This is a genomic window from Pseudomonas sp. Z18(2022) (assembly GCF_036346535.1).
Taxonomy (GTDB): Bacteria; Pseudomonadota; Gammaproteobacteria; order Pseudomonadales; family Pseudomonadaceae; genus Aquipseudomonas; species Aquipseudomonas yamanorum_A.
Genome location: NZ_JAOTOA010000010.1, coordinates 57672 through 115342, shown reverse-complemented (window position 1 = coordinate 115342; position 57671 = coordinate 57672). Strand labels below are relative to the sequence as shown.

Here is a 57671-nt window from a genome sequence, read left to right as displayed (position 1 = left end):
TAGTTAAGAAAATTAGCCGGCCTTGTACACCCATCCCTCTTTCCCTCGAGCGCAAAATTTGTATTACCATCTACAACGATACCCACACCGCCCTTCATGAGCTTTTCATAAGTAGTAGGACGCAAGTCCCCTTCCAACCCCAAAAGTTTGAAACCGAGCATCGGGTCCAGCCGGGCATTCATAAACTGGATTGCTTGATCATGGCCTTTTTCAGTATCACCGTACTTATTTTCAATTTGCGCTCGCTTGGTGCTCACCGCGTACAGGAAGGCCACGTCCCTGCCCATTCCCATATCAGAATAAGAGTACTTCGATGCCAGTCGCGCATGCCCAACCTCCTGAAATGTGAGGCTGAGCTTAAATCCGTCTCTCATTACAATGTCATAACCCTTACTGGTAATTTCCACGCTTTTATATATCCCCAGCGGGCTTTGGCCATACTTCATCATTGCAGCCTTGATTACCGCAAGCGTGGATTCATTGCTCAACAAACCAAACATAACACCGTTCCAAATATTGTCTGGCACCTCCCCTACCTTTTTATTGGAAAACCCTGGATAATTTTCAAACTTAGGCGTCACTGGCGCTGTCTTGTCAATTGTTTCCGCCATCAACTTATCCTTCAGCAAGCGATTATTGACGGGCACATCTACCGCCTTCGGCTTACTGTTAAACGTCTGATTAAGGGACGCAATCAGTGCACTTAACAGGGGCAACAAAGAGGCGATTTGCTCCTGAGCCTTAATACTCCCAAGTTCCCCAGTCAATGGGGCATTAATCAAGCGCGACCCGACAGGATCAGCACTTTTTGCTGCTGAAGCAGACCAACCCTGCAACGCTGATTCGACTTTGTAGTTTTCAGCGGCATGCACCGACAAAGAATTAATCATTTAAACTCCAGAAAATAAGCAATATTAAGTTATGCATCACCTTGCGACAACGCCAGATGAAACTCACCTCACAGCAGGCAACAACTGCCGCTCTTACACCGTCCAAAGTAGGACACACCCACGATCCCACGAACTCGCTCTATCATCCAATTCATCTACTCAACAGAATATGTCGCCGTCCTACGCCTAAACGGGAAGCATCGTCACACCCAGAGAGATTTCAATTAAAATACTTAGTCAACAACTAACCATGGACAGTTTGCCAGAAGTACACGCCGCCCCCTCATTTCCGTAAAAAAAACGTCTGAATGCTCAGCATCTGCCGCCCCAGCACAAATCAAGAGAACATACAGACACTTTCATTTACTATATTTCCTTTCAAAAAAAACTTATCACACTAAAACTCGCCAACTTTCAACATCTGGAAACCCCGTACGACCACACAGTAATAAGGCAAGGTATTAACTCCTCCAATAGGTGGTTTATTTAATTCACGTTTAATAGAAAAAATCCTACAGGTTCGTATGAGTACCTGCCCATTTCTCAAGGCTCTTTTCCGACGCCGGCATTGCCCAACATGACAAAGCCTATTCACAAAAAACTGACCGACCCCGAGCAAACAAGCTAAAACAGGCTTACATTGAAAGGACTCCGTCGCGAAAGAACGGAGGTTTGCCCTGATGAGTGAGGAAGAAAGCGATGCCCTGGAAAAATTCCGATACGCGTTACAGCACCATGTCGATTGCGTTGCACTGGCTGATGGTGGTGCTGCTGGCGGTGGTCTACGCCTGCATTGAGTTGCGCGGGCAGTTTCCCAAAGGCAGCGGCGGCCGTACGTTGATCGTGGAAATGCACTTCATGTTCGGCCTGACCGTGTTTGTGCTGGTGTGGCTACGGTTGTTCGCCCGCAGCCTGGGTGTGGCACCGAAGATCGTGCCGGCGCCGCCGCAATGGCAAACCCTCCTCGCCACCCTGATGCACTTGGCGCTGTACGCCTTGATGATCGGCATGCCCATCGCCGGCTGGCTGATCGTCAGCGCCGAGGGGCATTCGGTGATGTTCTACGGCATCGAGTTGCCGCCGCTGATTGCCGAAAACAAAGCCCTGGCCAAGGAGATTGAAAGCTGGCACGTGCTGTTCGGCAAGATCGGTTACTGGCTGATCGGGCTGCATGCGTTGGCCGCGATCGTTCACCATTACATCCTGCGCGATAACACCGCGCTGCGGATGATGCCGGGCAAGAGAGGGAGCATTCAGTAACCCCCGGATTGAATGTGGCAGCTGGCTTGTGTGGGAGCTGGCTTGCCTGCGATAGCATCACCTCGGTGCCACTGATACACCGCGGTGTCTGCATCGCAGGCAAGCCAGCTCCTACATTAACCGGGTGCAACAGGGAAACCCCGGCGGCCTTGCAAGCCGCCGGTGTGGACGAAGATCAGGCGGGTGCCGGGAGCGAAGTGCCCCGCCTCAATCCGCTGCTTCAACGCCAGTAACGCCTTGCCGGTGTACAGCGGCTCCAGCGGCAGGCCACAGGCTTGCTCGGTGGCGTCGATAAATTCCAGCAACTGCGGATCAACCTTGGCAAAGCCGCCCCGGCTGGCGTCCAGCAATTCATAACCATCCTGCACCAGCGCCTGTACCTGCTGCGCCACCCCGTGGTCGTCAGGCACCGCCAGCGCGCCATACACCGGATGCGCGCCCGCCTCCGCCAGCACCAATCCCGCCAGCGTGGTGCCGGTGCCCGCCGCCAGCCACCAACCGTGATAGTCCGCCCAGCCCAGGCTGCTTAATTGCGCCTGTGCCTGACTCACCAACACCCCGCAGCCCAACGCCCCCGCCAGGCCACCGCCACCTTCGGGCACCGGATGCAGGTGTGGATACTCCTCACGCCACGGCAGCCAGAAGTCCGGCTCGTTACGTGCGCGATAGCCGCCATACCCCAGCCAATGCAACTGCATGCCAAAGGCTTTGAGGTCGAGCACTGTGGGGGTGTCTTGCGGGTGGCCACGCAGCAGGCCAACGGTAGGAAAGCCGAAGCGTTTCCCGGCCGCCGCCAGTGCATGCAGGTGATTGGAGTAAGCGCCGCCCAGGCTGATGATCCCGCGGGCACCGGCTTCCCGGCCTTGAACCAGGTGCTCGGTAAGCTTGAACCACTTGTTGCCGCTGATCAGCGGGTCGATACGGTCCAGGCGCAACACAGCCACCTCCACCGACCCCATCCAGTCCAGCTTCAGGGGTTCAAGGGGCGCGTGAGGAAGCCAGTCGAAAGGACCCATGAGGGCAGTTCTGCACAAGAAAAGGGGCGGTAGTCTACCACCGCCCCTTGGGGGATTTTACAGCTCGGCAGCCAGGCGCGAACCCTGGTTGATGGCGCGCTTGGCATCCAGTTCGGCCGCCACATCGGCACCGCCGATCAGGTGCACGTTCTGCCCGGCAGCCACCAGGCCGTCCTGCAGTTCACGCAGCGGGTCCTGGCCGGCGCAGATAACGATGTTGTCCACCGCCAGCAGCTTCGGCTCACCCTCGGCGCCGATGCGGATGTGCAGGCCTTCATCGTCGATCTTCAGGTACTCGACGCTGTTGAGCATTTGCACCTGCTTGTTCTTCAAGCCCGTGCGGTGGATCCAGCCGGTGGTCTTGCCCAGGCCGTCGCCAACCTTGGAAGCCTTGCGCTGCAACAGGAACACTTCACGTGCCGGCGCATGGCGCTCGGGCTTGATCCCGGCCACACCGCCACGGGCTTCCAGGTGGGTGTCGATGCCCCACTCTTTCCAGAACGCCTCGCGGTCCAGGCTGGTGGACACGCCCTGGTGCACGAGGAATTCCGACACGTCAAACCCGATACCGCCGGCACCGATCACCGCCACGCGATGGCCCACCGGCTTGCGCTCCAGGATCACGTCCAGGTAGCTCAGCACCTTGGCGTTTTCCACGCCCGGGATCGCCGGCGTACGCGGCGCGATGCCCGTAGCCAGGATGATCTCGTCGTAACCGCCCGCCACCAGTTGCTCGACGTCGACCCGGGTGTTCAGGCACAGCTCGACATGGGTGGTCTGCAACTTGCGTTTGAAGTAGCGCAGGGTTTCGAAAAACTCTTCCTTGCCCGGCACGCGCTTGGCGATGTTGAACTGGCCGCCGATCTCGCTGGCCGAATCGAACAGGGTCACCTGGTGCCCGCGCTCGGCGGCAACGGTGGCCGCCGCCAGACCCGCAGGGCCGGCACCCACCACGGCGATTTTCTTGATCTGCTTGACCGGCAAGTAGTTGAGCTCGGTCTCGTAGCACGCACGCGGGTTGACCAGGCAAGTGGTCAACTTGCCGCCGAAGGTGTGGTCCAGGCACGCCTGGTTGCAGCCGATGCAGGTGTTGATTTCATCGGCGCGGCCTTCGGCGGCCTTGTTGACGAAGTCCGGGTCGGCCAGGAACGGGCGAGCCATCGAGACCATGTCGGCATCGCCTTCGGCCAGGATCTGCTCGGCGATTTCCGGGGTGTTGATGCGGTTGGTGGTGATCAGCGGGATCTGCACCGCGCCACGCAACTTCGCGGTGACCTTGCTGAACGCACCACGCGGCACCTTGGTGGCGATGGTCGGGATGCGCGCTTCGTGCCAGCCGATACCGGTGTTGATGAGGGTCGCACCGGCCTGCTCGATGGCCTTGGCCAACTGCACGATCTCTTCCCAGGTGCTGCCGCCTTCCACCAGGTCGAGCATCGACAGGCGGAAAATGATGATGAAGTTCGGGCCTACCGCGTCGCGCACCCGGCGCACGATTTCCACCGGCAGGCGCATGCGGTTTTCGTAGCTGCCGCCCCAACGGTCGGTGCGGTGGTTGGTGTGGGCCGCGAGGAACTGGTTAATGAAGTAGCCTTCGGACCCCATGATTTCCACGCCGTCGTACTCGGCGACCTGGGCCAGCAGCGAGCAGGTGACGAAATCATTAATCTGCTTTTCGATGCCCTCTTCGTCCAGCTCTTTAGGCTTGAACGGGTTGATCGGCGCCTGGATAGCGCTCGGTGCCACCTGTTTCGGGCTGTAGGCATAACGCCCGGCGTGGAGGATCTGCATGCAGATCTTGCCGCCCGCCTCGTGCACCGCCTGGGTCACGATCTTGTGCTTTTGCGCTTCTTCGTCGGTGGTCAGCTTGGCTGCACCGCCATACACGCCGCCTTCATCGTTCGGGCCAATGCCGCCGGTCACCATCAGGCCCACGCCGCCACGTGCTCGCTCGGCAAAATACGCCGCCATGCGCTCGAAGCCGCCGGGTTTCTCTTCAAGGCCGGTGTGCATCGAGCCCATCAGGGTGCGGTTACGCAGGGTGGTAAAACCCAGGTCCAACGGGGCCAGCAGGTGCGGGTAGGCAGCAGCGGTCATGGTACAGCTCCACAACGGATCATCACGGGACGTGGAAAGCTCGAATGGCCTTCCATCGGTTTATGTCCCACAGACTAAGAGGCTGCCGGTTGCCGCTCAATGACCGTAACTGACAACTTATTGATCCAAATGCGCAGCGCCCCTTGGCAACTGCGTACATGGGCCCTACCCTAGGTACCGAACCCTGCACCCGGTCCGTTGTCTTTTTCCCATGCGTAAACTTCTTGCCTTCACCGTCATCATGGCCCTGGTCGCCGCCGCTTCCGCCTATCTGGTCTGGACCCAGGAGCGTCCTGTGGGCCATTACCTGTCCGACCTGCGGATCAACCTCGCCGTCGACGAAGGCGTGCCCGCCGACCGCGGCAACCTGCTGGGCATCCAGCCGGAACTGTTCCCCGCCGACTATCAGAGCCTGGAACGCCTGCACCTGAAACTCGCGGCCTACCTGCAAAAAGCCCGGGACCAGGGCCTGGTCAATGACAAGACCATCGTGGTGCTGCCGGAACATATCGGCACCTGGCTGATGGTCAGTGGCGAAAAGAACGAGCTGTACCAGGCCACCAATCTCAAGGAGGCGATGAACTGGTTGTCGGCGAGCAACCCGCTGCTGTTCCTGCGGGCATTGATCAGCGCCAAGGGCGATGACCGCATCGACGACGCTTACCTGCGCATGAAGGCCCCGGCCATGGCCCGTGACTATCAGGTGCTGTTCGGCGGCCTGGCCAAGGAGTTCGGCGTGACTCTGGTGGCCGGCTCCATCGCCCTGCCCAACCCGAGCGTGAGCCAGGGCCAACTGCAGATCGGCCATGGCGCGCTGTACAACACCAGCGTGGTATTCGACCGCGATGGTTTGGTGGTGGGCCAGCCGCAACGCCAGCTGTATCCGATTTTCGACGAGCGCGGCTTCATCGAACCCGGCGACGAAAACACCGTCAGCGTCGTCGATACTCCAGCCGGGCGCCTGGGTATCCTGATCGGCAGCGACAGCTGGTACCCCGACAACTACCGCAAGCTCAACGAGCAAGGTGCGACGCTGGTGGCCGTGCCGGCGTTCGTGATTGGCCGCGAAACCTGGGACAAGCCATGGCGCGGCTTCAAAAGCGTGTCGACGCCGCCGGAGATCAGCCTCAAGCCCGAAGAGCTCAGCGAAGGCGAAGCCTGGCACCGCCTGACCCTGATCAGCCAGCAACCCATCAGCCAGGCGACTGCCGGCATGAGCGTGTTCCTGCGCGGGCAGTTCTTTGACATGGGCAGCGCCGGGCAAAGCTTCCTCAGCAGCAACGGCCAGGTGTTCGCCGACGGCAATGCCCGTGGCGCCCGCCTGCTGAACGTGTGGCTGTAACACGATGAAGCCGGTGCGGCTGGGGGATTTGTCGGTGGGCTTTGTCCACACCCTGGCCGATGCCATCCAGAGCCATGGCCTGGACCCGCAACCGTTGCTGCTGCAATACGGCCTCGACCCGGCGCGCCTGGCCGAGGCTGGCGCACGCCTGTCGATCCCGCGCTATATGCGCCTGGGCTTTGCGGCCATCCAATTGACCGGCGACCCCGGCCTGGGCCTGCGCATGGGCCAGCTCAGCCGCTTGAGCCAGGCGGGCCTGGCCGGGGTTGCCGCCGCCCAGGCGCCCACCGTGCGCGAAGCGGCCCGCACCCTGACGCGTTTCGAAGCCTTGTACGGTTCCAACTATCGTGGCCAGTCGAGTTTTCACGAAGATGCCGACGGCGCCTGGCTGCGCTTCTATTCCATCAGCCCGTACAACGCCTATAACCGCTTTGTGGTGGACTCGATCATCGCCGGCTGGCTGCATCAATTGTCGAGCCTGAGCGTGCAAGCGGTGCAGGCGCAGCGCATCGAAATCGAGTTCCAGGCCCCCGACTACAGCGAGCGCTACAGCGTGCTGGGGGACTGCCCGATCCAGTTTGGCGCCGAGCACAATCAACTGCGCCTGAGCCAGCAGACCCTGGCCCTGCGCAACCCGGAACATTGCCCGAGTACCTGGCAGCTCTTGGTGCAGTTGTGTGAACGGGAACTGGAGCAGTTGACGCGCACCCGCAGCCTGCGCGAGCGCATTACCCGGTTGCTCGGGCCGATGCTCAATGGTGGCCGGGAACCCGACCTGGAAGAAGTGGCGGCACGTTTGAAACTGCCGACCTGGACCTTGCGGCGCAAGCTGGCGGAAGAAGGGACACAGTTTCGGGCGATTCTCAATGACACTCGCCGCGACCTGGCCATGACCTACATTCGCGATACCGAACTGGCGTTCGGTGAAATTGCCTATTTGCTGGGTTTTGCTTCAGCGGAAGCCTTTCAACGGGCCTTCAAGCGCTGGAACAGCCAGACCCCAGGGGAATTTCGCCGCAGTCAGCGGCATTCCGCCTGACGTCTGTCTTACAGCTCGGTGGCATCATCGGCCGGGTCCAGCGGATCCAGTTCAAAGGCGTGGTACTCGAGCAGTTCTTCCTGGTAATCGTCCATGGTTGACTCCTTGTTTTATGAAAAGGGGTTGCTTAGTGACCTGCACAACCAGCCTAAAGTGCCGTCATGACGAAAAAATGTCCGGGCCGTGACGTTCCTGCACTTCAAGACTAAACGTAGCAGTCTTGGCTGGATTTAGCTGGATGAATTTTAGATGCAACTGCAATCATTGCAATTGCAATCACATACAGAACTCCATTAGGGTATGGGCACCCGTTGCCATGCGACCCTGCCCATGACTGCCAGCACCGAACGCTCCGCCCTGCTCTGTATCGACGCCTTGAACGCCGCGCAGCAGCCTCGCTGCTCGCCGCTGTACAGCGTGATGACCATGGCCAACACCCTGGAGTCCAGCCGACAGGCGTGGGTGATTCGCGGCCAGTCGCGCTCGCGCCGCGCAATGAACTGGCCCACCTGGTTTGCGCGCAATACCGGGGAAAAGCCCCTGTTGTACCTGCACACCGCCGCTTCATCGGCGCAGCTGCGGGCGCTGTCCAGCGAGACCCGCCAGCGGGGCATCCTGTGCAACGACAGCAAAACCCGCCCCTCGCCGTCGCTGCCCCTGTGGCTGGCCAGCAACCCGTATTGCACACCGTATGACCCGGCCTCCGGCGAGGAAACCCAGGCCATTGTGCTGGCGGGTTTGCAGGCGCTGTATGTCGACGGCCAGCCGGGGTTTTATTACCTGGCACTGCATGATCAGGGTGATGGGCCGGGACTGAGCCCGCAGGATTGCGAGGATGCGCTCAAGGGCATGTACCGGGTCCCGCAGGCGTATACGAGTGGGTTGAACGTAAGCCTGCTGGGTGCAGGTCGGGCGTTTGAAGAGGTGGTGCACGCGGCGCAGTTGCTTGAAGACGACTGGAACGTCGAGGCGCAATTGTGGAGTTGCCCCAGCTACACACGCCTGGCCCGTGAGGCCGAGGCGGCGCAACGCTGGAATCGGCTGCACCCCCTGGAAGCGAAGCGAAGCTGCCATCTGCGCGAGTGCCTGGCCGGGAATGACGCACCGGTGATCGCTGTCACCGGCTACCCGCAGCCCATCGTTGATCAGTTGGCGGGGCATGTGGATGCAAGGTTTGTAGCGTTGGGTGCGGGTTCGGTGGAGGCGTCAGCACCCAGTCGGTACTGGATAGCCGTGCTGGCGTTGAAGGCGCTGGCGGATGACGGCCGTATCGACGTAAGGCAGGTGGAGGCCGCCCTGCTTCGATATCACCTGAGATGAAGTGCAATACGTTCAAATGTGGGAGCTGGCTTGCCTGCGATAGCGGTGTGTCAGGGGCAGATACGCTGGCAGACAGTCCGTCATCGCAGGCAAGCCAGCTCCCACACTGGATCTGCGTCGCCTGGAAAACTGGCTTCAGGCCTTACGCCGCCCTCGGGGCTGCACGCCCGCCTCCATCGCCAGCCCGGCAGTACGCTCCAACGCCTCGGCAAAACCCCGGCGCTGTTCGCTGTCGAGCTGCGACAAAAACAACTCATCCACGCTGCTTTCGTAGATTTTCCACATCTTTTTGCGCAACACCCGGCCGGCTTCGGTGATCGAGACAAAGGCGGCCCGCCCGTCACCGTCGCAGCGCGAACGCAGCACCAGGCCGTCCTTTTCCAGGCGGTCTACCAGGCGCGTCAGGTTGTAGCGCTCGATGGCCAGTACATCGGCCAACTCATGCATGCGCCGGGTGCCGTCGGGGCCGCTTTCCAGGCCCCACAAGGCGTCGTACCAGGCGTATGGCGGCAACCCGGCCTCGGCCAGGCGCCGTTCGATTTCACGGATGACCGTCCTGTGGGCCCGAACAAAACGGAACCAGACATCAGGCTCTTTCGACGACATGCAACACCATCCGGGGAATTTCAAGAAGGTTGCAATAGTAGCTCATCCCGCGCTAGATTCAGCCATGTAGTTGCAATTGCAACTACATTCGCAAAGCTCCCACAAGGAGCCCACACGTTGAAATCCGTCCACCCTGGAGCCTGACATGACCCCGAACACTGCAGTACGCCGCGACGACGATCCACAGGAAACCCGCGAATGGCTGGAGTCCATCGAATCGGTGCTGTCCACCGAAGGCCGCCCGCGTGCGCATTACCTGATTGATCAGTTGCTGGATTTCGACGTGGCGCGGCATGGCGACTTCTACGGGCGGGTGACCACGCCTTACGTCAACACCCTCCCGGTGGACCGTCAGTTGCCCTACCCCGGCAACCTGGCCACCGAGCGCAGGCTGAATGCGTTTATCCGCTGGAACGCCATGGCCATGGTATTGCGTGCCGGCAAGCACTCAGGCGTAGGTGGGCATATCGCGACCTACGCGTCGGCCGCCGTGCTGTATGACGTAGGCTTCGACCACTTCTTCCGTGGCCGCACCGACAGTTTCGATGGCGACCTGGTGTACATCCAGGGCCACTCCGCGCCGGGCATTTACGGGCGCGCCTACCTCGAAGGCCGGATCAGCGAGGCGCAGCTGGACAACTTCCGCCGGGAAGCCGGTGGCGACGGTTTATCGTCCTATCCGCACCCACGGCTGATGCCGGACTTCTGGCAATTTCCTACGGTGTCCATGGGGCTCGGACCGATCACCGCCGCGTATCAGGCGCGCTTCATGCGCTACCTGGAATTCCGCAACCTCAAGCAACACCAGGGTCGCAAGGTGTGGGCGTTCCTCGGTGATGGCGAGATGGACCAGCCGGAATCCCTGGCGGCCATTTCCCTGGCCGGGCGCGAGAAACTCGACAACCTGATCTTCGTGGTCAACTGCAACCTGCAACGCCTGGACGGCCCGGTACGCGGCAATGCCAAGGTGATCCAGGAATTCGAAAGCCTGTACCGCGCTGCCGGCTGGAACGTGATCAAGGTGATTTGGGGCAGCGGCTGGGATGCGCTGCTGGAGAAGGACAAGAGCGGCTTGCTGCGCCAGCGCATGATGGAATGCGTGGACGGCGACTATCAGAACTACAAATCGCAAAACGGCGCCTACGTGCGGGAACACTTCTTCGGCAAATACCCCGAGTTGCTGGCACTCGTTGCCGATATGTCCGACGACGATATCTGGAAACTCTCACGGGGCGGCCATGACCCGGACAAGGTCTACAACGCCTATGCTGCCGCCGTGCGTCACAGCGGCCAGCCGACGGTGATCCTGGCGAAAACCGTGAAGGGCTTCGGCATGGGCGAGGCCGGCGAAGGCCAGAACATCAACCACCAGTTGAAAAAGATGGGCGCAGAGGCGGTCAAAGCCTTCCGTGACCGTTTCGGGCTGGAAGTGGCTGACGATCAACTCGCCGAAATTCCTTACCTCAAGCCTGCAGCCGACAGCGAAGAAGCCCGCTATTTCGCCGCCCGCCGTCAATCATTGGGCGGTTACGTACCGGCTCGTCATAGCGCGGTCGAGTCGTTGAAGATCCCCGAACTGGAGGCCTTCGCCACCCAGCTCAAGGACACCGGCGAACGCTCGATCTCCACCACCATGGCCTTTGTGCGCATCCTCGGCACGCTGCTCAAGGACCCGAACCTGGGCAAACTGATCGTGCCCATCGTGCCGGACGAGTCCCGCACTTTCGGCATGGAAAGCCTGTTCCGTCAGATCGGCATCCACTCGGCTGTCGGCCAGCTCTACACACCACAGGATGCCGGCCAGCTTTCCTACTACAAGGAGAGCAAGGACGGGCAGATCATGCAGGAAGGCCTGAATGAATCCGGCGCCATTTCCTCGTGGATCGCGGCGAGCACCTCCTACGCCAACCACGGGTTGATGACGGTGCCGTTCTACATCTTCTATTCGATGTTCGGCTTTCAGCGCGTCGGCGACCTGGCCTGGGCCGCAGGCGATGCGCGGGCACGGGGCTTTCTGCTGGGTGCCACCGCCGGGCGCACCACGCTGATGGGCGAAGGCTTGCAACATGACGATGGCCATAGCCATGTGCTGTCGTCGGTGATCCCGTGCTGTATTTCCTATGATCCGACCTTTGCCTTCGAGCTGGCGGTGATCATTCGCGAGGGCATGCGCCGGATGTACGTCGAGCAGGAGGACATTTATTACTACATCACCCTGCTCAACGAAAACTACCCGCACCCGGCAATGCCAGAAGGCGTGGAGGTTGGAATTCTCAAGGGCCTGTACCGGTTGAAAGCGGCTGAAGACAGTACGCAACCGCGAGTACAACTGATGGGCAGCGGTTCGATCCTGCGGGAGGTAATCGCCGCCGCTGACTTGTTGCAGGACGACTTCGGCGTGGCCAGCGATGTGTGGAGTGTCACCAGCCTGACCGAGCTGCGCCGTGAAGGCCATGCCGTGGAGCGCTGGAACCTGCTGCACCCGGAGAGCGAACCGCGCACCAGCTATGTCGAGCAGTGCCTTGAGGGCCAGGCTGGCCCGGTGGTGGTCGCCACCGACTACATGAAGATCTTTGCTGACCAGATTCGCCCGTTCGTGCCGGGCCGGCGCTTTGTGGCGCTCGGCACCGATGGCTTCGGGCAATCGGATACCCGGGAAACCTTGCGTGAGTTCTTTGAGGTGGACCGCCACTTTATTGCACTGGCGGCCCTGAAGGGACTGGCGGATGACGGCTTGATCAGCCGTGCCAGGGTGGCGGAGGCGATCAGCCGCTACGGGATCAACGTCGACAAGGCCAACCCCGTAGCGGTGTAGTTACTGCGCAGGCGTCGGCAGGGGCGGAATCGCTTCGGTCGGCGCCGGCAGTGCCGGGTTGGTAGCCTCCGGCGCAGCTGCCGGGGTTTCCTTTGGCGCAATCGGCGCAGGCTCGGCAGGCGGTACAACCGGCTCCGATGCCGCAGGCTCGACCGCAGGCGTCACCGGGGCTGCCGGTGTGGCGGGCACTTCTTTCGGCGCTTCTTTAGGCGCCTCGGCCTTGTCAGTCGCCGGAGCTGCCTTGGGTTCCGGGATGCCCAGGTCAGCCTTGGGCTTCTCTGGAATATGCGCAGCCTTTTTCACTTCCTGGGGCAGGAAAACGTCCACCAGCGCGAAATAGCGCTCATAAAACTTCGGCGCAGACACGGTCTCGCTGGCCACCTTGACCATGGAATCGTCGGTGGAGCCAATCGGCATCGACACCGAGCCCAACACACCCACACCAAGGCTGGCGGAGTTGTTGACCTTCTTCAGCGCGTAGCGGTCCTGCAAGGCGTTGGCGAACATCGTCGAGTGATGATCACCGCTGCCATCGTCGGCACACACCACGTTGAAACTGATTTGCAGGTGAGTCTCGCCGGTCTGCTGGAAACTCTTGTTACCGACCACCAGCTTCGGGTCGCTGCTGGTGATGATGTAACCCTGGCTCAACAGCGCACGCCGCGCCGCTTCGCAGGCTGCAGTGTCGCTGACCGGATAATCACGGGAAAACGTACCGGAGTCGTCGAAGTTTTCATGTTCATAAATAGCGGTCTTGGGTGACGAGCAGCCCGCAGCGCCCGCCAGCACCAGCGCCAACCCGAGGCTACGCAAGTGAAATGATGTCGACATCGAAAATCCTGAGGAAAACAGTCAGGGCGGTATTGTGCAACAGAACGTGGCCTTGGCGCGCGAATTCCTGTCGGTAAAACGTCACAGTCTTACGGGACGGTGTCTGCAGGAAAAAGCCGCTCGCCCATATGGTCGATAAACACGCGCAATTTCGCCGAGGCGTGGCGACTTGATGGCCAGAGCATCCAGAAGCTGCCGCTGTGTTCCAGGTAATAATCCAGCACCCGTTGCAGCCGGCCCTGCTCCACCGACTCGCGGACCATAAAGTCCGGCAGGCAGGCAATCCCCAAGCCTTCATGGGCCACGTGCATCAGTGATTCGATGGTGGTGGACACCAGCGGCGCCCGCAGAATCGGCTCGGGCATGCCCGGTTCCGGGCGCAGTGGCCAGGCTTCCAGCTTGCCGGTGGCGCAGAACTTGTGGCGCAGGCAGGCGTGGCTGTTCAGGTCCCGGGGCTGGCGTGGCGTGCCATGCAGGCGCAGGTATTCGGGGGATGCCACCAGTACCAGACGGTAGTAGCCGAGGTGGCGAGCCATCAAGCGCGAATCCTCGGGCTTGCCGGTACGGATCACGGCGTCGAAGCCTTCCTCGATCACGTCCACCATGCGGTCGGAGAAGTCCACGTCCAGTTCGATCTCGGGATAGGCCCGCATGAAATCCGTCAGCACCGGCATCAGCAGGCCGCGCACTTGGGGCAGGCTGATACGCAGCTTGCCTCTTGGTGTGGCGGATGCCTGGGTGAGTTCCTGTTCCGCAGCTTCGACTTCAGCCAGGATGCGCCGGGAGCGTTCGAGGAACAGCGCGCCCTCGCTGGTCAACGTGATGCTGCGGGTACTGCGATGGAACAGCCGCACCCCCAGGCGCTCCTCGATGCGCGCGATGCTTTTGCCAATGGCCGAGGACGACACCCCCAGCAGGCGCCCGGCCTCGGTAAAGCTGCGGGTTTCCGCCACCTGCACAAACACTGAAATACTGCCCAGGCTGTCCATCGTCTCGCTCCCGAGGATTGCGGACGCTGACGTCCGATAAGTTCGGAACCTTAGCCTGTTTTTCTACACCGCGCAGCACCCTACTCTGGCTCCCTGCCCTTTCGTCCGAAACCGGAGCCAACAAACATGAGCGACAGCGCCTTACCTTCCCCGAGCCTTGCGGCGAACCGTGAACGTCTGCCCTTGAGCGGCCTGCTGGCACTGGCGACCGCCGGCTTCATCACCATCCTCACCGAAGCCATGCCGGCGGGCCTGCTCCCGCAAATGGGGGCCGGCCTCGGCGTGTCCGACGCCCTGGTGGGCCAGTTGGTGACCCTGTATGCCCTCGGCTCGCTGCTGGCCGCCATTCCCCTGACCATCGCCACCCGTGGCTGGCGCAGGCGGCCGTTGCTGATGCTTGCCATCGGCGGGTTTGCCTTGGTCAACAGCGTCACGGCGTTATCCAGCGACTACCTGCTGACCCTGGTGGCGAGGTTTTTCGCCGGGGTGTTCGCGGGGTTGCTGTGGGCGCTGCTGGCCGGTTACGCCAGCCGTATGGTTGCGCCGCATCTGCAAGGAAGGGCGATTGCCGTGGCCATGCTTGGCGCGCCGCTGGCGCTGTCGTTGGGGGTGCCCGCCGGGACATTCCTGGGCACCACGGTGGGCTGGCGCCTGAGCTTTGCGATCATGAGCGGCCTTACGGTACTGCTGCTGGCGTGGGTACGCTGGCAAGTCCCGGACTTTGCCGGACAACAGGCGGGAAAACGCCTGGGGCTGCGTCAGGTATTGGCATTGCCGGGGATTCGTCCGGTGCTGTTTGTGACCTTCACCTACGTACTGGCCCATAACATTCTCTACACCTATATCGCGCCATTGCTGGTACCTGCCGGGATTGCCGCGGACATTGATCAGGTGTTGCTGGTGTTTGGCCTGGCGGCACTGCTGGGTATCTGGATAGTCGGGGTGCTGATTGATCAGCGGCTGCGCGCCTTGCTGGTGATCAGCTGCGGGATGTTCGCCCTGTCAGCCCTGGCGCTGGCGTTCTGGATCACCTCGGCGCCCGTGATCTACACCACGGTTGCGTTGTGGGGCCTGGCGTTTGGTGGACTGCCGGCCTTGCTGCAAACGGCGCTGGCCAAGTCGGCCGGGGATTCAGCCGATGCCGCGCAGTCGATGCTGGTGACCGTGTGGAACCTGGGTATTGCCGGCGGCGGGCTGCTGGGCGGCATGTTGCTGCAGGTATGGGGCGTGACGTCGTTTCCCTGGGCCGTCGTCGCCTTGGTCTTGCTGGCGCTGATGGCCACGTTTCGTTTAACCGATGTTTAAACAGAAACGTGACGTGATGTTTCTTAACTCTTATGATCGCACCGGGTGCGCTGCTGCATACGGCACAGCGCAGGTTAAAGGATAAGCATTGGTCGGGCCGCCAATGGAGACTTGTCGTGCCTGATAAACACCCTGCTATTCCTCGCCCCCAGGTTCTGGTCGAAGGCGCGCTGTCGGCGCTTGAGCGATTTTCACGTATCGAAGCGGTCAGCGGCATCGTGTTGCTGCTGGCGGCGATCGTCGCATTGATCTGGGCCAACAGCCCGGTTGCCGATTCCTACGAACACTTCTGGAACACCCCACTCACTATCGGGCTGGGAGACTTCACGGTCTCGCGCTCGCTGCACTTCCTGGTGAACGACGGACTGATGACCGTCTTCTTCCTGGTGGTGGGCGCCGAGATTCGCCAGGAAATCAGGGACGGCGCACTCGCCAACCTGAAACTGGCCACCCTGCCCTTGGGCGCCGCATTGGGTGGCGTGCTGATGCCGGCGCTGATTTACACCCTGCTCAACCATGGCACGGTAGCGGCCAGCGGCTGGGCAGTGCCCACGGCCACTGACATTGCGTTCGCCGTGGGTGTGCTGGCGCTGTTGGGCAAATCGATTCCGGCCGGCGTGCGCATCCTGCTGCTGGCGCTGGCGATCATCGATGACATCGTCGCCATCCTGATCATTGCGATTTTCTACACCGCCAGCCTGGATTACATGGGCCTGGTGATCGCGGCCTGCGGGCTGGCGCTGGTGCTGATCTTTCAGCGGATGGGGATCGGCAAGGCCGCGGTGTACGTGCTGCCGGGGGCGATTGTCTGGTTTGGCCTGCTGAAGACCGGTGTGCATCCGACCCTCGCGGGCGTGATGCTTGGGCTGCTGACGCCGGTTACGTCCAGGCCCACTCGGGAACGTCCGCTGGACACCATCGGACGCACCTTTAACGAGCTGATGGATCGGCTTTCGCAACCGGCTGAAAGCGCCCATCAGGTCGCCAAACCATTGAAGCAGTTGCGAGAGGCCCAGCGGGAAATGCTGCCGCCGGTGCAGCGTATTCAGGCGGGCTTGCACCCGTGGGTAGCGTTCGGCGTGATGCCGCTGTTTGCCCTGGCTAACGCCGGGGTGAGCCTGCAAGGGTTCAACCTGGACGACCCGCTGCCCCACGGCGTGTTCATGGGCGTGATCCTGGCGTTGGTGCTGGGCAAGCCGCTGGGGGTGATGCTGGCGAGTGTTGCGCTGGTCAAACTGAACATCTGCCAACTGCCGGAGGGCGTGACCTGGAACGGCGTCGCCCTGGTGGGCCTGCTGGCGGGGATTGGTTTTACCATGTCGATTTTCATCTCGTCACTGGCCTTCTCCGATCCGACGCTGCTGTCAGCCGCCAAGCTGAGTGTGCTGACCGCTTCGTCCCTGGCAGCAGTGATTGGCCTGAGCTGGGGCAAGCTCAAGTTTGCGCGCTGACTCAACCGTTGGGTGATGGCTGTTGAGACAACTCGGAAATTGTGGCGACGACCTTCATCAGCATCTCGGCGACCGCGATTTCCCCGTTTAACCGAATGGCCGGTGTAGTCAGTTGCCTGAGCCACCGCTCATGCCTGGGCCGGCTGCGTCCGGCCCGGTTGCCTGCCTCATAGCTTTCTGCCCATAAGAGAAATTTCCGGTGGTTCTCGTGCATATCCCCGCCCGGCAAGATCCGCGCACCGAACCGTTGGGATTCCCGTGATTTCAAGCGCTCGATTCGCAGTGCCGTTGGCGTATCGATGAACACCACCAGGTCAGCGTTTTGAATCACCTCGGCGCCCCAGCCATCCATTGATCCGGACAGCACCCAAGGGGAGTCAGCCAGCGCCTGGGTCAACAACGCGACCCGCTCTTCAGGCGGGCGTGATTGCTCGAAGGGAGGGTCCGTGGGGTACCAATAGTAATCATCGACATCCACATGAGGCAGGTTAAGCCTGTCAGCCAAGGCGGCGCCCAACGTGCTCACGCCAGCACCCGAAGCTCCGCTGATATAAATCCGTTTACTCATGGTTTGGCCTCCTTAACGTCCTACCTGAATATTACGTAAAAAAAAGACCCCGGCCTCTTCAGGCCGGGGTCTTTTTATTCAGGCTGGTAACGAGATCAGAACTTCTTGATCTCAGCCTTGGTTTCCAACTGCTTGCGATAGGCGGCGAAGTCTTGCTGGCCGACACGGGACGCGAGGAAGCGGCGATACTGAGCCTTCTCGTCATCGGTCGGTGCAGCGGCTTCATTGACCGCGTTCAAGCGCACGATCATCAGGCTACCGTCCGGCAGGGTCACGCTGGTGAAGGTCGGCTTGTCCTTGGCCGCAGGCTTAGGCATGCGGAACAAGGCTTGCAGCACGGCAGGCTCGACGCCTTCCTGGCCACGGGTAGCCCCTTCGGTGACTTTCCAGGCCTGGCCATCGACCGGCTGGTTCAGCGGTGTCTTGCCATCACGCAGGCTGGCAATCAGCTCGTCCGCGTGAGTCTTCGCCGCAGCGCTTGCGCGCTCCTTGGTCAACTGGGCACGGATGGCAGTGGCAACGCTTTCCAGCGGCAGCTGGGTAGGCTTCAGGTGCTCTTTGGCACGCAGCACCACGATGGTTTCCGGATCCAGCTCGATGGCGGTGCTGTTGGCACCTTCATCCAGGACTTCAGGGCTGAATGCAGCGGTCACCACGGCACGGTTGGCTGCGATGCCTTCGCCACCCTCACGGCCAAACGGCGCGGAGGTGTGCACGGTCAGCTTCAGGTCCGACGCCGGCTGGGCCAGGTCGGAAGCTTCGAATGCAGCGTCTTCCAGTTGCTTGGTGGCATCGACGAAGCGCTGTTCAACCTGTTGGGTCTTGAGCTCGCGGGTCAGCTTGTCTTTCAGGCTGGCAAACGTTGGCACTTCAGGTGCTTCAACGCCCAACAGCTTGATCAGGTGCCAGCCGAAGCTCGAACGCACCGGTGCCGAGACCTGATCCTTGTTCAGCGCGTACAGCGCTGTTTCGAAGGCTGGGTCGTAGACGCCAGGACCCGCGAAACCGAGGTCACCGCCGTTGTTCGCCGAACCCGGATCCTGGGAGAACTCTTTGGCCAGGGCTTCGAACTTCTCGCCCTTGGCCAGGCGTGCCTGGATCTCTTCGATCTTGGCCTTGGCCTGCTCGTCAGTGGTCTTGTCGTTGACTTCGATCAGGATGTGCGCCGCGCGACGCTGTTCAGCGAGGTTGGCGGTTTCTTTCTGATAGAGGGCTTGCAGCTCATCGTCCTTGACCGCGACCTGGTCGAAGAAGGAAGCCTTCTTCAGCTCCAGATAGTCGATGACCACCTGGTCCGGGGTCATGAACTCTTTGGCGTGCTGGTCGTAGTAAGCCTTGACCTCGTCGTCGGTGAGTTTCACCGCCGCAGGGTTGGCCTTGACGCTGACGGTGGCGAAATCGCGGGTCTGTTTTTCCAGACGGGCAAAAGCCAGTACTTCGGCATCGGTGACAAAACCGCTGCCGGCAATGCCTGCACGCACCTGGCCGATCAGCATTTCCTGGCTCAGCATCTGACGAAATTGCATACGGCTGTAGCCCAGCTGACGGATCACCTGGTCAAAACGCTCGGCGTTGAACTGGCCATCCACCTGGAATTCCGGTGTCTGCAGGATCACTTGATCCAGCGCTGCTTCGGAGAAAGCGAATTTCGAATCGGCGGCGCCTTGCAGCAACAGCTTGCGATCGATCAGGCCTTTGAGGGCGGCGTCGCGCAGCAGCTTTTCGTCCAGCAAGGAAGCATCGAAGTCCTTGCCCAGCTGTTGCATCAGCTGACGACGTTGCATGTCGACGGCCTGGCCCAGTTCGCTTTGGGTGATTTCTTCACCGTTGACCTTGGCCACGTCCTGCTTGTTGTTGGTCGAAGCCTGAAAAATAGCCTCGATACCGGTGAACGCCATCAATGCGACGATGATCCCGATAATGGTCTTGGCAATCCAGCCTTGTGAATTGTCCCTGATATTCTGCAGCATGCGTCCCCCAGAAACGGTTGAACTTCAAAATTAGGCAACCGTGGAGCGTGGGTAGAGTCCGGATAGAAGAAAGGCGCATCCGAGGATGCGCCTTCTCGTAACTGGCGGAGCGGACGGGGGTTTGAACCCACACCCCCGGCGTGGCGACCCGATGGATACTTGGGTCAGCTGCCGCTCCGCTGCCAGGTCAGACCTGCGTCCGACCCGGATGGGTAAGGCTTGAACGAAGCTTAGTTAACGGCTTCTTTCAGGGCTTTACCGGCTTTGAAACCTGGTTTTTTGGCAGCGGCGATTTGCAGAGCCTTGCCAGTCTGTGGGTTACGGCCAGTGCGAGCTGGACGATCGGTCACAGAGAAAGTACCGAAACCAACCAGTACCACAGAGTCGCCGGCCTTGAGAGCGCCAGTGACGGATTCGATTACTGCGTCCAGCGCACGGCCAGCAGCGGCTTTCGGGATATCAGCAGATGCAGCGATAGCATCAATCAGTTCCGACTTGTTCACTCTAAGTCCCCTTATATCTATTGAGTATGATTCTAAGTTTTTTGGTGAAAGCAAAAACCAGTGCTGAATGGCCTACAGACACTTAAGAGCCGCTTTATAACAAGGGCTCTAAAAAGCTGTCAAGGAAGCCCCCAGGCTTAAACGTATTAATGCGTGCTAATTCTTTCCTTAGAGTCAGTCTCGCGTTTTTCGTCCTTCGCGACTATCTCCGGAGCCACATCCGGCAAGGGCTCCGGCGCGTATTGCAGCGCAATTTGCAGGACCTCGTCAATCCATTTAACCGGTTTAATCTGCAGATCCTGCTTGATGTTGTCAGGAATCTCCTTCAAGTCGCGAACATTCTCTTCAGGAATGATCACGGTCTTGATACCACCGCGGTGTGCAGCCAGCAATTTCTCTTTGAGGCCACCAATGGCCAGTACCTGGCCACGCAGGGTGATTTCACCGGTCATGGCCACATCGGCACGCACCGGGATCCCTGTCAGTGCTGATACCAGTGCCGTGCACATGCCTACGCCTGCGCTAGGGCCGTCTTTCGGCGTCGCCCCTTCCGGCATGTGGATGTGGGTGTCGTGCTTCTCGTGGAAGTCCAGGGGGATCCCCAGGCTCTTGGCGCGGCTGCGCACCACGGTCTGCGCGGCAGTGATGGATTCGACCATCACGTCACCCAACGAACCGGTCTTGATCAGTTGCCCCTTGCCCGGGATAACGGCGGCTTCGATGGTCAGCAATTCGCCGCCCACCTGGGTCCACGCCAGGCCTGTGACCTGGCCCACCTGGTCCTGCTGCTCAGCCAGGCCGTAGCGGAATTTACGCACGCCCAGGAAGTGTTCCAGCAGGTCGGCGGTGACCTTCACCGAGAAGCGTTTTTCCAGCGCATGTTCCTTCACGGCCTTGCGGCAGATCTTCGCCAGTTGACGCTCAAGGCCCCGTACACCGGCCTCGCGGGTGTAGAAACGAATGATGTCGCGGATCGCGTCGGCATCAAATTCGATCTCGCCTTTTTTCAGGCCGTTGGCCGCAATCTGCTTGGGCGAGAGGTATTTGACGGCGATGTTGATCTTCTCGTCTTCGGTGTAACCCGGCAGACGAATCACCTCCATCCGGTCCAGCAAGGCTGGCGGAATATTCATCGAGTTGGAGGTGCACAGGAACATTACGTCGGACAGGTCGTAGTCGACTTCCAGGTAATGGTCGTTGAAATTGTGGTTCTGCTCGGGGTCGAGCACTTCCAGCAAAGCGGAGGCCGGATCGCCACGCATGTCGCTGCCCATTTTGTCGATTTCATCGAGCAGGAACAGCGGGTTGCGCACACCCACCTTTGTCATCTTTTGAATCAATCTTCCTGGCATCGAACCGATGTAAGTCCGGCGATGGCCACGAATTTCCGCTTCATCACGCACACCGCCCAAGGCCATGCGTACGAATTTACGGTTTGTTGCGTGGGCAATCGACTCCGCCAGCGAGGTTTTACCCACACCAGGAGGACCGACCAGGCACAACACCGGACCGCGAATCTTCTTCACGCGCTTTTGCACGGCGAGGTATTCGAGGATGCGTTCTTTGACTTCTTCGAGGCCGTAGTGATCGGCATCCAGAATGTCTTCGGCGCGGGCCAGGTCCAGACGCACTTTGGTCTGGGCCTTCCACGGCACCTGCACCAGCCAGTCGATATAGGAACGAACCACGGTGGCTTCGGCCGACATCGGCGACATTTGCTTGAGCTTGTTCAGCTCGGCAGTGGCTTTGGTCAAGGCATCTTTCGGCAGGCCGGCGGCATCGATGCGCTTTTTCAGCTCTTCGATTTCGTTATGGCCTTCCTCGCTGTCACCCAGCTCTTTCTGAATGGCCTTCATCTGCTCATTCAGGTAGTACTCGCGCTGGCTGCGCTCCATTTGCTTTTTGACACGGCCGCGAATGCGCTTCTCAACCTGCAGCAGGTCGATTTCGGCATCCAGCAGCGCCAGGACGTGTTCGACCCGGGCAGACAAATCGATGATTTCGAGAATGTCCTGCTTCTGTTCGATCTTCAGCGCCATGTGCGCGGCCATGGTGTCGACCAGGCGGCTTGGCTCATCAATGCTGTTGAGGGAAGAGAGGACTTCTGCGGGGACTTTCTTGCCCAGTTGCACGTATTGCTCGAACTGGGACAGCAGGCTGCGCACGAACACTTCGGATTCGCGCTCAGGGGCGTCGACTTCGTCGATCAGCGCCACTTCGGCGCGCAGGTGGCCGTCCACTTCCATGAAGCGCTCGACCGCACCGCGCTGCTCACCTTCCACCAGCACCTTGACGGTGCCATCAGGCAGCTTGAGCAGTTGCAGGACAGTTGCAACGGTACCAACGCGATACAGGGCATCTTCGCCCGGATCATCGTCAGCAGGATTTCTCTGGGCCAGCAGCAGGATCTGCTTGTCGCCCGTCATCGCGGCCTCGAGGGCTTCGATAGACTTCTCGCGCCCCACGAACAGCGGGATAACCATGTGCGGATAGACGACGACATCACGCAACGGCAGGAGAGGCAATTCGATGGTTGTCTTCATGATTTCGCCTCTATGACAGATGAAAGTAAGCTTGAAACCAAGATGGGGGCTGCCTGCAAAAAAAACAAGCGTAATGGCATCAGTTAAACGCAGTAAAAACAAAGGGGCCCCTTAAGGCCCCTTTATTTTGTACAGCTCAGCGACGCAACGCTTACGCGTCTGGCGCAGCCTTGGCAGCCGGCTCACTGTTTTCGTAGATGTACAGTGGCTTGGACTTGCCTTCTATAACGCTTTCGTCGATCACCACTTTACTCACCTCGGACTGCGAGGGGATTTCGTACATGGTGTCGAGCAGTACGCCTTCGAGGATCGAGCGCAAACCACGGGCGCCGGTCTTGCGCTCCAGTGCCCGCTTGGCCACCGATTTGAGCGCGTCAGCACGGAACTCGAGGTCCACACCTTCCATCTCGAACAGCTTGGCATATTGCTTGGTCAGGGCGTTTTTCGGCTCGGTGAGGATCTGCATCAACGCAGCCTCATCCAACTCGTCCAACGTCGCCAGCACTGGCAGACGGCCAACGAATTCCGGGATCAGACCGAACTTGACCAAATCGTCAGGCTCGACTTCACGCAGGGATTCACCGACTTTCTTGCCTTCTTCCTTGCTGCGTACTTCTGCACTGAAACCAATGCCGCCACGGGTGGAACGGTTTTGAATAACCTTTTCCAGACCGGAGAACGCACCGCCACAGATGAACAGGATGTTGCGCGTATCAACCTGAAGGAATTCCTGCTGTGGATGCTTGCGGCCGCCTTGTGGCGGTACGGAAGCAACAGTACCTTCGATCAGTTTCAACAGCGCCTGCTGCACGCCTTCACCGGAAACGTCCCGGGTGATCGACGGGTTGTCGGATTTGCGCGAAATCTTGTCGATTTCATCGATGTAGACAATGCCCATCTGGGCCTTTTCCACATCGTAATCGCATTTCTGCAGCAGCTTCTGAATGATGTTCTCGACGTCTTCACCTACGTAACCGGCCTCGGTAAGAGTGGTTGCGTCGGCGATGGTGAAGGGAACGTTCAGCAGGCGAGCCAGGGTTTCTGCAAGCAGGGTTTTACCCGAGCCTGTAGGACCGATCAGCAAGATGTTGCTTTTGCCGAGCTCGACGTCGTCACTTTTCTTGTCACGCTGGTTCAGACGCTTGTAGTGGTTGTACACCGCTACGGCCAGAACCTTCTTTGCACGCTCTTGACCAATCACATACTGATCAAGGATGCCGCTGATTTCTTTAGGCGAAGGCAATTTATGCGCGCTGCTTTCGGCCTGGGCTTCCTGCACCTCCTCGCGGATGATGTCATTGCACAGGTCGACGCACTCGTCGCAGATAAACACCGAGGGGCCGGCAATCAACTTGCGCACTTCATGCTGGCTTTTGCCACAGAAGGAGCAATAGAGCAGCTTGCCGTTGTCCTCGCCGTTGCGGGTGTCAGTCATTCGTTCGATCCAAATCCGATAGGCTTGCAACACAAGATGAAGGCTATTGAGGGCTTTTTCAAGCCCACTGGTGGTCGGACGTGCCGACCTGCCCTATTTTGAGCTGCTTATATTAAGCGGGGCGCTTTTCGATCACTGCGTCGATCAACCCGTATTCACGCGCGGCTTCGGCGCTCATGAAGTTGTCACGGTTGGTGTCGCGCTCGATCTCTTCCAGGGTGTGCCCGCTATGTTTGGCCATCAGCGTGTTGAGACGCTCGCGAATGAAGAGGATTTCCTTGGCATGGATTTCGATGTCCGATGCCTGGCCCTGGAAACCGCCCAGTGGCTGGTGAATCATCACGCGCGAGTTCGGCAGGCAGTAACGCTTGCCCTCAGCACCAGCGGTCAGCAGGAAAGCACCCATGCTGCACGCCTGACCGATACAGGTGGTCGATACGTTCGGCTTGATGAACTGCATGGTGTCGTAGATCGACATGCCAGCCGTTACCGAACCGCCCGGGGAGTTGATGTAGAGATGGATGTCCTTGTCCGGGTTTTCCGCTTCAAGGAACAGCAGCTGCGCACAGATCAGGTTGGCCATGTAGTCCTCTACCGGACCAACCAGAAAGATCACTCGCTCCTTGAGCAGGCGCGAGTAGATGTCATAGGCGCGTTCGCCACGAGCAGATTGCTCGACAACCATCGGGACCAGGCCGCCAGCGGCCTGGATATCAGAGTTCTGCTGAATATACGAATTACGGAACATGCTCTGCAGTTACTCCCAAATAGTCATGTCTTGAATACGCATAAGCCAGCGCGAGGCTGGCTTATGGGTGTATTTTCAAACGAGTTGAGCGATCAGTCGGCTTGTGCTGCTTCAGCCGGCTTGACTGCTTCTTCGTAAGAGACCGCTTTATCGGTCACCTTAGCCTTCTGCAGAACAGTATCCACAACTTGCTCTTCCAGCACAACCGAACGCACTTCGTTCAGCTGCTGGTCGTTCTTGTAGTACCAGGACACAACAGCCTCAGGCTCCTGGTAGGCCGAAGCCATTTCCTGGATCATTTCGCGAACGCGGCTTTCGTCAGGCTTGAGGTCGAATTGCTTGACCACTTCAGCCACGATCAGGCCCAGCACAACGCGGCGCTTGGCTTGTTCTTCGAACAGCTCGGCCGGCAGTTGGTCAGGCTTGATGTTGCCACCGAACTGCTGAACAGCCTGCACGCGCAGACGATCCACTTCGTTGGACAGCAGGGCCTTCGGCACTTCGATCGGGTTGGCGGCCAGCAGACCGTCCATCACCTGGTTCTTGACCTTGGATTTGATGGCCTGACGCAGCTCACGCTCCATATTCTTGCGAACTTCGGTGCGGAAACCTTCGATGCCGGTTTCCTTGATGCCGAACTGGTTGAAGAATTCTTCGTTCAGTTCTGGCAGCTTAGGCTCGGAAACGGTGTTGACGGTCACGGTGAACTCGGCGGTTTTGCCAGCCAGGTCCAGGTTCTGATAGTCAGCCGGGAAGGTCAGGTTCAGAACGCGCTCTTCGCCGGCTTTAGCGCCAACCAGGCCGTCTTCGAAACCAGGGATCATACGGTTGGAGCCCAGCACCAGCTGAGTACCCTTGGCGGAGCCGCCAGCGAATGCTTCGCCGTCAACCTTGCCAACAAAATCGATGTTCAGCTGGTCTTCGTTCTGGGCAGCGCGGTCGGCCACTTCAAAACGAGTGTTCTGCTTGCGCAGGATTTCCAGCATGTTGTCCAGGTCCGAATCAGCTACATCAGCGCTCAGGCGCTCGATAGCGATGGATTCGAAACCGGCAACGGTGAACTCAGGGAACACTTCGAAGGTTGCGACGTATTCCAGGTCCTTGCCTTTTTCCAGCACTTTCGGCTCAACCGAAGGAGCGCCGGCCGGGTTCAGCTTCTGCTCAACCACAGCTTCGTAGAAGGAAGACTGGATAACGTCGCCTACCGCTTCCTGGCGCGCATCAGCTTCATAACGCTGACGAATCACGCTCATTGGCACTTTGCCCGGACGGAAGCCGGCAATCTTGGCCTTTTGGGCAGTCTGCTGCAGACGCTTGTTGACCTGAGTCTCGATGCGCTCAGCCGGCACGGTGATGCTCATGCGGCGCTCAAGAGCAGAAGTATTTTCAACAGAAACTTGCATGGATATTCCTCGTTGCACAGACGTTAGCCGGCCGTTTCCGACCCCAGAATCAAGGGCATGCATTCTAGTGGGTCAAACTCAAGAAGTCACCCTACTGAAAACGGGTAAAAAAGCAGCAGGCAATTTATAGGTGCGAATGCACGAATGCACCTCACCCCGGTAGCAAATACATCCCATCACGCCAGGGCTCTGCGCCAACCCTTCTATATATAGAAGAGGCTGCCAATCATCTCCCTGACAACCGACCTTGCGAGCAAGGCCGGTGGGCAGCGCAGCATCATCGAGCAACATAAATACGACGAAACGCCCCGCCCTTGCAGCCCAGCACCTGCGACTGCGTTGAAACTTCAAACCGCTGAAACAAAAAAGGCGCCAGACTATTAATCTGGCGCCTTTCGAAATATGGGGTGGACGAAGGGGATCGAACCCTCGACAACGGGAGTCACAATCCCGTGCTCTACCAACTGAGCTACGCCCACCATATTGCGTGACCAAAAAGCCTGTCAAAACGGCTATTTGTTGAGCTTCGTGACGACCAGCCGGCCTTCTCGAAACTTTATTTGGTGCGGATGAAGAGACTCGAACTCTTACGCCTCGCGGCGCTGGAACCTAAATCCAGTGTGTCTACCAATTCCACCACATCCGCATGAAGCTCTTAAAGCAAAGGCGCCAGACTGTTAATCTGGCGCCCTTTGAATATGGGGTGGACGAAGGGGATCGAACCCTCGACAACGGGAGTCACAATCCCGTGCTCTACCAACTGAGCTACGCCCACCATATTGCGCTACTTGTGCCAAAGCTGCCTAATGGCGCACCCGGCAGGACTCGAACCTGCGACCATCCGCTTAGAAGGCGGATGCTCTATCCAGCTGAGCTACGGGCGCCTTATTAATCTGTACTCTTGGAGGATTACAAACTAACCAGTGCTAGGCTGTGCCCGACAAGTGCGACGAATAGTATAGACGCACCCGAAACCCGTCAAATCCTTTTTATAAAAAATTCATTTTATTTAAGGGGTTAGGGGAATTTGCAGACCAAGCGCCTTTGCCCTCACGCCACGACATGCGAGAATGCGCGCACTTTTCTTCCCCCTCTCGATGGTTAATCACGCGTAATGACTGCACAACTTATCGACGGCAAATCAATCGCCGCCAGCCTGCGCCAGCAGATCGCCAAACGAGTCGCCGAGCGCAGCCAACAAGGCCTGCGCACGCCGGGTCTCGCGGTGATCCTGGTCGGCAGCGATCCTGCCTCTCAGGTTTATGTCTCGCACAAGCGTAAAGACTGTGAAGAGGTCGGCTTTATTTCCAAAGCCTACGACTTGCCTTCTGACACCACCCAGCAAGCCCTCACCGACCTGATCGACAGCCTCAACGACGATCCGGCCATCGACGGCATCCTGCTGCAACTGCCGCTGCCCGAGCACCTGGACGCGTCCAAATTGCTCGAACGCATCCGCCCGGACAAAGACGTCGACGGTTTCCACCCTTATAACGTCGGCCGCCTGGCCCAGCGCATCCCGCTGCTGCGCCCGTGCACGCCGAAGGGCATCATGACCCTGCTGGAAAGCACCGGCGTCGACCTGTACGGCCTTGATGCAGTCATCGTCGGCGCATCGAACATCGTTGGTCGCCCGATGGCCATGGAACTGCTGCTGGCCGGCTGCACCGTCACCGTCACCCACCGCTTCACCAAGGACCTGGCTGGCCACGTCGGCCGCGCCGACCTGGTGGTAGTCGCCGCCGGCAAGCCGGGTCTGGTCAAAGGTGAGTGGATCAAGGAAGGCGCCATCGTGATCGACGTGGGCATCAACCGCCAGGACGACGGCAAACTGGTAGGCGACGTGGTGTACGAAACCGCCCTGCCCCGTGCCGGCTGGATTACCCCGGTACCAGGCGGCGTCGGCCCGATGACCCGCGCCTGCCTGCTGGAAAATACCCTGTACGCAGCCGAAACCCTGCACAGCTAATAACCAGCCGCTCTGAAAAAGCCCTGCCTTATCGCAGGGCTTTTTATTGGCCGGATAAAAAGTACTTTTTTCTTTGTTTTTAAGGGGTTTCATCTGTTTTCAGAAGAACATTCGACAGTTTCTGATCCATACTCCTAAAATGTAACGGCATTTATCAGAAAGTCCGTGCAGAACGGTATATCCCTACTTTTTTAGCGAGTTCATCCGCGTGAAAATTCATCTTTCCATTGTCAGCCTATTTTTTGCATTTACAGGCACCTTCGCGAGCGCAAGCGAAACCACTACCGCTCCCCGCGACATGTCCACCCTGCACATCGCCTCCGGCAGTGCGATGGTGGTAGACCTGCAGACCAACAAGATCATCTATGCCAGCAACCCGGATGTCATCGTGCCGATCGCCTCAGTGAGCAAACTGATGACCGGCCTGATCGTGCTGGAGGCCAAGCAGAACATGGATGAATACATCGACATCAACATCAACGACACGCCGGAGATGAAAGGCGTGTTCTCCCGGGTCAAGATCGGCAGCGAAATGCCGCGCAAAGAGATGCTGCTGATTGCCCTCATGTCCTCGGAAAACCGCGCCGCCGCCAGCCTGGCCCACCACTACCCGGGCGGCTACCCGGCATTTATCGCGGCAATGAACGCCAAGGCCAAGGCGCTGGGCATGACCAGCACGCATTACGTTGAACCCACCGGCCTGTCGATCCACAACGTGTCCACCGCCCGCGACTTGAGCAAGCTGCTGGCCGCCGCGCGCAAATACCCGATGCTCAGCCAGTTGAGTACCACCAAGGAAAAGACCGTATCGTTCCGCAAACCCAACTACACCCTGGGCTTCTCCAACACGGACCACCTGATCAACCGCGCCAACTGGGACATCAAGCTGACCAAGACCGGCTTTACCAACCAGGCCGGCCACTGCCTGGTGCTGGTGACCAGCATGGGCAATCGCCCGGTGTCGCTGGTGATCCTCGACGCCTTCGGCAAATTCACCCACTTTGCCGATGCCGGCCGCATCCGCAGCTGGGTCGAGACCGGCAAGAGCGGTTCGGTGCCAGACGTCGCATTGCGCTACAAGGCTGACAAGAACCTGAAGAACCGCCCACGGGCGAATGTTCAGGTGACCGAGTCCCGCTGAACAGCGACATGAAAAAACGGCGCCCTTGTGCGCCGTTTTTTTATTTGGCCTGACTGGCCAGGGCCTTGACCGCCTGGGCCGCCGCCTGCTCCTGGCCCGCCCGGGCCGTGGCACTGGCCGCCTGCTGCCAGCGCTGGGCGTCGACCTTGACCGGTAACTGGGTAGGCCGCTGAATCAGCACGGCCCACTTGCCGCCGTCTTTCCACGCCGACTCAAAGGCGCCGAAATCCATCGGCATGCGTCGCGCCAACCCCGTACGCAACAGCACCATGCTCTTCTGCTTGTTGTAGCCCACCACCACGACATACCGCGCCCCGGCCCAGAAGGTCGAGCCCTGGGTGATGCGCGCCATCACCGGGTAGCCGGCGGCGACCTGCGCCAGCATCGCCGGCAACTGGTCGTCCAGCGGGTACACCAGCATCCCGTATTCACGGGCCAACACCTGCATGTTGCGCTCAAGGTCTGCTTCGGCGCCCGGCAGATGCAGCGGCTTATCCAACAGGCCCGGTGTAATCACAATGCCTTGTTGGGACAGCATGCTGGCCAGAGCGGCCGGGCCACCGAGGTAGGTCTCACCGCGAAAAGCCGGCACGCCCTTGAGCTCGACGCTCTCCGGCAGGCCCGGGATGCTCGTGGGTTTTGGATGCGAGGAGCAGGCCGCCAGCCCCATGAAACAGGCTGCGACCCACCAGGAGGTTTTAATGTTCGAGGGAAACCGCAACTTCGTCACTCACTTGATCAACGGCCAACGTGGGCCCTGATCATAGGATGCTCCGGGGCGCGGGTATAGCCTTGCAGCGCAGTAAAAGGCCCGCCATAGAGCAAACAAGTTGGACGCACACGACCATTGGTCAATAGCAGGCAACCTGCGGATAGCTAGACTGTCCATTGAGAAGACAGTGTTTGCCCTGTACCGGGCGAAAGGAGGCACTTATGAGCCTGACAACAACGATTCTGCTTTTGATCTGTGGCTGGCTGGCAGTGGCCGCCGCCATGCTCTGGGGCGTGATGCGCGTGACCCGCCGGCACCATCACCCACAGGTAAAACCCGCAGCACCCGGCAAGCTGCACAAACCCGCCGGGCATCACGCCTGAGGCCTTAGCCAGGCATGCAACTGAAGTCTTCGGTCTGCGCCAGTTCCTTGCCGTGGCTGTCCTTCAACTCGGCGCGTACCGTGGTACCAAGGCTGGACTCCACCAGAGTGTAATGCTCGCCCGCCTTGAAGTTGCCGTAGGTGACATGCCCGCGACAATCCTGCTGGTTGTCATCCCCCGCCTCTTCTTCAAACAAGGTGACATCCAGGCGATGAGCGCCGGGTTTCACTTCGAAGTAGCGACCATCATCAATGTTTTTCCCGTCTACCCGCTCGGCCATCAGGTCGTTGGGCGCCTCTTCTTGCAGGCCGATCCAGGCTTCGCTCGGGTCCGCTTTCGGAATCGGGCCGGCGCACGCCGACAACAGCAGGACCGCACTCAAGGCCGGGATCAACAACAAGGGTTTAAGAGACATGGCAGAACTCCAAATGGATAAAGAGTGAGCGGAAAAACGACTTCCGTTCGATCGGTATCCAGCTTGGTACTGTCACCATTATTGAACAAATGAATACATATGAAAGGATCTTCAGCCGTTAACTAAATCTTCCTTCACCTGGCTGAAAGGTGCGTGTTAGGTGGGTCCGTCAAGACTGCGAGCGTTTGCAATCCAACTCCTTTGGAGGTTACGGCATGCTCGGGCTGGTAAAGACCGCACTGCTCAAGCCCTACACGTTTATCGTGCTGGCAATTTTCATCTGCATCATTGGGCCCATGGCGGCCTTGCGTACCCCCACTGACGTATTTCCCGATATTGGCATCCCCGTCGTCGCGGTGGTTTGGCAGTACAACGGCCTGTCTCCGGACGCCATGGCCGGTCGCGTGATCTACACCTACGAACGCTCCCTGAGTACCACCGTCAACGACATCGAACACATTGAATCGCAGTCGTTACCCGGCATGGGCATCGTGAAGATTTTCTTCCAGCCCGGCGTGGATATCCGCACCGCCAACGCCCAGGTAACAGCGGTGTCACAAACCGTGCTCAAGCAGATGCCACCGGGCATCACCCCACCGCTGATCCTCAACTACAGCGCCTCCACGGTGCCGATCCTGCAGATGGCGTTCTCCAGCCCCAGCCTGTCGGAAGCGAAGATCCGCGACCTGGTGCAGAACAATATCCGCCTGCCTTTGAGCGCCCTGCCCGGCCTGGCCATGCCCACGCCAATGGGCGGCAAGCAACGCCAGATCACCCTCGACCTTGACCCGCAGGCGCTGGCCGCCAAAGGCCTGTCGGCGCAAGACGTGGGCAACGCCCTGGCCTTGCAGAACCAGATCATCCCCGTGGGTACCGCCAAACTCGGCCCCAACGAATACACGATTTTGCTCAACAACAGCCCCAAGGCGATTGATGAGCTCAACGATCTGCCGATCAAGACGGTCGACGGTGCGATCATCACCATCGGCCAGGTGGCCCACGTGCGTGACGGCTCGCCGCCGCAGACCAACATCGTGCGCGTCGACGGCCACCGTGCAGTGCTGATGCCGGCCCTGAAAAACGGCAGCATCTCCACCCTGTCGATCATCGACGGCATCCGCCAGATGCTGCCGCGCATCAATGAAACCCTGCCGCCTTCGCTGAAGACCTCGCTGCTGGGCGACGCCTCGGTGTTCGTCAAACAGTCGGTGGGCAGCGTGGCCCAGGAAGGCATCATTGCGGCCCTGCTGACCAGTGCGATGATCCTGCTGTTCCTCGGCAGCTGGCGCTCGACCATCATCATTGCCGCCTCGATTCCCCTGGCGGTGCTGTCGGCCATCGCGCTGCTGGCAGCCACCGGGCAAACCCTCAATGTCATGACCCTCGGCGGGCTGGCGTTGGCGGTGGGGATCCTGGTGGACGACGCCACAGTGACCATCGAGAACATCAACTGGCACCTGGAACAAGGCAAGGCGGTGAAGGACGCGATCCTCGACGGCGCCAAGCAAATCGTCGGCCCGGCGTTCGTGTCCCTGCTGTGCATCTGCATCGTGTTTGTGCCGATGTTCATGCTGCAAGGTATCGCCGGCTACCTGTTCCGCCCGATGGCGTTGGCGGTGATTTTCGCCATGGCCAGCTCGTTCATCCTTTCGCGCACCCTGGTGCCGACCCTGGCGATGTTCCTGCTCAAGCCGCACGTGCCGGAGCAAGGCGAAGGTCATCACCCGGAAGATGAATTCATCAACCACCACGAGGGCGACCAGCACAAACCCCAGCGCAATGCCGTGCTGCAATCGGTACTGAATTTCCAGCAGGGTTTCGAGCGTCACTTCTCCAACGTGCGGGACGTTTACCACGGCCTGCTGACCCTGGCCCTGGGTGCGCGCAAGCGTTTCATCGTGGGCTTCCTGGCGTGCATCCTGGCCTCGTTCCTGCTGCTGCCAAGCCTGGGCCAGGACTTCTTTCCGGCCACCGACGCAGGCGCCATGGCGCTGCACGTACGCTTGCCATTGGGCACGCGGATTGAAGAAAGCGCCGCGGCGTTTGACCGGATTGAAGCGCGGATTCGCGAGATCGTGCCGGCAGACGAGCTGGACACCATCGTCGACAACATCGGCATTCCGCTGAGCGGCATCGACATGGCCTACAGCAGCAGCGGCACCATCGGCCCACAGGACGGCGATATCCAGGTCACCCTGAAAAAAGACCATGCGCCCACCGCCGACTACGTGAAAAAACTGCGTGAAGCCCTGCCGGAAAGTTTCCCCGGCAGCCAGTTCGCGTTCCTGCCGGCCGACATCAGCAGCCAGATCCTCAACTTCGGTTCACCGGCGCCGCTGGACGTGAAAATCTCCGGGCGCAGCGATGAAGAAAACCGCGCGTACGCCATCGAACTGGAACGTCGCCTGAAACACATACCTGGCATCGCCGACCTGCGTATCCAGCAGTCCACCGGCTACCCGTCGCTGCAAGTCAACGTGGACCGGATGCGCGCCAACGGCCTGGGCATCACCGAGCGTGACGTGACCAACAGCATGGTCGCGTCCCTGGCCGGCAGCTCGCAAACCGCGCCGACCTTCTGGCTCAACCCGGCCAACGGCGTGTCGTATTCGATCGTGGCTGCAACCCCGCAATACCGTCTCGACAGCCTGCCGTCCCTGGAAGCGCTGCCGGTGACCGGTGCCGATGGCCAGTCGCAGATCCTCGGCGGCGTAGCGACCATCTCCCGTGTGCAAAGCCCGGCGGTGGTGACCCACTACAACATCGAACCGACCCTGGACCTGTACGCCAACGTGCAAGGCCGCGACCTCGGCGGCGTCGCCAGTGACGTGCAGAAGGTGCTGAATGACATGGCCCCGATGCGCCCCAAAGGCGCGACCATCAGCCTGCACGGGCAGATCGATGCGCTGCATGAAGCGTTCAACGGTTTGAGCTTCGGCCTGCTCGGCGCAGTGGTGCTGATCTACCTGCTGATCGTGGTCAACTTCCAGTCCTGGACCGACCCGTTCGTGATCATCACCGCACTGCCGGCGGCCCTGGCGGGCATCGTGTGGATGCTGTTCCTCAGCGGCACCTCGTTATCAGTGCCGGCACTCACGGGGGCCATCCTCTGTATGGGCGTGGCCACCGCCAACTCGATCCTGGTGGTGAGCTTCTGCCGAGAGCGCCTGGCCGAACACGGCGATGCCCTCAAGGCCGCACTGGAAGCCGGCTACACCCGCTTCCGCCCGGTGTGCATGACCGCCCTGGCGATGATCATCGGCATGTTGCCGCTGGCCTTGTCCGAAGAACAAAACGCGCCGCTGGGACGTGCCGTGATCGGCGGCCTGATCCTTGCCACCACTGCCACTTTGCTGTTTGTACCCGTGGTCTTCAGCCTGGTCCACGGTCGTCACCCTACTCGCGCTGCTGCTGGAGAAACCCCACATGTCGTCTGATCACAAACCCTCGCGCAAGCGTCTGATGCTCATGGGTGTCGGCGGCCTGACACTGGCCGCCCTGTTGGTCGCCAACGGCCTGCACGCCCGTACGATGCATGAAAAATCCGTCACTGCCTGGACCGAAACCGCCGCTGTGCCGCAAGTGCTGGTATTCCAGCCAAAACAGAACGCAGCCGGCGACACCCTGCGCCTGCCCGCGCACCTGGAAGCCTGGAGCAAGGCACCGATTCATGCGCGGGTCAGCGGTTATCTGAAAGACTGGAAAGTCGACATCGGCAGCCAGGTCAAGGCCGGGCAGATCCTGGCCGAAATCGACAGCCCTGACCTCGACCAGCAAGTGGCACAAACCCACGCCCGCATGGTGCAGGAACAGGCCAACGCACGCCTGGCGGAAACCACCGCCAACCGCTGGAAAAACCTGCTGGACAGCCATTCGGTATCGCGCCAGGAGGCCGATGAAAAAACCTCCAACGCCCTGGCCGCCAAGGCCAACGCCCAGGCCGCCGAGGCCGACTATGCGCGGCTCTCGGCGCTGGAAGACTACAAGACCATCCGCGCACCGTTCGCCGGTGTGATCACCGCGCGCAACACCGACATCGGCCAGTTGATCAAGGCCGACAGCGACAGCGATCCGGAACTGTTCGACATCGCCGACACCCACCAACTGCGCCTCTACGTGCCAGTGCCGCAGAACTACGCGGCGGTGATTCATCCGGGGCTGGCCGCCCAACTGACGGTGCCCGAGCATCCCGGCGAACACTTCAGCGCGAAACTGATGGGCGACTCCACCGCCATCGACCGCCGCTCCGGCACCCTGCTCGCGCAGTTCGTGGCCGACAATCCCGACGGCAAGTTGCTGCCCGGCGACTACGCCGAAGCCACCCTGGCGATTCCGGCGGACACCCACGGCGTCAGCATCCCGGCCAGCGCCCTGATCTTCCGGGCCCAAGGCACCCAGGTCGCGGTCCTGGATGCGCAGAACCACGTGCACCTGCAAGACATCCACATCGGTCTCGACCTCGGCGAGCGCCTGGTGATCGACCAGGGCCTGAAACCCGCCGACCGCGTGGTCGACAACCCGCCCGACGCCCTGCGCGAAGGCGACGCCGTGCAAATGGCCGACGCCGGAGGTGCCCATGCGCCCAAGGCTTAAACCCCTCGCGGCCTTGCTATTGGTGGCACTGCACGGTTGCTCGCTGGCGCCCACCTACAAGGCGCCGACCATCGACCTGCCTGCCAAGTACCGCGAACAGACCAGCGACGGCCCGTGGCACAGCGCACAGCCGTCCGACCAACTGGCGCCCAAATGGTGGCAGCTGTATCAGGACCAGCGCCTGGATGACCTGCAGGAACAACTGCTCAAGGCCAACCCGGACCTGGCGGCGGCGCTGGCGCATTTCGATGCGTCCCAGGCCTATGCCAGCCAGTTGCATGCCGGGTTGTTCCCGCAAATCACCGCCAGTGCACAACCGTTGCGCCAGCGGCAATCGGACAGCCGGCCGCTGCGGGGTGATACCCAGCCTTCGGTGTACAACAGCAACACGGCCGGTTTTGCCCTGAGTTTTGATCTGGACCTGTGGGGCAAAATCCGCAACCAGGTGGCAGCGGGTGACGCCCAGGCACAAGCCTCCGGGGACGATTTGGCGGTGGCACGCCTGAGCCTGCAGCATCAGTTGGCGACGCTGTACGTACAGCTCAACGGGCTGGATGCCCAGAGCCGGATCCTCAGCAGTTCGCTGGATGATTTTGGCCAGGCGCTGCAACTGACCCGTAGCCGGTATGAAGGGCAGATCGCCTCGGAACTCGACCTGACCCGCGCGCAGAACCAACTGGCTGAAGCCGAGGCACAGCTGGATGATGTACGCGGTCAGCGCAACCTTACCGAGCATGCGATTGGTGAACTGGTGGGCGTGTCCGCCAGCGAATTCCAACTGCCGCCGAGCAAACAATTGATCGCGTTGCCAGGGATTCCGCAACAGCTGCCCAGCCACCTGCTGCAACGTCGCCCGGATATTGCGGCGGCGGAGCGGCGGGTGTTTGCGGCCAACGCGAACATCGGCGTGGCGAAGGCCGCGTGGTACCCCGACTTCAGCTTGACCGGGTTGATTGGCGGGCAGACCCAAGGCGTCGGCAACCTGTTCTCGGCGGCCAATCGGTACTGGGCGCTGGGGCCTTTGGTTAATCTGCCGATCTTTGATGGCGGGCGGTTGAGCGCCAATGAGCGCCAGGCCAAGGCCGAGTTTGAAGAGGCTTCGGCGCATTACCGCAGCCAGGTTTTAAGGGCGGTGCGTGAGGTGGAAGACAACCTTGGGCAACTGCGTGATTTGCAGCAGGAAGCGATGGACGAACAGGCCGCCGCGAACGCCGCCGAGCACACGCAGGCGCTGGCGATGAACAGTTATCAGGCGGGTGCCGTGAGTTACCTGGATGTGGTGACGGCGCAGACAGCGGCGTTGCAGGCACAGAGGACGTTGCAGGCAGTGCAGACGCGGCAGTTGCAGGCGAGTGTGGGGTTGGTGACGGCGCTGGGCGGCGGCTGGAAGCCCGACGCCTGATACAAGTCTCGAGCCCACCCTGGATCAAATGTGGGAGCTGGCTTGCCTGCGATGACGGTGGATCAGTCAAACATATCTAGACTGAGCCACCGCCCATTTCAGCCTTCCGGCCAACTATTCAAAAAAACACTCACCACGGTGTAATCACTGCCATTGGCATGTCGATACAGCGTACTGCTGTGATAGTCAGATACCTCTCCCGCCACGGACACAGTAATCGCAGCGCCCTGAACATCAATCTTTGCCGCTGCGTCACTCGTAACGAGAAATGGACTGGCATCCCTCAACGCAGCCAATATTTCACTATCGTCCTCCAGGTTGCGGTAAACGTAATATCGATAGCTGAACGGAACAGTTGCACCTCCACGATCATCCTTGACGCCATAAACGGCCCCGTCACCGCCAAGTGGCAGTCGCAGCACAACCTCTGTCAATTGCGGGCGCCCCGGAGAAAGCAGCCATTCACCGCCGATATACACCAGGCACAGCGCCAGCAGGATCGTAGTGACAACGGAGTAAACCGACTTTCTAGTAGTTCCTGAACCTGGCATACCTGATTCCTTCCTTGATCCAATATTGGTCGACGCTCATCGAGCGATTTCCCCGCACTTAGATACTCGCGTGGCGGAACCTAACACTGAAAGGCCGGGATGATGAGAGATCAAGGAACAAAAGAGATGTCTTACAAAAGAGCAGGACACACCTTACAACGCACCCTCGAAACGACATATTTCCTACGTTTCTTTCGGATTGCTGGTCGGAACGGGGCCCACTAGTCTTCGTCGGTCGCTGCCAATTCAGCGACCGGACGTGAGAAATCCGAATGACTCCATTGGCGCAAAAGCGCCCGCCGTATACAGTGCAGGCGCTTTTTCTGTGCTCGCTGTTATGGCGGCTGTGCGCGGGCACGCTTCGGCGTGGCCAAGCTCCTGGGGTCTTGGTTTTCTCACTCCGCGTACAGCTGCCACCTTCAATGTGGAAGGCGTGCAATTGCTTGTAGATCGGGTGGTGGATGTGACGGTAGCCGTGAGCTGACCTTTTAACTGTGGGAGCCGGGCTTGCCCGCGATGACGGAGTGTCAGGCACCGCTACTGTGTCTGAAACACTGCTATCGCGGGCAAGCCCGGCTCCCACAGTTGAGAGGAGTGAAGCCGGATGGCTCAGGCGGCGAGCTTGCCGCTGGCAATCGCCTGTGATGCCGCCACCATCGCGCGCAACAACACCGCACACCCCGCCGCCAGATCATCCGGCGCGGCGTTCTCGATTTCGTTATGGCTGATGCCACCCTCACACGGCACAAAGATCATCCCCGCCGGCCCCAGTTCCGCGACGAAAATCGCGTCATGCCCTGCCCCGCTCACAATGTCCATGTTCGACAGGCCCAAGCCATTGGCCGCATCCCGCACGGCATCCACGCAGCCTTTGTCGAAGTACAACGGCGGGAAGTCAGCGGTGGGTGTCATCTCGAACGTGAGGCCGTGCTTGGCACAGGTCTCGTCGATCACTTTGCTTACCTGCGCAATCATCGAGTCCAGCCGCGCCGGTTCCAGATGACGGAAGTCCAGGGTCATGCGCACTTCGCCGGGAATCACGTTGCGCGACCCCGGATACGCTTGCAGGCAACCGACGGTGCCACAGGCGTGTGGCTGATGGCCCAACGCAGCGGCGTTAACCGCAGCCACCACGGCAGCAGCGCCCACCAAGGCATCCTTGCGCAAGTGCATTGGCGTCGGTCCCGCATGTGCCTCAACCCCGCGCAGTTTCAGGTCGAACCATTTCTGCCCAAGGGCGCCCAGCACCACGCCGATGGTTTTCTTTTCATCCTCAAGAATCGGACCTTGCTCGATGTGTGCCTCGAAATACGCGCCCACCTTGTGCCCACTCACCGGGCGGGAGCCGGCGTAGCCAATGGCGTTCAGCGCATCGCCTACCGTCACGCCGTCGGCGTCGGTCTTGGCCAGTGTATCTGCCAGGGTAAATTTCTCGGCAAACACGCCGGAGCCCATCATGCAGGGCGCAAAGCGCGAGCCTTCTTCGTTGGTCCACACCACCACTTCCAGCGGCGCTTCGGTTTCCACTTTCAGGTCATTGAGGGTTCGCAACACCTCAACGCCTGCCAGCACACCAAAACAGCCATCAAACTTGCCGCCGGTTGGCTGGGTGTCGATATGGCTGCCGGTCATCACCGGCGGTAGCTTGGGATTGCGCCCCGGCCGGCGGGCGAAGATATTGCCCACGCCATCGATGGTCACGGTGCAGCCAGCCTCCTCGCACCACTTCACAAACAGGTCGCGGGCCTGGCGGTCGAGGTCGGTGAGGGCCAGGCGGCACACGCCGCCCTTGGGCGTAGCGCCGAGCTTGGCGAGTTCCATCAGGGACAGCCACAAACGGTCGCGGTTGATGTGCTGATGGGTGGATTGCAGAACGTCTACGGCAGCGTTCATGGGGATCTCCTCAGGCTACTTTTTTATATGAGTCGACTCGGTCAACTGTGGGAGCTGGCTTGCCTGCGATGCGGGCGACGCGGTCTTTCAGTTACACCGGGTCGATGCCATCGCAGGCAAGCCAGCTCCCACATTGACCGTGTTCACAAAGGTGTCTTTACGGCGACTACGCGGGCGCCGCGCTTCATGCACAGGGCGTAATACAACAACCCGCCCAATGCCGAGCCGGTGAACCAGCCATAGCTGTAGAACCAGCTGAATGCATCGCTGCCCAGCGACAACAGTGTCAGCACCACCGGCACCCCAAACGCGAGGAAGCCATGCCAGTTCCACGCCGGGTACACGTCATCGCGGTACAAGCCTGCGAGGTCCAGTTGCTGTTTCTTGATGATGAAATAGTCCACCACCATGATCCCGGCAATCGGCCCCAGCAGGCTTGAGTAACCCAGCAGCCAGTTGGAATACACCGTTTCCAGGCTCACGTCGGAGATGATCAGCCCGAGCTTTTTCAGCAGTTCATGGGCCATCAATGCAAGGCCTACCAGACCGGTCAACACCACCGCCGTGGTGCGGTTGATCAGCTTGGGCGCGATGTTCTGAAAGTCGTTGGTGGGCGAGACGATGTTCGCCGCGGTGTTGGTGGACAAGGTGGCGATGATGATCAGCGCCATGGCCACGGCCACCCACACCGGGCTCTGGATATGGCCGATCAGGGTCACCGGGTCGGAGACGCTGACGCCCACCAGTTTTACCGAGGCGGCGGTCATGATCACGCCGAGGGCGGCGAACAGGAACATGGTCAGCGGCAGGCCGAAAATCTGCCCGAGGATCTGGTCTTTCTGGCTCTTGGCGTAGCGGCTGAAGTCGGGAATGTTCAACGACAAGGTGGCCCAGAAACCCACCATCGCCGTGAGGCCCGCCATGAAGTAGCCGGTAAGGCTCGCGCCTTCGGGGCGTTTGGGCGGGATCGCCATCAGCTCGGTCAGCGAGACATTCGGCAATGCCCACACCAGCAGCCCGATACCCACTGCCACCAGCAACGGTGCCGACAGGGTTTCCAGCCATTTGATCGATTCGGCGCCGCGCAATACCACCCACAGGTTCAGCGTCCAGAAGATCATGAAACCGATCACTTCACCGGTGCCGCCGAGGGATTTCCAGCCCTCGAAAATCGAACCCAGGAACAGGTGAATGGCCAGGCCGCCAAACATCGTCTGGATACCAAACCAGCCGCACGCCACCAGGGCACGGATCAGGCATGGCACGTTGGAGCCCAGCACGCCGAAGGACGAGCGCAGCAACACCGGGAACGGAATGCCGTACTTGGTGCCGGGGAAAGCGTTGAGGGTCAGCGGGACCAGCACCACGATATTGGCCAGCAAGATCGCCATCAGCGCCTCGCCCACCGACAACCCGAAGTACGCGGTGAGCACGCCACCCAGGGTGTAGGTCGGCACGCACACCGACATGCCGATCCACAGCGCGGTGATGTGCCACTTGTTCCAGGTGCGTTCGCGCACCTTGGTCGGTGCCATGTCGTGGTTGTAGCGGGGGCTGTCGAGGACGTCGGGGCCGGCGTCGAGTTCGTACAGGCCGTTGCGCTCAATGACTTGCGATCTGTTCTGTTGCATGGCCGCTCCACGGTTTTTTCGAATTATTTTTGCTCATCCCGTGACACGCACAGGATGGCCGGAGTACCTCGTTGACAACATGACATCCAGGACCCGGCCAACCGCCACCGCACTCAATAACCGTGCCGTAAACCGTCGCCCTGCCCGCACCGCTTATATAACTCGCTGATGTTTATCAGCTTTATTGTCTCGACCGAAAAGCCCTTCGTTACTTTCAGCGTTACTCAGGCCAAATAACGCAGAAGTTGTCCGAACCATCAGGACTCAATCTGGTGCAACACAATTATTTTTATTTCCTGCCCCCGTCAAGAGGCATGTCTCAAGCGTCTGATTTGCAATAAGAAATGTTGCTCATATTGGGAACCTGTCAAGTGCGTCAAAATGGTGAGAGGCCGCTACATTTTGGTGATTTTGATTTTTTATCGTTTAAATTCAACAAGTTAATACAGATATAAGCTTATAAAAAATATTCTTGCTCATTCGAAAAACTCGGGCTAGTTTCTATTCCTGTCACCGCTGACAGGAATTAACTTCCCGGCGGCGCGATGCATTACAACACTTAGAACTGGCACAAGCCGGTCAAGCCTGTGAGGAACTCGACATGTCGCTGTTGATCCGTGGCGCTACCGTTATTACCCATGATGAAAGTTATCGAGCCGATGTTTTATGCGCAGGCGGTCTAATCCGCGCCATTGGCACCGACCTGGATATTCCCGCCGGCACCGAGATACTCGATGGCAGCGGCCAATACCTGATGCCCGGCGGCATCGATCCCCATACCCATATGCAACTGCCCTTCATGGGCACGGTGGCCAGTGAAGACTTTTTCAGCGGCACGGCGGCGGGGTTGGCGGGCGGCACCACCTCGATCATCGACTTTGTGATTCCCAACCCGCAGCAATCCCTGCTGGAAGCTTTCCATCAGTGGCGCGGCTGGGCCGAGAAGTCGGCGTCGGACTACGGTTTTCACGTGGCCATTACCTGGTGGAGCGAGCAGGTTCGCGAGGAAATGGCCGAGCTGGTCAGCCACCACGGCATCAACAGCTTCAAGCACTTCATGGCGTACAAGAACGCGATCATGGCCGCCGACGACACCCTGGTGGCGAGCTTCGAGCGCTGCCTGGAACTGGGCGCGGTGCCGACAGTGCATGCCGAAAACGGCGAGCTGGTGTATCACCTGCAACGCAAGCTGATGGCCCAGGGTATTACCGGGCCTGAAGCACATCCGTTATCGCGGCCTTCGCAAGTGGAAGGCGAAGCCGCCAGCCGGGCGATCCGGATTGCCGAGACCATCGGCACGCCGTTGTACCTGGTGCACGTTTCCACCAAGGAAGCGCTGGATGAAATCACCTACGCCCGCAGCAAGGGCCAGCCGGTGTACGGCGAAGTCTTGGCCGGGCATCTGCTGCTGGACGACAGCGTGTATCAACACCCCGACTGGCAGACCGCTGCCGGCTACGTGATGAGCCCGCCCTTCCGCCCGCGCGGGCATCAGGAGGCGCTGTGGCATGGCCTGCAATCGGGCAACCTGCACACCACCGCCACCGACCATTGCTGCTTCTGCGCCGAGCAGAAAGCCGCCGGGCGTGATGACTTCAGCAAGATCCCCAATGGCACTGCCGGTATCGAAGACCGCATGGCGCTGCTGTGGGATGAAGGCGTGAACACCGGGCGCTTGTCGATGCAGGAGTTTGTGGCGCTGACGTCCACCAACACGGCGAAGATCTTCAACCTGTACCCGCGCAAAGGGGCGATCCGCGTGGGTGCCGATGCAGACCTGGTGCTGTGGGACCCGGAAGGCACCCGGACCATTTCCGCGAAGACCCACCATCAGAAAGTCGACTTCAACATCTTCGAAGGCAAGACCGTGCGCGGCGTGCCGAGCTACACCATCAGCCAGGGCAAGCTGGTCTGGGCCGATGGGGATTTGCGCGCCGAGCGTGGTGCGGGGCGGTACATCGAACGGCCGGCGTATCCGGCGGTGTTCGAGCAGTTGAGCAAGCGGGCCGAACAGTCGAGGCCGGTTGCCGTAAAGCGCTGAACTCTGCGTAGCAGCTGTCGAGCCCCAGCGAGGCTGCGTTGGCAGCCCCGCCGTCAACGAGCCGGGCACAAGACCGAGTCGCGCCCGACGCAGCCTCGCCAAGGCTCGACAGCTGCTACGCAGACATAAAAATCAATGCCCGTCAGAGGCAAAAAAACCGTGAGGCCACTACCGTGATCCAGACCCTGAACCATCTTCCACACCCCCCTGAAGATGCGGCCGCACTCGCCGCGCATTTCACCGACCTGGCGCCGCCGCTCAATGCCCGGCAAGCCCAACTGGAAGCCTCGCGCTGCCTGTACTGCTACGACGCACCCTGCGTCAACGCATGCCCCAGCGAGATCGACATCCCCTCGTTCATCCGCAATATCCACACGGAGAACGTCCAGGGCGCCGCGCAGAAGATTCTCTCGGCAAACATCCTCGGCGGCAGTTGCGCCCGGGTCTGCCCAACGGAAATCCTTTGCCAGCAAGCCTGCGTGCGCAACAACGCCGAGGAATGCGCCCCGGTGCTGATCGGTTTGCTACAGCGTTACGCGGTGGATAACGCTCACTTCAGCGAACACCCATTCCAGCGCGCCACGCCCACCGGCAAGCGCATCGCCGTGGTCGGCGCCGGGCCGGCGGGGTTGTCCTGTGCCCATCGCAGCGCCCTGCACGGCCACGACGTGGTGATTTTCGAAGCCCGGGAAAAAGCCGGCGGCCTGAATGAATACGGGATCGCCAAGTACAAACTGGTGGATGACTTCGCGCAAAAGGAACTGGATTTCCTGCTGCAGATCGGCGGCATCGAAATCCGCCACGGCCAGCGCCTGGGCGACAACCTGACCTTGAGCGAGCTGCACCAGCAATTCGACGCGGTGTTCCTCGGCCTCGGCCTGGCCGCCAGCAAACAGCTCGGCCTGCCGCACGAGGACGCCCCCGGCCTGCTCGCCGCCACCGACTACATCCGCGAACTGCGCCAGGCCGACGACCTCAGCCAACTGCCCCTGGCCGACCGCTGCATCGTCCTTGGCGCCGGCAACACCGCCATCGACATGGCCGTGCAAATGGCCCGCCTCGGTGCCCGCGACGTGAATCTGGTGTACCGCCGTGGCCTGACCGAAATGGGCGCCACTGGCCACGAACAGGACATCGCCAAAGCCAACCAGGTGCGTCTGCTGACCTGGGCCCAGCCCGAAGAAGTGCTGCTCGACGACCAGGGCCATGTGCGCGGCATGCGCTTCGCCCGCACCCGCATGGTGGATGGCCGCCTGCAAGCCACCGGTGAGACCTTCGAACTGGCCGCCGACGCCATCTTCAAGGCCATCGGCCAGGGCTTCGATGACGAGGCCCTGCACGACCCGCTGGCCCACCAGCTGCAACGCCAGGGCGATCGCATCTTCGTCAACGAACAACTGCGCACCAGCATCCCCGGTGTGTATGCCGGCGGCGATTGCGTCAGCCTCGGCCAGGACCTCACCGTCCAGGCCGTGCAACACGGCAAGCTGGCCGCTGAAGCCATGCACGCCCAACTCATGCTGAATGTGGAGGCTGCGTAATGGCCGATCTCTCGATTGTGTTCGCCGGTATCAAAGCCCCCAATCCGTTCTGGCTGGCCTCCGCGCCGCCCACCGACAAGGCCTACAACGTGGTCCGCGCCTTTGAAGCCGGCTGGGGTGGCGTGGTCTGGAAAACCCTCGGCGAAGACCCGGCCGCGGTCAACGTCTCGTCACGTTATTCGGCACACTTTGGCGCCAACCGTGAAGTGCTCGGCATCAACAATATCGAGCTGATTACCGACCGGTCCCTGGAGATCAACCTGCGGGAAATCACCCAGGTGAAGAAGGACTGGCCGGACCGCGCGCTGATTGTGTCGCTGATGGTGCCGTGTGTTGAAGAGTCCTGGAAACATATCCTGCCCTTGGTGGAAGCCACCGGCTGTGACGGTATCGAGCTGAATTTCGGCTGCCCCCACGGCATGCCGGAACGCGGCATGGGCGCGGCCGTGGGCCAGGTGCCGGAGTACGTGGAACAGGTGACGCGCTGGTGCAAGACCTATTGCTCGCTGCCGGTGATCGTCAAGCTCACACCAAACATCACCGACATTCGCGTCGCGGCCCGGGCGGCTTATCGCGGCGGTGCGGATGCGGTGTCGCTGATCAACACCATCAACTCCATCACCAGTGTCGACCTGGAGCGCATGGTCGCCCTGCCGATGGTGGGCACCCAAAGCACTCACGGTGGCTACTGCGGCTCGGCGGTGAAACCGATTGCGTTGAACATGGTGGCGGAAATTGCCCGGGATCCGCAGACACAAGGCTTGCCGATCTGCGGGATCGGCGGGATCGGCAACTGGCGCGATGCGGCGGAATTCGTGGCCCTGGGCTGCGGCGCGGTGCAGGTGTGCACGGCGGCGATGCTGCACGGGTTTCGGATTGTCGAAGAGATGAAGGACGGGCTCTCGCGGTGGATGGATAGCCAGGGTTACAGCAGCCTGCAGGAGTTTTCCGGGCGGGCGGTGGGCAATACGACGGATTGGAAGTACCTGGATATCAACTATCAGGTGATCGCCAAGATCGATCAGGAAGCGTGCATTGGCTGTGGGCGCTGCCATATTGCTTGCGAGGATACGTCGCACCAGGCGATTGCCAGCTTGAAGCAGGCAGATGGGACGCATAAGTACGAGGTGATCGATGATGAGTGCGTGGGGTGCAACCTGTGCCAGATCACCTGCCCGGTGGCGGACTGTATCGAGATGGTGCCGGTGGATACCGGGAAGCCGTTTTTGAACTGGACGCAGGATCCACGTAATCCCTACCGGGAAGCGGTGTAACACTCCCAATGACCGTAGCAGCTGTCGAGCTTAAGCGAGGCTGCGTAGGGCGCACCACGGTCCGAGACTGAGTCGCGCCCCACGCAGCCTCGCTTGGGCTCGACAGCTGCTACGGGGGGAGGTTAACGCACGATAGGGTTTTGCCTCGTGTGCTCAAGGCTCCAACCCGATCCCCCGCAAAATCACACTCGTCACCGTCTGCACCGCCCGCTCAAACTGCATGTCCGACAACGGCTGATGGTCATTCAGGATGTTCACCTGATGATCAAAGTCGGCATAGTGCTGGGTCGACGCCCAGATCATGTACAGCAGGCTCGACGGCTCCACCGGCAAAATCCGCTTGTCCTCCACCCACTGGCGAATCTTCGCCTCTTTCATCTTGGCCCAGTCGTACAGGCTGACGTCCAGCGCCTCACCCAGGGTCGGCGCGCCGTGGATGATTTCATTGGCCCAGACTTTGGAGCCATACGGCCGGCTGCGCGAATGTTGCATCTTGGCGCGGATGTAGCTGCTGAGCACCACCCGCGGGTCGTCGAACATCTCGAAGCACAGGGCGTCCTGCTTCCACACTTCCAGCAGGTCGAACAACACCGCGCTGTACAGCTCGCTCTTGGTGCTGAAGTAGTAATGCAGGTTGGAGCGCGGCAGTTGCACTTCTTCAGCGATGTCGGCCATGGCGGTGCTGCCATAGCCCTTCTCGGCGAAGACTTTTTCAGCCGCCAGCAGAATCTTTTCGACGTTGACCCGACGAATACCGATCTTGTGATTGCCCATACGGGCTCCCTGACAACAACATTGCCTCAAGACTAACATCCGCTCTAGACCGCGGCGACACGCCACTGTGAAACTTCGTACAAGCACCTTCCCCGTGGAAAGCGGATTGGTTAGCATCGCCATCCCCTCGAAGGATCATTCCAATGACTATTCGACAGCGAGACGCGTGCGACGACCCGGTGCTGGGTGCACTGTGGGAACGCTCGGTGCGCGCCACCCATGACTTCCTCAGCGAAGACGATATCCAGCGCCTGCTGCCCCTGGTGCGCGACTGCTACCTGCCGATGCCCGCCCTTGAAGTGTGGGTGTACGAAGACGCCGAAGGGATTGCCGGCTTTGTCGGCACCGGCGGCAATAATGTCGAGATGTTGTTTATCGACCCGAGCCGCCGCGGCCAGGGCATCGGCCGCCAGTTGCTGGACTTCGTGCGCGCCCGCCACGACACCCTGCGCGTCGATGTAAACGAACAGAATCCACAGGCCGTGGGTTTCTACCTGCACTATGGTTTTATCCAGACCGGCCGCTCGCCCGTCGATGGCGAAGGCAAACCCTTCCCCTTGTTGCACATGGCTCTACCGAACGACTGACTCTCACCTGAAGGTATTGAACAATGTTGATCAAGAAGACCGTTACCACTGTCGCCCTGCTGGCCTCCCTGCTGGGCGCCTCGGCCGCGTTTGCCCACGCCCATCTGAAAAGCTCGGAGCCTGCCGCCGACAGCAGCGTCGCAGCTCCCAAAGACCTGCGCCTGACGTTCAGCGAAGGCGTTGAAGCGACCTTCACCAAGGTGTCCCTGAGCAAGGACGGCACCGAAGTGGCGATCAAGGGCCTCGAGACCCCGGACGCCGACAAGAAAGTCCTGGTGGTGACACCCGCCGCACCACTGGCCGCCGGCAACTACAAGGTCGTGTGGAACGCGGTCTCGGTTGATACCCATAAGAGCAACGGTGAATACAGCTTCAAGGTCGGCCAATAATCCATGGCCACCCTGCTGGTGCTGTGCCGCTTCCTGCATTTCATCGTGGTGCTGTTGATGTTCGGGGCCTGTGTGTTCAGGCCCTGGCTGCTGGGCGCGGGGCCGCAACCGGTGCTCGACCGTCAACTGTCGCGCATCACCCAAGGGTTGGCGTGGCTGGCACTGGTGTCGGGGGTGACGTGGTTGCTGTTGATCAGCGCGAGCATGGCCGGGGTTGGGCTGGGCGCGCTGGAGTGGTCGACGGTGCAGTTGGTGCTGGGTAAAACCTTCTTCGGCCAGGTCTGGACCTGGCACCTGGTGTTGAATGTGCTGCTGGTGCTCGGCCTGCTGACCCCGTGGAAAGCCGTGCGCCTGCCGCTTTGCGCACTGCTGCTGGCGACGCTGGCACCGGTGGGCCATGGCGCAATGCTCAATGGCCTGGCCGGGCAATTGCTGATCCTCAACCAGGTGGTGCACCTGCTGTGTGTCGGCGCCTGGCTCGGCGGCTTGCTCATGCTGGTGTTGATCCTCCGGCAATCGCCCCGCCCTGCATTGGAACCGATCCTGCAGCGTTTCAGCGGCGTCGGTTATGGCCTGGTCACCGGTTTGCTGGTGACCGGCCTGATCAACGTGCGGGTACTCACCGGGCAGCTCTGGCCAACGCCATTGTTCAGCGGGTTCGCCCTGATCCTGCTGATCAAGGTGCTGCTGGTGTTCGGCATGCTCGCACTGGCGCTGTTGAATCGCCTGCGGATCCATAACTGCGAGCAGCGACTGCCGGCGTTGAAGGCCAGTGTGAGACTAGAACTGTTACTAGGTGTTTCAGCGGTAGCTGCGGTTTCGTTGCTTGGCACCTTGCCGCCCATGGTTCTGAACGGCTGAAAAAAATAGCGCGGGCACGCTCAACGTAGGAGCTGGCTTGCCTGCGATACTGGCAACTCGGTCTCTCAGGTACACCGAGGTGATGCCATCGCAGGCAAGCCAGCTCCTACATTTGATCGGTGGCGCCACCCAAGTCATCGCACAACCTCTCCTTGACAACCCCCTTAAACCCCGCAAATATCGCCCCCAATGTTGTACGACAACGTATGACAGAAAAATAAAAACAACAAGAAAGACAAGGGAGCGTCACTGTGAGTCAACTCGTCCGCACTTTCTCCTGCACCACCCGCTTCGCCGCCATCGGCTTGAGCGGCCTGGCCTTCACCCTTCCCGTCACCGCCTCGGCGGAAGGCTTTATCGACGACACCAAAGCCACGCTGAACCTGCGCAACGCTTACTTCAATCGCAACTTCACCAACTCCGCCCATCCCCAGGCCAAGGCCGAAGAGTGGACGCAAAGTTTTATCCTTGATGCCAAGTCCGGCTTCACCCAAGGCACTGTCGGTTTCGGCCTGGACGTGCTGGGCCTGTACTCACAGAAACTCGACGGCGGCAAAGGCACCGCCGGTACCCAGTTGTTGCCGACCGGCAGCGATGGCCGCCCCGTGGACAATTTCGGCCGCCTGGGCGTGGCGTTGAAAACCCGATTGTCGAAGACCGAACTGAAAGTCGGCGAATGGATGCCAGTGCTCCCGATCCTGCGTTCGGATGACGGCCGCTCACTGCCGCAAACCTTCCGTGGCGGCCAGGTCACTTCCAGCGAGATTGCCGGCCTGACCCTGTACGGCGGCCAGTTCCGCGGCAACAGCCCGCGCAACGACGCGAGCATGGATGACATGTTCCTCAACGGCAGAGCCGCGTTCACCTCCGACCGCTTCAACTTCGGCGGCGGCGAATACACCTTCAACGACAAACGCACCCAGGTGGGCGTGTGGTACGCCGAACTCAGCGACATCTACCAACAGCAGTATTTCAACCTGACTCACAGCCAGCCGGTGGGCGACTGGACCCTGGGCGCCAACCTCGGGTTCTTCACCGGCAAGGAAGACGGCAAGGCCCTGGCCGGCGATCTCGACAACAAGACCGCGTTCGCCCTGCTGTCGGCCAAATACAAAGGCAACAGCTTCTATATCGGCCTGCAGAAACTCACCGGCGACAGCGCCTGGATGCGGGTCAACGGCACCAGCGGCGGCACCCTGGCCAACGACAGCTACAACGCCAGCTATGACAACGCCAAGGAAAAATCCTGGCAGGTACGGCACGACTTCAACTTCGTGGTGCTGGGCATTCCCGGGCTGACCATGATGAACCGCTACATCAGCGGCGATAACGTGCACACCGGGGCGATCACCAATGGCAAGGAATGGGGCCGCGAGTCGGAACTGGCCTACACGGTGCAGAGCGGCGCGCTGAAGGACCTGAATGTGCGGTGGCGCAATGCGACGATGCGTCGGGATTTCAGCACCAACGAGTTTGATGAGAACCGGATATTCATCAGTTACCCGCTGTCGTTGTTGTAGCGGTTTACAAACAACAGGAAAGGCTTTTGTGGTGAGGGAGCTTGATGTGGGTGGGGCAGCTTGTTGTGGCGAGGGAGCTTGCTGTGGCAAGGGAGCTTGCTGTGGCGAGGGAGCTTGCTGTGGCAAGGGAGCTTGCTGTGGCGAGGGAGCTTGCTGTGGCAAGGGAGCTTGCTGTGGCAAGGGAGCTTGCTGTGGCGAGGGAGCTTGCTCCCGCTGGAGTGCGAAGCGCTCCCGAGATTTTGGGGCCGCTACGCAGCCCAGCGGGAGCAAGCTCCCTCGCCACAGCAAGCTCCCCCCACCAAAGCAAGCTGCCCCACCACATCAAGCTCCCTCACCACAGGAAAGCGATGAACCTCAACCAACTTCGACCAATAGCGCGTTGACAAGTACAGGAAACCCTAACGATACTTCGGACTAGTCATACGACAACCTACAACAATAACGGGACCACCATGACCACCACAAACGCTCCTACCCCGTTCAACCGCCTGCTGCTCACTGGCGCCGCCGGTGGCCTGGGCAAAGTCCTGCGCGAACGCCTGCGCCCTTACGCCAAGGTGCTGCGCCTGTCGGACATTGCCGACATGGCCCCGGCTGCTGACGACAGAGAAGAAGTATTGCCCTGCGATCTTTCCGACAAACAAGCGGTGCACCACCTGGTGGAAGGCGTCGACGCAATCCTGCATTTCGGCGGCGTGTCGGTGGAGCGTTCCTTCGAGGAAGTGCTGGGGGCGAATATCTGCGGGATCTTCCACATCTATGAGGCTGCCCGCCGTCATGGGGTCAAGCGGGTGATCTTCGCCAGTTCCAACCACGTCATCGGCTTCTACAAACAGGACGAAGCCCTCGACGCCCACTCCCCGCGTCGCCCGGACAGCTACTACGGCCTGTCCAAATCCTATGGCGAGGACATGGCCAGTTTCTACTTCGACCGCTACGGCATCGAGACCGTCAGCATCCGCATTGGCTCTTCGTTCCCGGAACCGCAGAACCGCCGGATGATGCACACCTGGCTGAGCTTCGATGACCTGACCCAACTGCTCGAACGCGCGCTGTACACCCCAAACGTCGGCCACACCGTGGTCTACGGCATGTCGGATAACCTCGATGTGTGGTGGGACAACCGCTTCGCCGCGCACCTGGGCTTCACGCCGCGGGACACCTCCGAAGTGTTCCGCAAACAGGTGGAAGCCCAACCGATGCCCGCTGCCGACGACCCGGCGCGGGTGTACCAGGGCGGCGCGTTTTGTGCCGCCGGCCCGTTCGGTGACTGACCACAGACCAACCCAAGGGAATGAGTGGCCATGCAAGCAGAACTGATTGTCGACGCCCGCAATGCCGTGGGTGAATGCCCGGTATGGGTGCCCGAGGAAAACGCCCTGTACTGGGTGGATATTCCCAACGCCGAGCTGCAGCGCTGGAGCGCTGCCAGCGGCCAGGTGCAGGCCTGGAAAACCCCGCAGATGCTGGCCTGCATTGCGCGTACCCGCGCCGGCAGTTGGGTCGCGGGCATGGAAACCGGTTTTTTCCAGCTCACGCCCCATAACGACGGCAGGCTCGACACCACGCTTTTGGCCAGCGTCGAGCACGCCCGCCCGGACATGCGCCTGAACGACGGTCGCTGTGATCGCCAGGGCCGGTTCTGGGCCGGCAGCATGGTGCTGAACATGGGCGCCAATGCTGCCGAGGGCGCGCTGTATCGCTATGAAACCGGGCAACCCGTGCACACCGCACTCAACGGTTTCATCACGCCCAACGGCCTGGCCTTCAGCCCCGACGGGCGCACGATGTACCTTTCGGATTCACACCCGCTGATCCAGCAGGTCTGGGCCTTCGACTACGACATCGACAGCGGCACGCCGTCCAATCGCCGGCTGTTTGTGGACATGCACCAGTTCCTCGGCCGCCCCGACGGTGCCGCCGTGGATGCCGAAGGCTGCTACTGGATCTGCGCCAACGATGCCGGGCTGGTCCACCGTTTTACCCCCGATGGCCGCCTCGACCGCTCACTGGCCGTGCCGGTGAAAAAGCCCACCATGTGCGCCTTCGGTGGCAGCCGCCTGGACACTTTGTTCGTCACCTCGATCCGTGACGATCACAGTGTCCAGTCGCTGGCCGGTGGCGTGTTTGCCCTCAACCCCGGGGTTACCGGATTGCCGGAGCCCACCTTCATCCTCTAGCTGCATCGCTGTGCCTTGAATAAAACAATAACAAGACTGGAGAGACACCCCATGGACTTCAAACGCACCTTGCTCCTTGCTGCACTCCCCTTCACCTTCGTATTCGCCGGCGCCGCCCACGCGCTGGAAATCAAATTCGCCGACATCCACCCCGCCGGCTACCCCACCGTTGTCGCCGAAGAGCAACTGGGCAAAACCCTGGTCGCCGAAAGCAAGGGCGGCCTGACCTTCAAGATGTTCCCCGGCGGCGTGCTGGGCTCGGAAAAGGAAGTGGTCGAGCAGGCCCAGGTCGGCGCGATCCAGATGGCCCGGGTCAGCCTCGGCATCGTCGGGCCGGTGGTGCCGGACGTGAACGTGTTCAACATGCCGTTCGTGTTCCGTGACCAGGTGCACATGCGCAAGGTCATCGACGGCGAGATCGGCGATGAAATCCTCGCCAAGATCACCGACTCGGAATTCAACCTGGTGGCACTGGCCTGGATGGACGGCGGCACGCGCAACATCTACACCAAGAAACCGGTGCGCAAGATCGAAGATCTCAAAGGCATGAAGATCCGCGTGCAGGGCAACCCGATCTTCATCGAAACCATCAACGCCATGGGCGGCAACGGCATTGCCATGGACACCGGCGAGATCTTCAGCGCCCTGCAGACCGGGGTGATCGACGGCGCCGAAAACAACCCGCCCACCCTGCTGGAACACAACCACTACCAGAACGCCAAGTTCTACAGCCTCACCGGCCACCTGATCCTGCCCGAGCCCATCGTGATGTCGAAAATCACCTGGAACAAGCTCACCCCGGAGCAACAGGTGCTGGTGAAAAACACCGCCAAGGCCGCGCAGATCCAGGAGCGTGAACTGTGGGACGCCAAGTCCGCCAGCAGTGAAGCCAAGCTCAAGGCCGCCGGCGTGGAGTTCATCGACATCGACAAAAAACCGTTCTATGAGGCCACCGCCTCGATCCGCGACAAGTACGGCGCACCTTACGCCGACCTGATCAAGCGCATCGAAGCCGTCGAGTAATCCGCCCTCCCCTTATAGACAAGGCCCGGCGCGGTCAGCACCGACGCGCCCGGTCACGGTGAACGCCATGAAGAATTTACTGCTGCGCATCAACGACCGCATCTACATGAGCTGCATCTGGGTCGCCGGCCTCGCCGTCCTCGGTGTCGCCCTGATCATCCCCTGGGGCATCTTCGCCCGCTATGTCCTCGGCACCGGCTCCAGCTGGCCCGAGCCCACTGCCATCCTGCTGATGCTGGTGTTCACCTTTGTCGGCGCCGCCGCCAGTTACCGTGCCGGGGCGCACATGTCGGTGGCCATGGTCACCGACCGCCTGCCGCCGGGCCAACGCAAAGTCGTGGGTATCGTCTCGCAATTGTTGATGGGCACCATCTGCCTGTTCATGGCGATCTGGGGCACCAAGCTGTGCCTGTCCACCTGGAACCAGTTCATGAGCGCCATGCCGACCTTGCGGGTGGGCATCACCTATATGCCGATCCCGGTTGGCGGCCTGCTGACGCTGATTTTTGTGCTGGAAAAACTCCTGCTCGGTGACCAGAGCAACCGTCGGGTCGTGCGCTTCGACCTGGTTGAAGAAAGTGAAGGGGCTGCCTGAATGGACGCATTGATTCTGTTGGGCAGCTTTATCGCCTTGATCCTGATCGGCATGCCGGTGGCCTACGCCCTGGGGCTTTCTGCGCTGATCGGCGCATGGTGGATCGACATTCCGTTCCAGGCCCTGATGATTCAGGTGGCCGGCGGGGTGAACAAGTTTTCGCTGATGGCGATCCCGTTCTTCGTGCTGGCCGGGGCGATCATGGCCGAGGGCGGCATGTCCCGCCGGCTGGTGGCGTTTGCCGGGGTGCTGGTGGGGTTTGTGCGCGGTGGTTTGTCCCTGGTGAACATCATGGCCTCGACGTTTTTCGGGGCGATCTCCGGCTCGTCGGTGGCCGATACCGCGTCGGTGGGTTCGGTGCTGATTCCGGAAATGGAACGCCAGGGGTATCCCCGTGAATTCGCCACCGCCGTCACCGTGAGCGGTTCGGTGCAAGCCTTGCTGACGCCACCCAGCCACAACTCGGTGCTCTACTCCCTGGCGGCCGGCGGCACGGTGTCCATCGCCTCGCTGTTCATGGCCGGCGTGGTTCCGGGCCTGCTGATGAGCGCCTGCCTGATGGTGCTGTGCCTGATCTTCGCGAAAAAGCGCAACTACCCCAAGGGCGAAGTGATTCCCCTGAAACAGGCACTGAAAATCTGCGCCGACGCCCTGTGGGGCTTGATGGCGATGGTGATCATCCTCGGCGGGATTCTGTCGGGCATCTTCACCGCCACCGAGTCGGCGGCGATTGCGGTGCTGTGGGCGTTCTTCGTGACCATGTTCATCTACCGCGACTACAAGTGGAGCGAACTGCCCAAGCTGATGCACCGCACGGTGCGCACGATTTCCATCGTGATGATCCTGATCGCATTCGCCGCCAGCTTCGGCTACATCATGACCCTGATGCAGATCCCGGCCAAGATCACCACGATGTTCCTGACCCTGTCGGACAACCGCTACGTGATCCTGATGTGCATCAACGCCATGCTGTTGTTGCTCGGCACGGTGATGGACATGGCGCCGCTGATTCTGATCCTCACGCCGATCTTGCTGCCGGTGGTCCTGGGCATTGGCGTCGACCCGGTGCACTTCGGCATGATCATGCTGGTGAACCTCGGCATCGGCCTGATCACCCCGCCGGTGGGCGCGGTGCTGTTTGTGGGGGCGGCGGTGGGCAAGGTCAGCATCGAGAAAACCGTGAAGGCGCTGCTGCCGTTTTATGGCGTGCTGTTTTTGGTGCTGATGGCCGTGACCTACATTCCGGCGTTATCGTTGTGGTTGCCTGGGTTGGTGCTATAACCCCCGCACTGCGTGTGGCGAGGGAGCGGTTGTGATGAGGGAGCTGCTGTGGCAAGGGAGCTGTTGTGGCAAGGGAGCTTGCTCCCGCTGGGCTGCGCAGCGGCCCCAAAATCTTGGGAGCGCTTCGCACTCCAGCGGGAGCAAGCTCCCTCGCCACAGCAAGCCCCCCCTCACAACAACAAGCTCACCTGCCACAGAAGCATTCATCATCCAATAGGTCTGCTGACACTCATGATGCTTGAACTCGAAGATAACCTCACCCGCCTGACGCTCTCACCGGAGTTGGGTGGGAGTATCGTCAACTGGACAGTACGCAGCAGCGGCCAATCCTTGCTGCGCCACACTGATGAACCAGCCTTGGCCAGCGGCCTGCCGGGCAAGCTGGGGTGTTTCCCGCTGGCGCCCTGGTCGAACCGGATTGCCGAGGGTGGCTTCGATAATCCCTCCGGATGGCTGGCCCTTGAAGCCAACAGCCCGCTCGACCCACTGCCAATTCATGGCAGCGCCTGGCAACAGGCGTGGCAGGTCATCAGCCAGTCGGCAGACGAGGTGCTGCTGCAACTGGACAGCACCACACCGTTTGCCTATCGCGCCGAGCAGCGCTTTCAGTTGAGGGACGGCAGGTTGAGCATCAACCTGCGGGTCACCCATCTGGCGGAGCAGGCGGCGTGGCATGGGCTGGGGTTGCATCCGTATCTGCCACGCAGGCCGGGCACGCGGTTGCAGGCCAAGGCTTCGCAGGTGTGGATGAGTGATGCAACGAAACTGGCGACGGGCCTGGCTGCCGTGCCCGCCGAGTGGGATTTTCAGCAGCTGAAATCGCTACCCGAGGCGCTGGTGGACAATGGTTTTTGCCAATGGGACGGGCGTTGCCTGATCCAGCAGCCGCAGCTGGGTTACACCCTGGAATGCCAGGCCACCGGCAGCGACTACTTCCTGCTGTACTGCCCGCCGGGGTTGGACTTTTTCTGCTTCGAACCGGTGAGTCATCCGGTAAATGCCCATCACCTGTCGGAAAGGCCGGGCTTGAAATTGCTGGAGAAAGGTCAATCGGCAGAGCTGGGTTTCAGCCTGCAATACAACCCTCTCTAACCACACAAAACCCATGTGGGAGCTGGCTTGCCTGCGATGCAGGCAACTCGGTCTTTCAGGCACACCGAGGTGATGCTATCGCAGGCAAGCCAGCTCCTACATTGATTGCATTCCACAATGGAGACTTGCGGTGTGTCAGGGCGGGGTGTTTTTCAGGCGCCCCGCCGTGTCGATACTCACCACCACCGACAACCCCGGCCGCAGCCGCTCACTCTGTTCCTGCCCCGGGTCCACGGTGATCCGCACCGGCACCCGCTGGGCGATCTTCACGAAGTTGCCGGTCGCGTTATCCGCCTGCAACAAGCTGAACTCGGAACCGGTCGCTGGCGAAACACGCTGCACCGTGCCATGAAACTTGCGGTGGTCCAGGGCATCCACGGTGAAGGTCACCGGCTGGCCTACCTGCACGTTGTCCATCTGGGTTTCTTTCATGTTGGCGATCACCCACAGCTGGTTCGGCACCAGCGCCATCAACTGCGCACCGCTGTTGACGTAGGCCCCGAGGCGCACGCCAATCTGCCCCAGTTGCCCGTCACGCGGGGCGATGATCCGGGTGTTCGACAGGTCGATACGCGCCAGTTCCACCGCCGCATCGGCACTGGCCACCGCCGCTTCCAGCGAACCACGATTGACGATCACCGTCTGCAAATCCTGCCGGGCGATTTCCAGGTTGGCCTGGGCCTGGGCCACGGCCGCAATGGTCTGCGCGTTGGCGGCGCGGGTCACGTCCAGCTCGCGCTTGGACACCGAACCGTCGCTGATCAACTCTTCGTTGCGGCGCAAATCTGCGGTGCTCTTGCGGGCCTGGGCCTGGCTGTCCATCAAGGCCGCCTGGCGCAGCTTGATGGTCGCCTCGGCGCTGTTGCGTTGCTGCACCACATTGGCCAGCGACGCCTGCTGCACCGCCAGTTGCGCCAGGGCCTGGTCGAGGCGCTGCTTGTAGATGCGGTCATCGAGGCGCACCAGCAAATCCCCTGCCTTGACGTACTGGAAGTCCGTCACCGGCACTTCATACACGTAGCCGCTGAGCTGCGGCCCGATGATCGTCACCTGGCCACGCACCAGGGCGTTCTCGGTGGTTTCCACGGCGCTGCTGAAGGGCGGCAACTGCCAGGCGTAGAGCACGATCAGCACGCCGACAATCGCAATCGCGGCAAAGCCCATGGAAGAGATGATGCGCACCCGCAACGAGCGGGGTTCGGTGGCCGGCATGCTCGGTGGCGCGGTGCCTTCCGGCGTGGAAGCGATGGCGTTGGTGGTAGTCGTCGTCGGTTCGGTCATGAAGAAAGTGCGCCGCTGGGTTGAACGGGAGGCGCTGCACTGGCGGCAGCTTTAGTGGTACTCATCAGCCAGAGGCTGCGGATAAAAATCCAGATCATGGTGAGGATGGCGATGATCGCGATCAGCATGAACACATCGTTATAGGCCATCACATTCGCCTCACGGGTGGCCGCCGTGGCCAGGCTGCGAATGCCCATCAGGTTACGCAACTCGGGGTCGGCAATCACCCCGCCATAGGCCGAGCCGCCGCTGGCCACCCGCGCCGCCACACGTGGGTCGAGCAAGGTCAGGTGTTCGACGATCATGCTGGAATGGAATTTCTCCCGCACGATCTGGAACGTCCCCAGCAATGCCGCACCGATCAGGCCACCGAGGTTCTGGCAGATCCCGAACAGCACCGAGAAGCTCACC

Annotated in this window: 47 protein-coding genes and 4 tRNA genes (2 of these 51 cut by a window edge); 26 read left to right on the top strand and 25 right to left on the bottom strand. The window is 60.5% G+C overall.

Features of this window, described 5'->3' with window-relative positions:
• Positions 1 to 890 carry the 5' portion of a hypothetical protein gene (locus V3W39_RS20085; RefSeq protein ID WP_330213188.1) on the bottom strand. Its footprint begins 25 nt before the window's first position, so only the first 890 of its 915 coding nucleotides appear in the window; it begins with the start codon at positions 888 to 890; its stop codon lies beyond the left edge, outside the window.
• Positions 891 to 1589: 699 nt separating this feature from the next.
• Here V3W39_RS20085 and V3W39_RS20080 point away from each other — a divergent pair.
• Positions 1590 to 2150, top strand: a complete 561-nt coding sequence (locus tag V3W39_RS20080) for a cytochrome b (protein ID WP_259198573.1) — start codon at positions 1590 to 1592, stop codon at positions 2148 to 2150.
• Between the two features lie 116 nt (positions 2151 to 2266).
• Here the strand turns inward: V3W39_RS20080 and V3W39_RS20075 are convergent, their stop codons facing one another.
• Positions 2267 to 3166 carry a 1-aminocyclopropane-1-carboxylate deaminase/D-cysteine desulfhydrase gene (locus tag V3W39_RS20075; protein WP_330213187.1) on the bottom strand — a complete coding sequence of 300 codons (900 nt, stop codon included), beginning with the start codon at positions 3164 to 3166 and terminating at the stop codon, positions 2267 to 2269.
• Between the two features lie 57 nt (positions 3167 to 3223).
• Positions 3224 to 5263: an NADPH-dependent 2,4-dienoyl-CoA reductase gene (locus V3W39_RS20070; RefSeq protein ID WP_330213186.1), complete on the bottom strand. Its 2040-nt coding sequence runs from the start codon at positions 5261 to 5263 to the stop codon at positions 3224 to 3226.
• A 211-nt stretch (positions 5264 to 5474) separates the two neighbouring features.
• Here V3W39_RS20070 and V3W39_RS20065 point away from each other — a divergent pair, with 211 nt between their 5' ends.
• The 3 genes from V3W39_RS20065 to V3W39_RS20055 all read left to right on the top strand — a co-directional run bounded on the left by V3W39_RS20065 (position 5475) and on the right by V3W39_RS20055 (position 8964).
• A complete protein-coding gene (locus tag V3W39_RS20065) occupies positions 5475 to 6605 on the top strand; it encodes a carbon-nitrogen hydrolase family protein (RefSeq protein ID WP_330213185.1) in 1131 nt (376 codons plus the stop codon).
• 4 nt (positions 6606 to 6609) lie between these two features.
• A complete protein-coding gene (locus V3W39_RS20060; RefSeq protein ID WP_259198567.1) occupies positions 6610 to 7644 on the top strand; it encodes an AraC family transcriptional regulator in 1035 nt (344 codons plus the stop codon).
• A gap of 300 nt (positions 7645 to 7944) precedes the next feature.
• The gene (locus tag V3W39_RS20055; protein ID WP_330213184.1) at positions 7945 to 8964 is read left to right on the top strand and encodes a transketolase-like TK C-terminal-containing protein; all 1020 of its coding nucleotides are present in this window, start codon (positions 7945 to 7947) and stop codon (positions 8962 to 8964) included.
• 135 nt (positions 8965 to 9099) lie between these two features.
• Here the strand turns inward: V3W39_RS20055 and V3W39_RS20050 are convergent, their stop codons facing one another.
• Positions 9100 to 9570: a MarR family winged helix-turn-helix transcriptional regulator gene (locus V3W39_RS20050; RefSeq protein WP_177048299.1), complete on the bottom strand. Its 471-nt coding sequence runs from the start codon at positions 9568 to 9570 to the stop codon at positions 9100 to 9102.
• Positions 9571 to 9715: 145 nt separating this feature from the next.
• Between V3W39_RS20050 and aceE the strand changes: the two genes are divergently transcribed.
• A complete protein-coding gene (gene aceE / locus V3W39_RS20045; protein ID WP_330213183.1) occupies positions 9716 to 12385 on the top strand; it encodes a pyruvate dehydrogenase (acetyl-transferring), homodimeric type in 2670 nt (889 codons plus the stop codon).
• Here aceE and V3W39_RS20040 read toward each other — a convergent pair whose 3' ends face one another.
• Complete coding sequence (locus V3W39_RS20040) at positions 12386 to 13216, bottom strand: DUF2242 domain-containing protein (protein WP_330213182.1); 831 nt, start codon at positions 13214 to 13216, stop codon at positions 12386 to 12388.
• 89 nt (positions 13217 to 13305) lie between these two features.
• Entirely contained in the window at positions 13306 to 14205 is a 900-nt protein-coding gene (locus tag V3W39_RS20035) for a LysR family transcriptional regulator (protein WP_330213181.1), read from the bottom strand.
• A gap of 126 nt (positions 14206 to 14331) precedes the next feature.
• Between V3W39_RS20035 and V3W39_RS20030 the strand changes: the two genes are divergently transcribed.
• Both V3W39_RS20030 and nhaA read left to right on the top strand, forming a co-directional pair.
• Positions 14332 to 15510: an MFS transporter gene (locus V3W39_RS20030; RefSeq protein WP_330213180.1), complete on the top strand. Its 1179-nt coding sequence runs from the start codon at positions 14332 to 14334 to the stop codon at positions 15508 to 15510.
• A 116-nt stretch (positions 15511 to 15626) separates the two neighbouring features.
• Positions 15627 to 16961, top strand: coding sequence for a Na+/H+ antiporter NhaA (nhaA, locus tag V3W39_RS20025; protein WP_259198555.1), 1335 nt, complete (start codon positions 15627 to 15629; stop codon positions 16959 to 16961).
• Position 16962: 1 nt separating this feature from the next.
• Here the strand turns inward: nhaA and V3W39_RS20020 are convergent, their stop codons facing one another.
• The 11 genes from V3W39_RS20020 to V3W39_RS19970 form a co-directional block, all read right to left on the bottom strand.
• Positions 16963 to 17529 (bottom strand): AAA family ATPase, encoded by a 567-nt coding sequence (locus V3W39_RS20020; RefSeq protein WP_330213179.1) that lies wholly within the window; start codon positions 17527 to 17529, stop codon positions 16963 to 16965.
• A 95-nt stretch (positions 17530 to 17624) separates the two neighbouring features.
• Positions 17625 to 19499 (bottom strand): SurA N-terminal domain-containing protein, encoded by a 1875-nt coding sequence (locus V3W39_RS20015; RefSeq protein WP_177048286.1) that lies wholly within the window; start codon positions 19497 to 19499, stop codon positions 17625 to 17627.
• A 230-nt stretch (positions 19500 to 19729) separates the two neighbouring features.
• Positions 19730 to 20002 (bottom strand): HU family DNA-binding protein, encoded by a 273-nt coding sequence (locus tag V3W39_RS20010; RefSeq protein ID WP_003174819.1) that lies wholly within the window; start codon positions 20000 to 20002, stop codon positions 19730 to 19732.
• A 146-nt stretch (positions 20003 to 20148) separates the two neighbouring features.
• A complete protein-coding gene (gene lon, locus V3W39_RS20005; protein WP_003207858.1) occupies positions 20149 to 22545 on the bottom strand; it encodes an endopeptidase La in 2397 nt (798 codons plus the stop codon).
• A gap of 151 nt (positions 22546 to 22696) precedes the next feature.
• Positions 22697 to 23980, bottom strand: coding sequence for an ATP-dependent Clp protease ATP-binding subunit ClpX (clpX, locus tag V3W39_RS20000; protein WP_003207856.1), 1284 nt, complete (start codon positions 23978 to 23980; stop codon positions 22697 to 22699).
• 112 nt (positions 23981 to 24092) lie between these two features.
• A complete protein-coding gene (clpP, locus tag V3W39_RS19995) occupies positions 24093 to 24728 on the bottom strand; it encodes an ATP-dependent Clp endopeptidase proteolytic subunit ClpP (RefSeq protein ID WP_003174822.1) in 636 nt (211 codons plus the stop codon).
• A gap of 92 nt (positions 24729 to 24820) precedes the next feature.
• Complete coding sequence (gene tig, locus V3W39_RS19990) at positions 24821 to 26131, bottom strand: trigger factor (protein ID WP_177048284.1); 1311 nt, start codon at positions 26129 to 26131, stop codon at positions 24821 to 24823.
• A gap of 403 nt (positions 26132 to 26534) precedes the next feature.
• Positions 26535 to 26610 (bottom strand) — tRNA-His (locus tag V3W39_RS19985).
• Between the two features lie 82 nt (positions 26611 to 26692).
• A tRNA-Leu gene (locus V3W39_RS19980) sits at positions 26693 to 26777 on the bottom strand.
• A gap of 53 nt (positions 26778 to 26830) precedes the next feature.
• A tRNA-His gene (locus V3W39_RS19975) sits at positions 26831 to 26906 on the bottom strand.
• A gap of 32 nt (positions 26907 to 26938) precedes the next feature.
• Positions 26939 to 27015 (bottom strand) — tRNA-Arg (locus tag V3W39_RS19970).
• Between the two features lie 230 nt (positions 27016 to 27245).
• On the opposite strand from V3W39_RS19970, the gene folD reads away from it, so the two are divergent.
• A complete protein-coding gene (folD, locus tag V3W39_RS19965) occupies positions 27246 to 28100 on the top strand; it encodes a bifunctional methylenetetrahydrofolate dehydrogenase/methenyltetrahydrofolate cyclohydrolase FolD (RefSeq protein WP_177048282.1) in 855 nt (284 codons plus the stop codon).
• Positions 28101 to 28308: 208 nt separating this feature from the next.
• Positions 28309 to 29241 (top strand): D-alanyl-D-alanine endopeptidase, encoded by a 933-nt coding sequence (gene pbpG, locus V3W39_RS19960; RefSeq protein WP_330213178.1) that lies wholly within the window; start codon positions 28309 to 28311, stop codon positions 29239 to 29241.
• Positions 29242 to 29281: 40 nt separating this feature from the next.
• Here pbpG and V3W39_RS19955 read toward each other — a convergent pair whose 3' ends face one another.
• Positions 29282 to 29911, bottom strand: coding sequence for a peptidase C39 family protein (locus tag V3W39_RS19955; RefSeq protein WP_330213177.1), 630 nt, complete (start codon positions 29909 to 29911; stop codon positions 29282 to 29284).
• A 263-nt stretch (positions 29912 to 30174) separates the two neighbouring features.
• On the opposite strand from V3W39_RS19955, the gene V3W39_RS19950 reads away from it, so the two are divergent.
• Entirely contained in the window at positions 30175 to 30336 is a 162-nt protein-coding gene (locus V3W39_RS19950; protein WP_010166825.1) for a hypothetical protein, read from the top strand.
• 4 nt (positions 30337 to 30340) lie between these two features.
• On the opposite strand, the gene V3W39_RS19945 is transcribed toward V3W39_RS19950, so the two are convergent.
• Positions 30341 to 30751 carry a PA0061/PA0062 family lipoprotein gene (locus tag V3W39_RS19945; RefSeq protein WP_010166823.1) on the bottom strand — a complete coding sequence of 137 codons (411 nt, stop codon included), beginning with the start codon at positions 30749 to 30751 and terminating at the stop codon, positions 30341 to 30343.
• A 215-nt stretch (positions 30752 to 30966) separates the two neighbouring features.
• Here V3W39_RS19945 and V3W39_RS19940 point away from each other — a divergent pair, with 215 nt between their 5' ends.
• From V3W39_RS19940 to V3W39_RS19930, 3 genes are read left to right on the top strand one after another with little or no spacing between them, the layout of a single operon-like run.
• Entirely contained in the window at positions 30967 to 34188 is a 3222-nt protein-coding gene (locus V3W39_RS19940) for an efflux RND transporter permease subunit (protein WP_177131568.1), read from the top strand.
• Positions 34178 to 35344 (top strand): efflux RND transporter periplasmic adaptor subunit, encoded by a 1167-nt coding sequence (locus tag V3W39_RS19935; protein ID WP_330213176.1) that lies wholly within the window; start codon positions 34178 to 34180, stop codon positions 35342 to 35344. The genes V3W39_RS19940 and V3W39_RS19935 overlap by 11 nt, the downstream gene beginning before the upstream one ends.
• Entirely contained in the window at positions 35328 to 36746 is a 1419-nt protein-coding gene (locus tag V3W39_RS19930; RefSeq protein WP_330213175.1) for an efflux transporter outer membrane subunit, read from the top strand. Before V3W39_RS19935 ends, V3W39_RS19930 begins: the two co-directional genes overlap by 17 nt.
• 98 nt (positions 36747 to 36844) lie before the next feature.
• Here the strand turns inward: V3W39_RS19930 and V3W39_RS19925 are convergent, their stop codons facing one another.
• The 3 genes from V3W39_RS19925 to V3W39_RS19915 form a co-directional block, all read right to left on the bottom strand.
• Positions 36845 to 37297: a hypothetical protein gene (locus V3W39_RS19925; RefSeq protein ID WP_330213174.1), complete on the bottom strand. Its 453-nt coding sequence runs from the start codon at positions 37295 to 37297 to the stop codon at positions 36845 to 36847.
• A gap of 609 nt (positions 37298 to 37906) precedes the next feature.
• Complete coding sequence (locus V3W39_RS19920; RefSeq protein WP_177079340.1) at positions 37907 to 39190, bottom strand: Zn-dependent hydrolase; 1284 nt, start codon at positions 39188 to 39190, stop codon at positions 37907 to 37909.
• A gap of 143 nt (positions 39191 to 39333) precedes the next feature.
• Positions 39334 to 40821: an NCS1 family nucleobase:cation symporter-1 gene (locus V3W39_RS19915; RefSeq protein WP_177048267.1), complete on the bottom strand. Its 1488-nt coding sequence runs from the start codon at positions 40819 to 40821 to the stop codon at positions 39334 to 39336.
• A gap of 601 nt (positions 40822 to 41422) precedes the next feature.
• On the opposite strand from V3W39_RS19915, the gene hydA reads away from it, so the two are divergent.
• From hydA to preA, 3 genes are all read left to right on the top strand, one after another.
• Positions 41423 to 42862, top strand: coding sequence for a dihydropyrimidinase (hydA, locus tag V3W39_RS19910; protein WP_330213173.1), 1440 nt, complete (start codon positions 41423 to 41425; stop codon positions 42860 to 42862).
• A gap of 173 nt (positions 42863 to 43035) precedes the next feature.
• The gene (locus V3W39_RS19905) at positions 43036 to 44403 is read left to right on the top strand and encodes an NAD(P)-dependent oxidoreductase (RefSeq protein ID WP_330213172.1); all 1368 of its coding nucleotides are present in this window, start codon (positions 43036 to 43038) and stop codon (positions 44401 to 44403) included.
• On the top strand, positions 44403 to 45677 hold the full coding sequence (preA, locus tag V3W39_RS19900) for an NAD-dependent dihydropyrimidine dehydrogenase subunit PreA (RefSeq protein ID WP_010166807.1): 1275 nt from the start codon (positions 44403 to 44405) through the stop codon (positions 45675 to 45677). Before V3W39_RS19905 ends, preA begins: the two co-directional genes overlap by 1 nt.
• Positions 45678 to 45830: 153 nt before the next feature.
• On the opposite strand, the gene V3W39_RS19895 is transcribed toward preA, so the two are convergent.
• On the bottom strand, positions 45831 to 46451 hold the full coding sequence (locus V3W39_RS19895; protein WP_177048260.1) for a TetR/AcrR family transcriptional regulator: 621 nt from the start codon (positions 46449 to 46451) through the stop codon (positions 45831 to 45833).
• Between the two features lie 143 nt (positions 46452 to 46594).
• Here V3W39_RS19895 and V3W39_RS19890 point away from each other — a divergent pair, with 143 nt between their 5' ends.
• The 10 genes from V3W39_RS19890 to V3W39_RS19845 all read left to right on the top strand — a co-directional run bounded on the left by V3W39_RS19890 (position 46595) and on the right by V3W39_RS19845 (position 55979).
• Complete coding sequence (locus tag V3W39_RS19890; RefSeq protein WP_177048258.1) at positions 46595 to 47038, top strand: GNAT family N-acetyltransferase; 444 nt, start codon at positions 46595 to 46597, stop codon at positions 47036 to 47038.
• A 23-nt stretch (positions 47039 to 47061) separates the two neighbouring features.
• Positions 47062 to 47427 (top strand): copper homeostasis periplasmic binding protein CopC, encoded by a 366-nt coding sequence (gene copC, locus V3W39_RS19885; protein ID WP_177048256.1) that lies wholly within the window; start codon positions 47062 to 47064, stop codon positions 47425 to 47427.
• Between the two features lie 3 nt (positions 47428 to 47430).
• Positions 47431 to 48288 (top strand): copper homeostasis membrane protein CopD, encoded by an 858-nt coding sequence (gene copD / locus V3W39_RS19880; RefSeq protein ID WP_330213171.1) that lies wholly within the window; start codon positions 47431 to 47433, stop codon positions 48286 to 48288.
• A gap of 251 nt (positions 48289 to 48539) precedes the next feature.
• Positions 48540 to 49808 (top strand): OprD family porin, encoded by a 1269-nt coding sequence (locus V3W39_RS19875; RefSeq protein WP_177079336.1) that lies wholly within the window; start codon positions 48540 to 48542, stop codon positions 49806 to 49808.
• Between the two features lie 452 nt (positions 49809 to 50260).
• Complete coding sequence (locus V3W39_RS19870; RefSeq protein WP_330213170.1) at positions 50261 to 51082, top strand: NAD-dependent epimerase/dehydratase family protein; 822 nt, start codon at positions 50261 to 50263, stop codon at positions 51080 to 51082.
• 30 nt (positions 51083 to 51112) lie between these two features.
• Complete coding sequence (locus tag V3W39_RS19865) at positions 51113 to 51988, top strand: SMP-30/gluconolactonase/LRE family protein (RefSeq protein WP_330213169.1); 876 nt, start codon at positions 51113 to 51115, stop codon at positions 51986 to 51988.
• 51 nt (positions 51989 to 52039) lie between these two features.
• Positions 52040 to 53011, top strand: coding sequence for a TRAP transporter substrate-binding protein (locus V3W39_RS19860; protein ID WP_177048247.1), 972 nt, complete (start codon positions 52040 to 52042; stop codon positions 53009 to 53011).
• A 67-nt stretch (positions 53012 to 53078) separates the two neighbouring features.
• Positions 53079 to 53606, top strand: coding sequence for a TRAP transporter small permease (locus V3W39_RS19855; RefSeq protein ID WP_177079334.1), 528 nt, complete (start codon positions 53079 to 53081; stop codon positions 53604 to 53606).
• Positions 53607 to 54887 carry a TRAP transporter large permease gene (locus V3W39_RS19850; protein WP_010166793.1) on the top strand — a complete coding sequence of 427 codons (1281 nt, stop codon included), beginning with the start codon at positions 53607 to 53609 and terminating at the stop codon, positions 54885 to 54887.
• Between the two features lie 231 nt (positions 54888 to 55118).
• Positions 55119 to 55979, top strand: a complete 861-nt coding sequence (locus V3W39_RS19845; protein ID WP_330213168.1) for an aldose 1-epimerase — start codon at positions 55119 to 55121, stop codon at positions 55977 to 55979.
• Between the two features lie 135 nt (positions 55980 to 56114).
• Here the strand turns inward: V3W39_RS19845 and V3W39_RS19840 are convergent, their stop codons facing one another.
• Entirely contained in the window at positions 56115 to 57260 is a 1146-nt protein-coding gene (locus V3W39_RS19840) for an HlyD family secretion protein (RefSeq protein ID WP_177079332.1), read from the bottom strand.
• Positions 57257 to 57671 carry the end of an MFS transporter gene (locus tag V3W39_RS19835; protein ID WP_177079331.1) on the bottom strand. The gene runs 1244 nt beyond the window's last position, so 415 of the gene's 1659 nt are visible here — the last part of the coding sequence; its start codon lies off the right edge, out of view — the gene reads right to left on this strand; it ends in the stop codon at positions 57257 to 57259. The genes V3W39_RS19840 and V3W39_RS19835 overlap by 4 nt, the downstream gene beginning before the upstream one ends.

Coding starts and splice junctions, on each gene's coding strand:
- V3W39_RS20080 (WP_259198573.1), top strand. CDS start 1,590: ATGCCCTGGAAAAATTCCGATACGCGTTACAGCACCATGTCGATTGCG.
- V3W39_RS20075 (WP_330213187.1), bottom strand. CDS start 3,166: ATGGGTCCTTTCGACTGGCTTCCTCACGCGCCCCTTGAACCCCTGAAG.
- V3W39_RS20070 (WP_330213186.1), bottom strand. CDS start 5,263: ATGACCGCTGCTGCCTACCCGCACCTGCTGGCCCCGTTGGACCTGGGT.
- V3W39_RS20065 (WP_330213185.1), top strand. CDS start 5,475: ATGCGTAAACTTCTTGCCTTCACCGTCATCATGGCCCTGGTCGCCGCC.
- V3W39_RS20060 (WP_259198567.1), top strand. CDS start 6,610: ATGAAGCCGGTGCGGCTGGGGGATTTGTCGGTGGGCTTTGTCCACACC.
- V3W39_RS20055 (WP_330213184.1), top strand. CDS start 7,945: ATGGGCACCCGTTGCCATGCGACCCTGCCCATGACTGCCAGCACCGAA.
- V3W39_RS20050 (WP_177048299.1), bottom strand. CDS start 9,570: ATGTCGTCGAAAGAGCCTGATGTCTGGTTCCGTTTTGTTCGGGCCCAC.
- aceE (WP_330213183.1), top strand. CDS start 9,716: ATGACCCCGAACACTGCAGTACGCCGCGACGACGATCCACAGGAAACC.
- V3W39_RS20040 (WP_330213182.1), bottom strand. CDS start 13,216: ATGTCGACATCATTTCACTTGCGTAGCCTCGGGTTGGCGCTGGTGCTG.
- V3W39_RS20035 (WP_330213181.1), bottom strand. CDS start 14,205: ATGGACAGCCTGGGCAGTATTTCAGTGTTTGTGCAGGTGGCGGAAACC.
- V3W39_RS20030 (WP_330213180.1), top strand. CDS start 14,332: ATGAGCGACAGCGCCTTACCTTCCCCGAGCCTTGCGGCGAACCGTGAA.
- V3W39_RS20020 (WP_330213179.1), bottom strand. CDS start 17,529: ATGAGTAAACGGATTTATATCAGCGGAGCTTCGGGTGCTGGCGTGAGC.
- V3W39_RS20015 (WP_177048286.1), bottom strand. CDS start 19,499: ATGCTGCAGAATATCAGGGACAATTCACAAGGCTGGATTGCCAAGACC.
- lon (WP_003207858.1), bottom strand. CDS start 22,545: ATGAAGACAACCATCGAATTGCCTCTCCTGCCGTTGCGTGATGTCGTC.
- clpX (WP_003207856.1), bottom strand. CDS start 23,980: ATGACTGACACCCGCAACGGCGAGGACAACGGCAAGCTGCTCTATTGC.
- clpP (WP_003174822.1), bottom strand. CDS start 24,728: ATGTTCCGTAATTCGTATATTCAGCAGAACTCTGATATCCAGGCCGCT.
- tig (WP_177048284.1), bottom strand. CDS start 26,131: ATGCAAGTTTCTGTTGAAAATACTTCTGCTCTTGAGCGCCGCATGAGC.
- folD (WP_177048282.1), top strand. CDS start 27,246: ATGACTGCACAACTTATCGACGGCAAATCAATCGCCGCCAGCCTGCGC.
- V3W39_RS19955 (WP_330213177.1), bottom strand. CDS start 29,911: ATGGGGCTGGCGGCCTGCTCCTCGCATCCAAAACCCACGAGCATCCCG.
- V3W39_RS19950 (WP_010166825.1), top strand. CDS start 30,175: ATGAGCCTGACAACAACGATTCTGCTTTTGATCTGTGGCTGGCTGGCA.
- V3W39_RS19945 (WP_010166823.1), bottom strand. CDS start 30,751: ATGTCTCTTAAACCCTTGTTGTTGATCCCGGCCTTGAGTGCGGTCCTG.
- V3W39_RS19940 (WP_177131568.1), top strand. CDS start 30,967: ATGCTCGGGCTGGTAAAGACCGCACTGCTCAAGCCCTACACGTTTATC.
- V3W39_RS19935 (WP_330213176.1), top strand. CDS start 34,178: ATGTCGTCTGATCACAAACCCTCGCGCAAGCGTCTGATGCTCATGGGT.
- V3W39_RS19930 (WP_330213175.1), top strand. CDS start 35,328: ATGCGCCCAAGGCTTAAACCCCTCGCGGCCTTGCTATTGGTGGCACTG.
- V3W39_RS19925 (WP_330213174.1), bottom strand. CDS start 37,297: ATGCCAGGTTCAGGAACTACTAGAAAGTCGGTTTACTCCGTTGTCACT.
- V3W39_RS19920 (WP_177079340.1), bottom strand. CDS start 39,190: ATGAACGCTGCCGTAGACGTTCTGCAATCCACCCATCAGCACATCAAC.
- V3W39_RS19915 (WP_177048267.1), bottom strand. CDS start 40,821: ATGCAACAGAACAGATCGCAAGTCATTGAGCGCAACGGCCTGTACGAA.
- hydA (WP_330213173.1), top strand. CDS start 41,423: ATGTCGCTGTTGATCCGTGGCGCTACCGTTATTACCCATGATGAAAGT.
- preA (WP_010166807.1), top strand. CDS start 44,403: ATGGCCGATCTCTCGATTGTGTTCGCCGGTATCAAAGCCCCCAATCCG.
- V3W39_RS19895 (WP_177048260.1), bottom strand. CDS start 46,451: ATGGGCAATCACAAGATCGGTATTCGTCGGGTCAACGTCGAAAAGATT.
- V3W39_RS19890 (WP_177048258.1), top strand. CDS start 46,595: ATGACTATTCGACAGCGAGACGCGTGCGACGACCCGGTGCTGGGTGCA.
- copC (WP_177048256.1), top strand. CDS start 47,062: ATGTTGATCAAGAAGACCGTTACCACTGTCGCCCTGCTGGCCTCCCTG.
- copD (WP_330213171.1), top strand. CDS start 47,431: ATGGCCACCCTGCTGGTGCTGTGCCGCTTCCTGCATTTCATCGTGGTG.
- V3W39_RS19870 (WP_330213170.1), top strand. CDS start 50,261: ATGACCACCACAAACGCTCCTACCCCGTTCAACCGCCTGCTGCTCACT.
- V3W39_RS19865 (WP_330213169.1), top strand. CDS start 51,113: ATGCAAGCAGAACTGATTGTCGACGCCCGCAATGCCGTGGGTGAATGC.
- V3W39_RS19860 (WP_177048247.1), top strand. CDS start 52,040: ATGGACTTCAAACGCACCTTGCTCCTTGCTGCACTCCCCTTCACCTTC.
- V3W39_RS19855 (WP_177079334.1), top strand. CDS start 53,079: ATGAAGAATTTACTGCTGCGCATCAACGACCGCATCTACATGAGCTGC.
- V3W39_RS19850 (WP_010166793.1), top strand. CDS start 53,607: ATGGACGCATTGATTCTGTTGGGCAGCTTTATCGCCTTGATCCTGATC.
- V3W39_RS19845 (WP_330213168.1), top strand. CDS start 55,119: ATGATGCTTGAACTCGAAGATAACCTCACCCGCCTGACGCTCTCACCG.
- V3W39_RS19840 (WP_177079332.1), bottom strand. CDS start 57,260: ATGACCGAACCGACGACGACTACCACCAACGCCATCGCTTCCACGCCG.